The sequence below is a fragment of the Mesorhizobium sp. GW821-FHT07A06 genome (assembly GCF_059419085.1).
In genome coordinates, this window is record NZ_JBWKRC010000014.1 from 115343 (window position 1) to 172466 (window position 57124).

Here is a 57124-nt window from a genome sequence, read left to right on the forward strand (position 1 = left end):
ACAACGGCATTTTCCGTCAGCGTAAGCACAGAGTCCTGCTGTGAGACGTCAACCACCTGTCCGAGGCCGCTTTTTTCCGCCTCGCGCAGGGCGGCAAGAGTGCCTATGGCAGCATACAAGGACGCCGCGAGGTCGCCGATAATGGTGCCCACGCGAACCGGAGGCCGGTCCGCGTAGCCGTTCATCGACCACAACCCGCCTGAAGCCTGCCCGGTGTTGTCATAGGCAGGCTTTGACGCGTTTGGGCCGTTGCGACCATAACCGCTGATCGCGGTATAGATCAGCTTGCGGTTTTCGGCTTTGAGCACCTCGTAGCCGAGATCCAGCTTGTCCATGGTTCCCGGTCGAAAATTCTCGACCAGGACGTCGGCTCGGCTTACGAGCTTTTTTAAAAGCGCCTTACCTTCAGCGGATTTGAGATTGATCGTAATTCCGAGCTTGTTGCGGTTGAACTGCGAAAAAAATGCGCTGAGTTCCTCTCTCTCTTCGCCGACGAAAGGCGGGAAGCCACGCGCGTAGTCCGGCTCGTCCGGATGCTCTACCTTGATCACGGTCGCACCAAGGTCAGCCAGCAACATCGAGCAGAACGGGCCGGCGACGACACGTGTGATGTCGAGAACAGTCAACCCGCTCAGGGGGCCCGTCCGTGTTGGAATCGCGTCATTCTGAAGTGTTTCGGTCACGTCATTCTCCCGGAAAACAGGCCTGGGAGATATCTGCCCGGATTTTTGGATCGCGCAATGAACATTGCCGGCCGCCGCATCGCCGACCGACCGCAAATGATTTTTCAGCATCGCGGTATCCCACGATCTCAGACCTTTTCCGCCCTGATCAGCTCAAGTACATCCTTGGCGCGATCGACGCGCACGTCATCGTTCGCTGACAGCGTCGACGCCACTCTGTCGATCTCATCACCGGTTGCGCCGGCCACAATTGCGATGTTGCGGGCGTGCAGCGCCATATGGCCTCGCTGGATGCCCTCGGTGGCCAATGCACGCAACGCTCCCATGTTCTGCGAGAGCCCAACTGCCACCGCCACCTCGGCAAGTTCCTGAGCACTCTCGACGCCCAGGACCTTGAGGGCGGCACGGGCTGCCGGATGGGTCTTTGTAGCACCACCCACAAGGCCCAGAGCCATGGGCATTTCCAGAGTACCGACAAGATGGCCTTTGGCATCGATTTCCCATGTCGACAGCGAGGTGTAGCGGCCAGAGCGCGAAGCCCATACATGCGCGCCCGCTTCTATGGCGCGCCAGTCATTGCCAGTGGCGACCACAATGGGGTCGATGCCGTTCATGATGCCCTTGTTGTGGGTGGCGGCGCGGTAGGGGTCGACGATCGCAAGGGCACATGCTTCGACAATGCCGCGGGCGATACGATCACCCTTGTACTCGTCGGTCTGCAGCGTTTCAGGGGCGACCGTTACCATTGCGCGGGCGATGCGCAGATCGGCAAAGTTTGACAGAATGCGCAGCCGCACCACGCCGCCACTTATCGCTTCAATCATCGGCGCGACGGCTTCAGCCATCGTATTGACGGTGTTTGCGCCCATGGCATCCCGCACATCGACGATCAGGTGAACGACAACCATGGGGCCGGCAGCCGTCTGATCAAACACATGTACTTCGATATCGCGGCACCCTCCGCCAAGCGATATCAGGACCTTGTCCTTGACATTTGCAGCGGCAATGATCGCCTCTCGTTCCCTCAGGATGCGGGCCCGCGCGCCGTGCGGGTCGCGCACTTCAAGAACTTGCACCTGTGCCCGCATGATCGGTCCGGTGCTCGAGCTGAAGAAGCCACCACTCTTGCGGGCAAGACGGGCCATGTACGACGCTGCTGCCACGACCGATGGCTCTTCGACGGCCATCGGAATCAGGTAATCTCGGCCATTGATTGTAAAATTTGTGGCCACGCCGATCGGCAGCTCAAATGTCCCAATGACGTTCTCGATCATGCCATCGGCCAGCGCAATCGGGAGGCCGCCGCCTACAAAAACGCTGCGTTCGGTATCGGTGAGCGACATCACATCGCCCACCCGGCCAAGCCTCTCAGCTGGTGAGAGATTCCGCAGGTTCTCGATGCGCGAATTTATGGCGGAACGCGTTCTGCCGTTTTCTATATCGGTCACAGGCGCCTCCCACGCGATGTGTAATTTTTCTTCTTGAAACAAGCATGATCATTGTTACCATCTCTCGAAAGGTACAGATTGCAGAATTTGTCTGAATCTGTACCCATAGGAGGCGACGTTGAGGGCGACAAATCCAAGCGGCAAATCCGGTGAAACTCTTGCGGAGAATGTCGCAGCGCGGCTGGTCCAGGACATTGCGTCGGGCAACCGGGCGCCAGGAAGCAAGCTCCCTTCGATCAGGAATGCGGCCCGCGAATACGGCGTGTCGAAGAACACCATTGTCGAGGCTTACGAAAGATTGGCCGCATCCGGTCATGTGACGCCGAAGGCACGGTCCGGATTCACGGTCAGCAAGACTGCGCAAACGAACGGAACGAGGCCAAAGCACGTATCGGAAGCCGTCGACATCGCTTCGCTTCTCAATGCGCAATTGGAGGAGAGTTTCGAGATTCGAGTTGGTGACGGCCGCCCGCCCCCGGCATGGACCGAGGAGTCCGAGATAAGGCGTCATCTTGGGTTGTTCGGTCGAGGCCCTTCCCCGGGGGCGGACGCCTACGGGTCCGCCTGGGGCTTTCCTCCTCTGCGGCAGCAGATTGCGCGACGCCTGGTGAACCAACACATTCAAGCCACTGAAAAGGAAATCATGCTCACGTTCGGTGCCAATCATGCGCTCGATCTTGTCGTTCGGGCGTTCCTGGCACCTGGCGACGTCGTGCTCGTTGATGAGCCCGGATATTACCCTCTCTTTGCCAAGCTCAAATTGGCGCAGGTCCGAGTCATTGGCGTCCGGCGCCTGCCTGACGGACCAGATATCGAAGACTTTGCAGAGAAGGTTTCGGTGGAACGGCCGAAACTGTTCTTCACGCAGTCAATCGGCCACAACCCAACCGGCGGCTCCATCAGTCTGTCTGTCGCGCACTCTATTCTCACGGTTGCGGCGAAGCACAACGTAACCATCATCGAGGATGATCCTTTTGCGGATCTCTCCCTCGTTCCTCCCAATCGGCTTGCAACGCTCGACCAACTCAACCACGTGATTTCGATCGGCACCTTTTCCAAGACCCTGTCCGCGAGCTTGAGGTCAGGCCATATCGCAGGCCGCGCCGACAAGGTCGCCGCACTTGCAGAACTCAAGATGCTGACAACAGTGAACAGTTCTGGCCACGTAGAACGGCTCCTTCACCGCCTGACATCGGAAGGCCACTATGATCGCCACCTCAAGCGCCTTGCCCAACGCATCGAGACGGCAGCAACTCGCGTGCATTCAGCGCTCAGCCGGAATGGTTATTCGATTTTCGCCGGCAATGGCGGTGGCTACTACCTCTATCTCATGCTGCCCGGAGGGATCGACGACATAGAACTCGCCCGACTGGGCGCCAAGGAAAGCATTTTCATAGCGCCTGGAAGCGTCTTTTGCGTCGACAAACAGAGTCCAATGGCCGCCGGGATCCGCATAAATGTCTCACGGGCGGATGACGAAAGATTTTTCGACTTTTTGCTGCGAAAACTCTCCTAGTCTTGGGCATCGGCACAACAGGTGCCCGGCGCCCACATGGCATTGGTGCCGCCACGAATGGACCGATGACGCCATCGACCGCCGCGCGGAAAGGCTCCGCACAGTCATGTACGAAGCGCGTCCGCGCCTTGGCGCGGATTTGTAATTGGTTAAGGCACGGCATTCTGGCTGCGAGCAAATCCTCGATGGCCTTCGACTTGATCAGTTTGCTGAAGTGATGGCCCTGTATTTCGTCGCAATGGTTGTCGTGCAGGAGGGCAAGCTGCTCGTCCGTCTCGACGCCTTCGTCATCCTGATAGGCTTCGGGTACGCCGCTCAAAGCATCAAGAGTCTTGCGGCCGATCAGTGTACGATGCGGCTGGGTGCTCTTCTGCGCCAGCCATTCCATGAATTCCGGCCCAGTATACCGGTTATAGGCAAGCGATTCCTCGCCCCGCGCCGAGCCATCGATGGACAGCATGATTTCAGAAACGATTTCAGTGTCGGAGATGAACCGCAACTCCAGCAAATCTGCGTTAGAGCAAAATTGCACGCTGGCTTACAGGCTGTGCGCAGCAGAGCCAGTTCCCTTGCGATGTCGCCCCGCTTACGACAGGATTGCCGCAACTGGAGGTTAGCCTATGACGCCAGATACCTTGCGACCCGACCACCCGCCACTCGACACTCCGCCCGTGCAATACCTGAACTTGGACCCGTCGCTCTATGTCCGCGATGATATCTGGCAGCAGGAGCGGTGCAATATCTTCGCGCACACCTGGCAGTTCATGGGGCCTGTCGCCTCGGTCGCGACATCAGGTCAATACCTTGCCATCGACATCGCCGGCACGCCGATCTTCGCCATCCGGGGCCGGGACGGGACCTTGCGCGGATTTAAGAACGTCTGCCGCCACCGGGGTGCGAAACTTCTGGCCGATGGCACGGGCAAATGTGGGTTGATCGTTTGTCCCTATCACAAATGGTCCTTTGCCGACACCGGACGGCTGGTGCAGGCCCCATGGTATGGCAAGGATCCCGCGATCATCGCCGAAGACTGGCCGCTGGAGACGGTGCAGTTGTCCGAATGGCGCGGGCTGCTCTTCGCGGCACTCGACCCGAAGGAAAGTCTTCTGGATCAACTTGGCTCTCTGCCCGCCGAACTGGCGGACGAGCCGTTGGAGACCTATGCCGCCACCGATCAGGCCACTGTCAGCTTTGCGGCGAACTGGAAGATCTACACCGACAATTTCGTCGAAGGCTACCACATCCCTGGCACGCATCCCTCGTTCTACGCTGCCATCGACTTCGAAGCTTTCCAGACCACCGCCCATCCCGGCTATGTCCGGATGACCGCACCGCCGAAAGACGGTCTGTTCTATCGCGGCAAATGGCTTTGGATGTGGCCGAACTGGACGCTGTCGCTTTTCGATGGCGGCATGAACGTTAGCCGGATCAATCCGACCTCACCGCATCACACAGACCAGCATTACCATTTCTTCTTTGCCGATATCGCTGCTGAAGCATCCGAGAGCAGGGCGAAATCAGTGCAAGGCACTCTGGCCGTGGTACGCGAGGACTACACCATCTGCGCCGATACGCATCGCAACTATGCCGCAGGGGCCTATAGCTCCGGCCCGCTCTCGGGGCGGCATGAGCGGGGCGTGCAGTATTTCCAGGAACGGGTCGCCGCGGCACTGGGACTGTGACCGCCCCTGGCGTTCCCTGTCCGCCGGAGAGTACTCCGGCTCGGCGCCGGCACGAGCCCCCGGTGCCAGTCGAGAGTATCGGGCGGCCACGGTAAGACGAGTTACGAGCGTCGCGGCAATCGGAACTCGCTCAAAGTGGAGAGCAGATCGGCGAACGCGGCTTTGACGACCAAGTTTAGCGGGCGCTCTCCGTACATTTTAGGATCAGTCCGAAAAATGATGCCCATCGAGCGGAAAAACCCGCAGGCCGATCGCTGAGCTTCGGAAGGTGTAATCAATAGTTTTACGAAAAACCTGAAGTTTCGCCATTAGCTAAATCGGTCAGCGTTTTCGTGGAATACGTCTGCTTTACGGCAAGATCCAAGACAAGCTGAATGACCGAAACGCGACGCTAAGCTGGCCGTGCCTGGATCTGGCAAGGTCGGGCCGTCACCCGATCGACCGCTAGACTAGCCGGAAAGAAACGGCCTGCAGCGCCTACCAAGCAAGAGGTTGGTTGCGGAAATCGACGAAATGAATGCCACCAGCGCCCGAACGGGCGATCAGTGTCTCGGCAATGCCGGCGGCGCTCGTCTCTATGTCGAGCGGCGCCCCATTGCCACCCATCTCCGTGCGTACCCATCCCGGCGACATGGCGATATAGGTTCGCCCGCCTCCTTTGCGGATCGCGAAACTTTTCATCATCTGATTGAGGGCCGCCTTGCTGGCGCGATAGATCTCCCATCCGCCGCCGGCATTGTCGTTGATGCTGCCCATGCCCGAAGACATCGCTGCGACAACGCCTTCGGGATCGACCAGATCGTGGAGCGCTCCAATGACGCGCAGGGGAGAAAGCGCGTTCGTGACCATGACGTCCACGAAGTCCTGCGTCGGGACGATTTCCACGGCGATGGAAGGGTCGATGGCAACGCCCGCATTGACGAACAAAACGTCGAGCGCGCGCCCCGTGAGCGTCTTGCGAAGGGCCGTTATGTCTTCTGGTCTGTTGATGTCCATGTGCGCTATGGAAACCAGCCCATCGCCGGCAACGGTTTCCAGGGCGCCGTGGCCATGCGCGCTGCGTACGGTCGCGATCACTTCCCATCCGCGTGACACGAAGGCACGAACGAGCCCGAGACCCAGCCCTCGCGAGGCCCCGACGACGAGAGCGACTTTTCGATCTGGCATCCTAGTCCCTTTCTGGCCCTGCTCCTGTCTGGCGAATAATAAGCGCCATGCCTCACCCCACCTTCAGTCCGCCGAAGCAGGCATATTTCAGCTCCACATATTCCTCGATGCCGTACTTGGAGCCTTCGCGGCCGAAACCGCTTTCCTTGATGCCACCGAAAGGGGCAAGCTCGGTGGAGATCAGGCCTTCGTTGATGCCGACCATGCCGAACTCCAACTCTTCGAGGACGTGCCAGATGCGGTTGACGTCACGGGCGTAAAAATAGGCCATCAGGCCGTAGCGCGTGTCGTTGGCGAGGCGGATGACTTCCGCTTCGTCCTTGAAGCGAAAGACCGGAGCGATCGGACCGAAGGCTTCTTCCCGAGCCAGCCGCATCGGCGCCTGCATTCCGCTCAGCACCGTCGGTTCGAACCAGGTACCGCCGAGCGCATGCGGCTTGCCGCCAGTCTCGATGCGCGCTCCGCGATCCACGGCGTCGCCGACAAGCTCCGCCACTTTCGCCACGGCTTTCGCGTTGATGAGCGGCCCCTGCACCACCTCCGGCGCGGCGCCGTCACCGACTTTCAGGCTAGCAACCTGCTCGGTCAGCTTTGCCACGAAGGCAGCGTGGATGCCGTCCTGCACATAAATGCGGTTGGTGCAGACGCAGGTCTGGCCGGAATTGCGGAATTTCGAGGCGATAGCACCAGCGACGGCGAGATCGAGGTCGGCGTCGTCGAAGACAATGAACGGTGCATTGCCGCCGAGTTCCAGCGACAGTTTCTTGAGCGTATCGGCGCACTGCCGCATCAGGAGCTTGCCGACTGCTGTCGAGCCAGTGAAGGAGAGTTTTCGGATGACCGGATGCTCGCAGAGCAGGCGCCCGATGCCGGCGGCGTCCTTCGACGGCACGATGTTGAGCACGCCGGCCGGAATGCCGGCCTGCCGGGCAAGCTCGGCCATTGCGAGCGCCGTCAGCGGCGTTTCCTCAGAGGGTTTGACGACCATGGTGCAGCCGGCGGCGAGTGCGGCCGCCGCCTTGCGGGTGATCATCGCCAGCGGGAAATTCCAGGGCGTGATGGCAGCACAAACGCCGATCGGCTGTTTCAACACGATGAAACGCCGGTCACGACCGGCCGACGGGATGACGTCGCCATAGACGCGTTTGGCTTCTTCCGAGAACCAGTCGACGAAGGAGGCGCCGAAGGCGACCTCGCCGCGTGCCTCGTAGAGGGGCTTGCCCTGCTCGGCCGTGATCATCTGGGCAAGGTCCTCGGTATGGGCGGTGATCAGGTCGAACCAGGCGCGCAGTAGCTTGGCCCGTTCCTTGGCCGGGCGCTGGCGCCAGTCCACGAGCGCGCGCTCGGCCGCCAGGATCGCCCGCTCGACGTCGGCGGCCGCAAGATCGGCGACGCGCGCGATAATCGTGCCAGTCGCCGGATTGCGAACCTCGAAGGTCGCGCCTGTGTCCGCCCCGGCCCAGGCGCCATCGATGAAGGCCTGGTCGTGAAGCAGCGCGAGTGTCATTGTCCGCTCTCCACCTTTTCCAGTGCTGCCCGCAGGCTGTCCTTGAGGATGGCGATGCCTTCGTCGAGATGGTCGAAGGGAATGGTCAGCGGCGTCAGCACACGCACGACATTGCCGTGCACGCCGCAGGAGAGCAGCAGCAGGCCCTTTTCGGCAGCGGTGTGCGTGATGGCTTTCACCAGTTCAGGCCAAGGCTGGCGCGTCTCGCGGTCACGCACGAATTCGATCGCCACCATGGCGCCAAGGCCGCGCACCTCGCCGATGCAGGAAAACTCGTTGCCCTCCTGCCAGCCCTCGAAGACCGCCTTCAGCCGTCTGCCGACCTCGTTGGCGCGGTCAATCAGCTTCTCGTCCTCGATGATCTCCAGCACCGCGATCGACGCCGCGCATGATAGCGGATTGCCGGCAAAGGTGGAGCCGACGCCGCCCATCGGAATCTTGTCCATGATATCGGCGCGGCCGGTGACGGCAGCGATCGGGAAGCCGCCGCCAAGGCCCTTGGCCATGACGACGATATCGGCGGCAACGCCGGCATGCTCCATCGCGAACATTTTTCCCGTGCGGGCGAAGCCCGTCTGGATCTCGTCGGCGATCAGCAGGATGCCGTGCCTGTCGCAGATCTCGCGCAGCGTGCGCAGGAAGGTGACCGGCGCCGGGTAGAAACCGCCCTCGCCCTGCACCGGCTCGACGAAAATGCCCGCGACGCGCGTCGGGTCGACCTCGGAGCGGAAGAAGCGGTCGAGCGCGGTCAGGGATTCCTGCTCGGAAATGCCGTGATAGGGGATCGGGAACGGCAGGTGGAAGACATCCGGTACCAGCGGGCCGAAGCCGGCCTTGTAAGGATTGGTCTTGCCGGTCAGCGTCATCGCCATCAGCGTGCGGCCATGGAAAGCACCGGAGAAGGCGACGAATGCCGAGCGACCGGTCGCGACGCGGGCAATCTTGGCGGCGTTTTCCACGGCCTCGGCGCCGGTGGAGACGAGAAAAGTCTTCTTCGGGAAGTCACCCGGCACCAGGTCGTTCAGCTTCTCGCAGACCGTGACATAGTCGATATAGGGTGTGGTCTGGAACGAGGTGTGCGTGACCTTGTCGAGCTGGTTGCGCACGCGCTCGACCACCTTCGGATGGCGATGGCCGGTGTTGTTGACGGCGATGCCGGCGGCAAAATCGATGTAGCGCTTGCCTTCGACGTCCCAAAGTTCGGCGTTCTCCGCCTTCTCGATATAGACGTCGAGATGTTTCGACAGGCCAGCCGGAATGGCGGCAGCGCGCCGCGCCGTGAAGGCAGCGTTCGTGGACATGGGTATCTCCTTGGACAGTTTGTTATGGTGCGGCGCTATCGCGGCGATTCAAGTGGCCGTCCCCATCCCTGACGGAAGGGGCCGGCGCATCAATTGATTTGGAGGCGGATTAGGATTTCAGGCCACACGACCTGAAATCATCCGGCCCTAGACAGCGGCCTTGGCGCGGCGGGCGTCCCGTTCGATCTTCCAGTCGACGCATTCCTGAGAGCAATAGATGCTCCCGTCATGCGTCTTCCTGCGAACGGAATCCTCGGCCGACGCCTCATAGATCAGCACGCCGCAGTTGGCGCATTTCGTGTAGCTTTCGATGTAAAGCCCGTTCAGCGAAAACTTCATGGTCTCAGGCCTCCTGATAGCCGTAGTGTTTGTGGGCGGCCGCCTTCGAGACGTAGCCCTCGCGGACATCCTCCGCGACCGCCACCGGATCGCGCTTTGCGGGATCGCCGTAGCCGCCGCCACCGGGAGTGACGAGCCGCACGCGATCACCGCGGCGAATGGAGACGTTGGAGTAGCGGCTGGTCGAGGCCTTGCCATAGGCCTCGCGCATCGTCTGCCAGTCTTCGCGGCCGTTCTTCATGACCAGCGTCGCGCCGACGCCGCCTTCCGTGCCGCCGTTCAGACCCCAGGGGGCGAGCAGATGGCGGTCGGTCATCTGCGAGCAGATGATTTCGTCGTTAAGGCACAGCATCTGCTTGGAATAGCCGACCCCACCGCGATATTCGCCGGCACCGCCGGCATCGACGTTGAAGGCGAGGCTTTCGATGCGCCAGGGGAAGCGCGTCTCGTAAACTTCGACTGGCGTGATGCGGCAATTGCCGTTGATCGAGTCGACGCCGTCATTGCCATCGGCAAAGGCGCGGCCGCCCCAGCCGACCGCTTCGAGGTCGTAACAGGCGAAATACTCGCCTGTGTCGGCATCGACGCCGCCGAAGACGAAGTTGCAGTGGGTCGCACCCTCCGCCGCCATCACCCGGTTCGGGATCGCCGGGGCCATGGCGCCGAGGATCGTGCCGACGATGCGGGGATGGGTTTCGGTGTTGCCGCCGACTTCCGGCGCGGGGAAGTCCACGTTGACGATGGTGCCGGGCGGCGCCATGACGCGGATCGGCCGGAAGCAGCCGGAATTGCGTGGGATCGTCGGGTCGGTCATGTGCAGCACGGCGTTGTAGGCCGCCGATGTGGCAACGCCGAGCGTTGCGTTGATCGGGCCGGAGGCCTGCGGCGAGGAACCGTGATAGTCGACGATGATCTCGCCGCCGCGCTTATGCACCTCGACAGCGACCGTGTAAGTGCGGTCGGCGTCGATACCGTCGCTCTCAATCTTGTCGGAGAAGGCATAGATGCCGTCTGGGATCGCCTCCAGTTCGGCACGCATGCGGCGCTCCGAATAGAGCAGCAAGTCGTTGACCGTCTCCTTGATTTTCTCCTTGCCGTACTTCTGGTAGATCTGCGTCATCTGCTTTTCGCCGAGGTCGACGGCGGCGATGAGCGCGCGCAGATCACCATAGTTGACGCGCGGCGTACGCACGTTGGCGAGAAGCAGCTTCCAGACCTCGATATTGTCCTTGCCGCGCTTCTTGATCTTGACCGGCGGAATGCGAAGGCCCTCCTGGAAGATTTCCGTCGCCTCGCCGCAGAAGCCGCCGGGCGCCATGCCGCCGACTTCGGCGATATGGCCGATGGCGACGGCAAAGCCCATGATCTCGCCGTCGACGAAGATCGGTTTGAAGAAGGTGTGCTCAGGCGTATGCAGGCCACCGCGATAGGGGTCGTTGTGCAGAATGACGTCGCCCTCCTCGATCTCGTCAATCGGGATTTCCTTGAGGCAGGATTTGACAAGCAGCGGCATGCCGCCGATCTGCGCCGGGCAATAGTCGGCGACCGCGATCATGTCGCCGTTCATGTCGGCAAGCCCGCAAGTGAAGTCGAGCGCCTCGTTGAAGATCGTCGAATAGGACGTCTTCATCAACACGATCCCCATCTCCTTGCAGAGAGAGACCATGCTGGATTCCAGAATGTTCATCGTAACGAAGTCCATGATGGTACTCCTCAGGCCGAAATGATCAGATTGCCGAGCCGGTCGACGCGGAGCGTCTGTTTCGGCTGCAAAATGGTGACGGAGGCGCTTTCCTCCACAATGGCGGGACCGGCGACGGTCTGCCCCTGCTTGAACGTGCCGCGGTCGTAGGTCTTCACCTCGTGCCAGCCGTCCTCGAAGCGTACCTTGCGGCTGCCCGAGGACGCCGGCGTGCCTTCGCCCTTTTCGAGCTCCCGCATCTTCGGCTTTTCGGAGACGGCGACGGCGACGACCTTGAGATTGACCGTCTCGATGGTCTCACCCGGAATGGAGAAGCCGAAGCGGTTCTGGTGCTCCTCGTGGAAGCGTTCCCAGAGGCTTGCTATGGTCTCCTCGGTGAACTGGTTGGCCGGGAAGCTCAGTTCCAGTTCGTGATTCTGGCCGAAGTAGCGGGCCTCGATGGAGCGGTAGACCTCCACCTTCTGCTGATAACCCTGGGAGACCAGCTCGGCGATGGCGCCATCCACCAGTTCCGTCATCGCCGCCGTGGCGCGGGCACCGTCGAAGTATTTCGAGATCTGCTGCACCGTGCGATGCCGGTCAACACGCGCATCGGTCATGATGAAGCCGAAGGCTGAGAACTGGCCGGGATAGTTCGGCACGATGCCCTGCGGAATGCCGGAAATATCCATCAGGTCGCAGATATGCACCGGCCCCGCCCCGCCCGAGGCGACGAGCGTGAAGTCGCGCGGATCGAGGCCGCGCTGGAGGAGAACGGCACGCAGCGCACCCAGCATGTTGTTGTTGGCGATCTGCACCATGGCGAAGGCAGCCGCATCAACCTCGAGGCCGAGCTGATCGGCGATCGTCTTGACCGCGCGATGCGCTGCCTCGGCGTCGAGCTTCATTTTGCCACCGAGGAAATAGTCGGGATTGATGCGGCCGAGTACGACATTGGCGTCCGTCACGGTAGCACTCTCGCCGCCACGGCCGTAACAGGCGGGCCCTGGTGCCGCACCCGCCGATTGCGGACCCATGCGCAACATGCCGCCCTTGTCGATCCAAGCGATGGAACCGCCGCCAGCGCCGATCGTGTGGATGTCGATCATCGGGATCTGGATCGGCAGGCCCCATTCGATCTCGAAGTTCGTCGTCACATGCTCCATGCCGTCCACGACGGTAGAGCAATCGGTCGATGTTCCGCCCATGTCGAAGGTGACGAGGTTCTTGATGCCGGTAAGTTCGGAGAGGACGCGGGTGGCGACGACCGCACCGGTCGGACCGGAAAGCGTCATCTGCACAGGCGCTTCGGCAGCGCCCTTCAGCGTCGATTCACCGCCGTTCGATTTGATCACGCCGATCCTGTCACCGATGCCAATGCCATCGAGGCGCTTCTGCATGCGGTGGAAATTGTCGGAGACGATGGGCTTCAGATAGGCGTCGGCAATCGTGGTCGAGGCGCGGTCGTATTCCTTCCACTTCGGCAGCACGTCGTACGAAATCGAGATCGGCATGCCGGGCAGTTCTTCCGCGAGGATGTCGCGGATGCGCTGCTCGTGGCTCGGATCGATATAGGAGAACAGCGTGCAGACGGCGATCGCCTCGATCGTGCCGTCGGCCTTGATCGTTGCGGCCATCTGGCGCACGGCCGCCTCATCGAGCGCGGTGACGAGCTCGCCCTTGGCGCTGAAACGCCCGCCGATCTCATAGGTGTCGGCGCGCTTCATCAGCGGCTTGGTCTTGATCCAGGTAATGTCGTAGTGGCTGCGACGGTCGCCACGCTGGATGAAGGGAACATCGCGAAACCCGGTGGTCGTGACATAGGCGACCTTCGCGCCGCGGCGCGTCAGCAGCGCGTTGGTGGCGATCGTCGTGCCAAGACGGATCTTGTCGACGCTTGCGACATCCTCCACCTGTCCGAGCCCCTGGAGCACACCTTCGATCGGTTCGGAGGGTGTCGTCAGGTTCTTCCAGTTTTCGATGGTGCCGGTCGCCGCATCGTAGGAAACAAAGTCGGTAAACGTTCCCCCGATGTCGATGCCGATGATTTTCCTGTCAGGCATTATGTCCTCGTTTCTCATGGATAGGATCAGGACGAGCGGGGCTTTTCCCGGTCGTAAGCTTCAAGAAGGTGACGCCAGGAATCGCGGATGTGATCGCGGATGGCATCCATCGCCTTTTGGGGATTGCGGGTACGCAGCGCCTCGACGACCGGCCAGTGATCGACGGCCGCCGCCATCTGGCTCTCGAACTGGCGTTCCGCCATGGTAATCAGCATCTGCACTTCCGCCTGGATGTTGGTGAAGGCGTGTAGCGTCTGGCGGTTCTTCGAGAGCCGGCAGATCTCGAGGTGGAAGGCGAGGTCGTTCTCGACAAGCGCCATCTCGTCATTGGCATTGGCGGCAGCGACCATGGCATCAACGAAACCGGCAATGCGGTCGATGTCGGCGTCCGTCATCTGCGGCAGCGCCTGTTCCATCGCGAAACGTTCGACGACGACGCGGAAGGAGAAGATTTCGTCGATATCGCTGTGCAGGAAGGTGCGAACGAAGGTGCCCTTGCGAGGAACCGCGACGAGCAGACCGCGCTCCTCCAGCCGCCGGATCGCCTCGCGGATGGGGTTGCGGCTGATCCCGAGCTGGCGGGCCAGTTCCGCTTCGTTGATGCGTTGGCCGGGCTGGAGTCGGCCGAAGATCAGTTCGCGCACGAGTAACGTCGAAACCTGGTCGGACAGCATCCGGTGGTCGATGATGCCGATCGGCTCATCTGTATTGAAGAGATTGTTAGCCATTGATGAGCCCCTTCTCGCGCTGTGATTGCCCCGGCAGGCCTATCTCTCGCCCTGCCATGATCCCGTCTTTGCGGAAGACCAGTATCAACAGCATAATGCCCGCGATGATAAGTTCCTGCGTGCCCGCAGGCAGAGACCACTGCTGGCCGCCGATCGAAATCCCACCTTCGAGGCGGCGGAAGATATCGACCAACGCCGTGATGACGACAACGCCGACCACCGCGCCCGCAAGGCTGCCCACGCCGCCCACGATGAGCATGGCGAGCGCGAGGAAGGTGAAGCTCAAGAAGTAATTGTTGATCGACACGGTGCCGAGGTAATGCGCTTGCAACACGCCGCCGAGGCCGACCAGGAAGCCCGAGAGTGTGAAGGCAATGAGCCGCGACCAGTAGAGCGAGATGCCCGACGCGGCAGCGGCGACCTCATCTTCCCGCGTCGCTCGGATTGCGAGGCCAAAGGCGGAAATCTGGTAGAGATAGGCGATGACGATCGCGAGAACGGCGCAGATGAGCGCAATCCAGGCCGTCACATAGGTCGGCAGGCCGACGATCGAGGCGGAGCCCATCGTGACGCTGTCCCAATTGGAATAGACCACGTTCAGGATGAAGAGCACGGCAAGCGTGGAGATCGACGCCGCAAGGCCCGTGAGCCGCATGATGACGAGGCCGGTAAGGAAAGCGGCAGTGCCGGCGAGCAGCACCGAGACGATGGCGGACGGCAGCAGCGGAATGCTCTGGTCGCGCAGGAAATGCGGCAGGCCGGACATGGTGATCGGCTTCAGCATCTCGCAGCAGGTCTGCCAGGCCGAGGCATAGGCGGCTATCGCCACGAACGTGGCATGGCCGAAGGAAATGACGCCGGAATTGCCGACGAAGACGTAAAGTCCGACGACGATGACAATGCTGATCAGCATTTCTATGACGGTGCGCTGCAGGGACAGACCGCCGAACTGTCCGGTGACCACGACGATGAGCGCAAGCGGCACGACAAGCGCCAGCACCGGAAACCAGAAGCGGCCGATCGCTGCAAAGGATGGCATGGTCTTGCTCTTCATTACACACGTTCCTTCGCGGCGCTGGTGACGATCAGGCCTTGCGGGCGGACGAGGAGGATCAAGATGACGAGTGTGAACACACCGGCATCGCGGAAGGGGCGCAGATCGACCGGCAGGTAGGTTTGCAAGAGCACGCTGGCGACACCCACGAGGAACCCACCGAGTGCTGCCCCCGGCAGCGAGCCCATACCGCCGATGACGGTGGCGAAGAAGCCGTAGACGACGGGCATCAGACCCATGCGCAGGTCGAGCGTTCCCGTCTGAATCGTGAGCAGCAGGGACACCACACCTCCGAGCAGGCCTGAAATAGCGAAGGCGAGCGCGATCACCCGGTTCGCCGGCATGCCGAGCAGGCGGGCCATCTGGAAATTTTCCGCCGCCGCCCGCATCTGGATGCCTAGTGGTGTCTTCTTGAGGAAGAGAACCAGCGCGACGAGCAGGCCGGCGGTGACCCCCACGGTCAGGAGCTGCACTCCCGGTACGCGCACGCCGCCGATTTCCACCGCATTTGCGAGACTCTGCCCGATCCCGACCGATTTAGGTCGGCCGGTATGGATGAGCATGACGAGGTTCTGCAGGAAATAGCTGACGGCGAAGGAGGAGATGAGCAGCGTCGACGGGTTGGAATTGCGCAGCGGCCGGAAGGCGATGCGCTCCGTCAGCAGCGCCAGCACGACAACTACGAAAAGCACGCCGCCGATCATGAGGGCAGCGGGCAGCGCACCGAGCAGCAGCGGCGGCGTGACGCTCGCCGTCGGCACGACCAGCGCGTAGGCGCCGATGGTGATGTAGTCGGCCTGCGCGAAATTGACGAGCCGCATGACGCCGAAGACGAGGCCGATCGCCAACGCGACAAGGGCATAGAGGCTGCCCAGCGCGATGGCATCGACGAGAACTTGAACGATGTTGGCCATGGCGTCCGGTCCTAGATCGCAAGGGTACTGTCGGCCGCTTTTTCGCCCAGATAGGCGCGGCGCACGGCGGGATTCATCTGGATATCCTGCGGCGAACCCTCGGCGAGGCTCTGCCCGCCATCGAGCACATGGATGCGCTGGCACACCCCCATGATCACCTTCATGTTGTGTTCGATCAGCAGCACGCCGCAGCCGAATCGGGCCGGCAGCTCGGCGATGACCTCCATCAGCGCGTCGCACTCCGCGTCATTCATCCCTGAAGCCGGCTCGTCGAGCAGCGCGAAGGACGGCTGCAAGGCAAGTGCTCGGGCAATGCCGACGCGCCGCTCGTCGCCATAGGAAAGGCTGTCGCAACGGTGGTCGGCCTTCCCAGCGAGGCCCATCCAGTCGAGGATGTCGAGCGCCCGCTCCCGTGCCTCCCGACGAGACAGCCCACTGCCGATCGCCGCGACGGAGAGGTTCTGCTCCACCGTCATCGTCCGGAACAGCCGCGCCGCCTGAAAGCTACGGCCGATGCCGGCCCGGGCGATCTTGCGGGCGGTCAGCCGTGAGACGTCGATGCCGTCAAGGCGGATGCTGCCGCTCGTCGGCCGCTGGAAGCCGCTCAGCACATTGACCATGGTCGTCTTGCCGGCGCCGTTCGGGCCGATGAGGCCGAGGACTTCGCCGCGCCTGAGTTCGAGGTCGACCCCGCTGAGCGCCCGGATGCCGCCAAAGGCGACGGCAACACCGCGGGCTTCCAGCCGCTCTTTCGATCCCGATCTTTTCGATGGACGTGACATACCGGGCGAGACCTATCAGTAAGCTCGACTATGAATTTGCCAGGAGATTTGGTTCCGCCAGCCGCACCACCATGCGGCCGGCGGATCGCTGCCGGTTACTGACCGACGCGGAACAGGAGCTTCATGTCCGGCTTGAACGAGTTCCGGTAGACCTCGACGGCATGGAAGGAGCCGTTCTCGACCTTCATGATCAACCAGGGGCGGTCGACCTGGATATGCAGCTGATCGGTAAACGAGGTCGGGCCGGCCGTGAACGGCTGGTCCTTGAAGGAGTTCATGACGCCGACCACCGCTTCGGATTCAGTCGTCTTCGCCTGCTCGACCGCATACGCCCACTGCTCGATGAGGCTGTAGCCCAGCACCGAGTAGGAGGAGACCGGCGCCTCGCCGTAACGCGCCTTGTGGCTTTCAAGGAACTTGTTCATCTCCGGCCGCGGATCATCGCCGTAAAGCGACATGAAGGCGGGCAGGTAGAAATCCTTCAGGCCCGGTACGGCGTTGAGCCAATAATTGTCGACCATCGCCGTGTTGGCGAGGATTGGCTGGTCGATGCCGGCGGCGCGCAGCTGGCGCACTGCAGAAGCGCCACCCGGCGTGAACGAGCAGACGAAGACCGCGTCCGGCTGTTTTGCAAGCCCCTTGAGGCGGGTGATCTGCGAGGCGATCGACGGGTCGTCGTTCTTGAAGGTGTCGTTGCCGAGGATCGTTTCCTCGCCGCCACCCGCGGCCCAAGCCGCGCGGAATCCGGCGCAGGCCGACTTGTTGTATTCGATCGTCAGGTCTTCGAGCACGTAGACCGACTTCAGGCTCATCTTCTTTTGGGCATATTCGGCAATCGCGATGCCTTCCGACTGCGCCGCGCTGTTGGCGGTGAAGGTGAGCGGGCCGACGCCCTGCACGCCCATCTTCGGATCGGCGGCGCACAAGCTGAAGGCGATCTTGCCCGCCTGCTTGGCGGCGAGCGCAGACGGGGCGCCAAAATCGTAGTCACAGGAGACGACCAGCATGTCGACGCCGCTATCGACGAGCTGCGCGCCGACGGTTGCAGCGCGGGCCTGGTCCGTCTTGGTGTCCATGACGGAATACTTGATCTGGCGTCCCAGCAGGCCGCCAGCCTTGTTGATCTCCTCGATCTTCATGACCGCCGCCTTGTAGGGCGCGCTGTCGTAGTTCGAAAGCCAGCCGGATTCTGCGATGGCGAAGCCGACCTTGATCGGCTCTTCAGCGCGCACGCCAGCAATAGGCAACAGAAGGGCGATTGCGGCCGAGGCGGCCACAGCAACAGATTTCATCGTCGTTCCCCTTGGCGGTGAGCGGTGCACCGCTTCAATTATTTGTACATAGTCCTCTGTGGACAGAAGACAGAATGCGGGTTAGATTTTTTTTGTCAACGGCAAAAATGCGGCGGGGCCCTTCCGAGTTCGATCGGCGCCCATAGACCGTCAAAGGGGAACCACATGCTTGAAATACGCGGCCTCACCGCCGGTTATGGCCGGCTTGCTGCCCTGAAATCGGTCGATCTTGAGGTCAGAAAGGGCGAGATTATTTTCGTCGTCGGCCCCAACGGCGCCGGCAAGTCCACGCTTCTGAAGTCAATTTCCGGGCTCATGGCGCCGACGGGGGGCACGCTTGTTCTCAATGGCGAGTCGATCGCCGGCCAGGCGCCGGAAAAGCTGTGCCGGAAAGGTTTGGCACTGGTGCCGGAAGGCCGCAGCATCTTCCGGACACTGACAGTGCGGGAAAACCTGTTGCTCGGCGGCATGGTTCGCAAGGACAAGGCCGAAGCGGCCGCCGACCTGGAGCGGGTTCTGGAAACCTTTCCGATCCTCAGGAACCGCTACCGCGGCGTTGCCGGCCACCTTTCCGGCGGCGAGCAGCAGCAGCTTGCCATTGCCCGCGCCATCCTGCAGCGCCCGTCGCTGATGATGATCGATGAACCGTCGCTTGGCCTTGCGCCGCTGGTGATCGACCAGGTCTACGAAAGCCTCCGCCAGCTTAACGCCAGCGGGCTGAGCCTGCTCGTCGTCGAACAGTCCACTGCCCGCATCCTCGACCTCGCTTCCCGCATCTACGTGCTGCGCAACGGCCATGTCGCGCTCGAGGGTTCGGCAAGCGAGCTTGCCGACGGGCATGCGCTGGAAGAGGCCTATTTCGGCTACGGCGACCGTCAGACTGCATAAGCAGGCAGACAGGGGCAAGGCATATGATTTTCGACTATTGCGTCATCGGCGGCGGGATCGTCGGCCTGGCGACGGCCATGCGGCTGCTTGAGACCTATCCCGGCAGCAGCCTGATCCTCCTGGAGAAGGAGGTGGCTCTCGGCAAGCACCAGACCGGCCACAACAGTGGCGTCATCCATGCCGGCATCTACTATCCGCCGGGCAGCCTGAAGGCCGAGCTCTGCCGCAAGGGCGCGGATGCCACCAAGGCCTTCTGCCAGGAAAACGGCATCCGCTTCGATGTCTGCGGCAAACTCCTCGTCGCCACCTCCGCCCTCGAACTGCAGCGCATGGAGGCGCTCCACGAACGCTCGAAGCAGAACACGATCGAAGTCCATAGCCTCAGCGAGGGTGAATTGAAGGAGCGGGAACCGAACATCAGCGGCCTCGGCGCGCTTTTCGTGCCCTCGACCGGCATCGTCAGCTATGCCGACGTCTGCCAGGCCATGGGCAGGCGCATCAAGGCGCTCGGCGGCGAGATCCGCCTGTCGACGCGCGTCACCGGCATTCGCGAAGCCAGGGATTCCGTCGACATCTCGTCGGTCGGCGAAAACTGGCAGGCGAAGCAACTGGTGGTCTGCGGCGGTCTCCAATCGGACCGGCTGGCCGTGCTCGCTGGGCTCTCGATCGAGCATCGCATCATTCCCTTCCGCGGCGAATACTATCGCCTGCCCGCATCGAAGAACGACATCGTCCGCCATCTGATCTATCCCGTCCCGGATCCCGCCTTGCCCTTCCTCGGCGTGCACCTGACGCGGATGATCGACGGCAGCGTCACGGTCGGGCCGAATGCCGTGATCGGCTTTGCCCGCGAGGGCTATCCACGGCTTTCGTTCAATGTTTTGGACATGGCCGACTACGCGCTGTTTCCCGGCTTCTGGAAGACCGTGTTCGCCAACCGCGGATCGGCGTTGGCGGAACTCCGTAACTCGCTCTGGAAGCCAGGCTATCTGGAGGAGTGCCGGAAATACTGCCCGAGCCTCGACCTCACCGACCTGCTCCCGCACGAAGCAGGCATCCGCGCGCAAGCCGTGCGCAAAGACGGCGCCCTCATCCACGATTTCCTATTCGCACAAACGGAACGCATGCTGCATGTCTGCAACGCCCCCTCACCCGCCGCCACGTCGGCGATCCCGATTGCGGAGATGATCGTGGGGCGCATGGCGGATGGACGTCGACGCATGCCAGCGAACTGAAAAAACGGCAGATCGGGATAGGGCCGGCTGGAAGCTGTGCACGGGCATCGCGAGACGCGCCCACAATCCGGCGCGATCACCCGCCGAGCAGTTCTATATTCCGGCAGCATGAACCGCGGATGTTGTACGCTCTGTGCTCGTAGCCTACCCGCAGCCAACCGAACGCCCGTTCGCCGCCGAAATGGGCCGAGTCCCGGACATTCCGCCACCGATGCGGAAGTCCGCTTTCAGATGACGCACAAGCTGATTTGAACGGCCGAGATGCTACGCAAGGCTGTCGTTTGACTACGGATCTGGAAATTCCGCTGCAAGCGTGAAATTCGCCAGACAGTCGTCTGGATTCACAACCCAAGTGCTCGCTTCTTCCGATGACCCAATCTACTCCGCCTCCTTCGCGGGCAACACCGGAAACATGCTCGCGAAGCGGCCGGAGGCGAGCGGAAAGCACTGTCGATAGATGCCAGCTACCTGGTCAGCTTCAGAAGCTCTCGCAACGGCAGTCCGGTCTCGGCAGCGAGTCGAGCGCCGAGCGCATTCACCTCTCCATCGCGTAGCGTGTCGATGAGGTTGCAAGCGAAGCCGCCCTCCCCGACTTCGACGGGCGCGCGCGACGAGTTGACGGTCGAGCTGCGTCCAGCGCTCGGCATCGACCTACCGTGCGATGTCGCTCGCCCGGTTGTGCATGCCCTGGCGGATGTAGTCGCGCGAGATGACGAGGTTCTCACCATTGTCGGCGCCCCCTCGTACCAGCATATGAATGTGCGGATGTTCAGTGTTCCAATGGTCAAAGGCCTTCCATGGCGCGAGCTTGTCCGCGGCAAAGACGGCGACCCCGTCGCGCACCATGCGCTCGACTTCCGACAGTTGGTCTTCGATCAGGAAGGGATATTCCCAGACGAATGCATTCTTGTCGACGGCCATGGCGATGCCCTCTAAGTTTTCAATAAAAGCTCAGATCTTGCCCGGCCTGGACTGGCGATAGTCGCGCCGAGCTTTTCCAGGAGCCATTTCGCCTTCTCGACGAGTTCGGCATTGCTCTTCACGAGTTCGGTCCGCGACATCCGGATAGTGTCCTCCATGCCGATCCGTACATGGCCGCCGAGCAGGTAGGACTGCATCAACATCGGATAAGCAGCCCGGCCAATGCCGAAACCTGTCCAGATGGCGTCCCGAGGCAGCATGTTGCGGGCGAACATCATCGTCTCCGGCGTCGTCGCGAAACCGTACTTCACACCGAGCACAAGGCTTGCGAGCGGTGGGCCACGAAACACGCCGCTGGCGAGGAAGTCGTTGAGCAGGCTGATGTCACCGCTGTCGAAAAGCTCGAACTCGGGTCGTACTCCGCAATCATAAATGATCTCGGCCATCCTCTTGACGTAAGGTGGTGTATTGATGACCACCTCAGTCCCGAACGTCATCGTATTGAGATCCAGGGTGCAGATATCGGGCCGCAGATCGCGGATGTGCTCGACGCGGCGCTCGGCTGTCACGAAATTCGTCCGTGGGCCGGCAATTTTGGGATCCTCTTCACCGGGTTGGAACCGGCCGCCGGGGCCGGTGGTGATATTGAGGATCACCTCCGTGTTCTTGGCGCGGATCAGGCGAACGAGTTCGCGATAGTGATCGCGTTCCATCGACGGTCGACCGTCGGGATGGCGGACATGAAGATGCAGGATGGCCGCGCCCGCATCGGCCGCCTCGAGTGCGGAGGCCGCGATCTGTTCCGGCGTGACCGGCAAATTTTCATTGTCTTCCAACCGCGTGAGGCTGCCGGTCACGGCGCAGGTAATGATGGTGTCCCTGGACATGTGATTTCTTTCAGCTTGCAAGGATAGCCGTGGCGGCGATCTCGACGAGCAGGCTGTCGTCGATGAGCGCCCCCTGAACCATCGTCGTGGCCGGTCGAACGTCGCCAAAGACGGCGCCATGGGCCCTGCCGACAGCTTCCCAATCCTTCATGTCGCGCAGGAAGATACGCGTCTCGACGACATCCTCGATCGAGGCGTCGAGTTGGCGTAGCGCCGCGCCGATGCGCTCCAGGACCACGATGGCTTGCCCCTCCGCGTCACCGGGGTGAAGCGTGCCGTTGGATCCAGAGGCCGAGGTGCCCGATACGACAATGGTGTTTCCGGCGCGGACGGCCCGGGAATAGCCGATAGCCGCTCCCCAGTTGTTGGTCACGTCGACCCGTTGCCTTTTCATTCGCTGCTCCTTGGCTGTCCGGAGGTTTTCCTTGCCGCTGATCGTCATGCGAATGCCGGCAATGCTCGGTCGAAGGCCCGCACTATTTCATCGATATCCGCGTCTTCCATGACGGTGGAGAACGCCATCAGCCCGTTGCTCGCAATGATCACGCCTTGGTCGAACAATGCCTTGGCGAGGGCCGAAACCCGCGCGCCGCCATCGGCCGCCGCGAATGTGGAGCGGTAGTCGCTCAACGGTGCGTCCGTCAGGTGGACACGGCGCAGCGAACCCAGTCCGGTCACCTGTCCCTTGATTCCATGTCGGCTGAAACAAGCATGAATCCCTTGGTCGAAGCGATCGCCGAGCGCCTCGAGCTTCTCGAATAGAGGAGGCGTCAAATCTTCAAGAGCGGCTATCCCGGCCGACATCGACATGGGATTGGCACTGAACGTGCCGCCATGCGGCACCGCGGGCTGGCCCTTGCTCGGATCGAACACCGACATCACTTCCGCGCGACCGCCGATGGCCCCGATTGCAAAGCCGCCGCCGATAATCTTGCCGAGCGTTGTGAGGTCCGGGTCGATGTCGAAACGGCCCTGTGCGCCATTGTAACCAAGGCGAAACGTGATGACCTCGTCAAGGATCAGCAAGGCTCCGAGTTCGCGCGTGACGCGGCGCAGCATGGCCAGATATTCGGGCTTTGCCGGGACGAGACCGGCGCGGTTGGGCATGACATCAACGAGCACGGCGGCAAGGCTGTTGCCGCTGGCGCGCAGAATGGCCTCGGCGACCGGGGTATTATTGAAGGGAATGACGACGACATCGTCGAGCACGCCCTGGGGTGTCCCTTTGGCGGTCGGCACGGATCCCGGCCTGTCGATATCGCCCCAGGTAGCGGGGCTGGCGTCCTGGCTTGTCTCGGCCGGATCGTAGGTCCCGTGGTAGGCGCCCTCGCATTTTGCAATCTTCGGTCGGCCGGTATAGGCGCGCGCGGCCTTGATCGCGTTCATCACCGCTTCCGTGCCGGAATTGGTGTAGCGAAGCTGCTCGACGGACGGCAAACGATCGCACAGTATTTCCGACAGTCGGATCTCGCTCTCGGTGGGCATGCCGAAACAAGTTCCGGCTTCGAGCTGCCGTGTAGCCGCCTCGAGAATCCGGCGGTTGCCATAGCCATGGATCAGAGAGGTGAAGTTTCCCAAGGCGTCGATCCGGACATGGCAATCGACATCGGTGATCCGGCACCCATCGCCGCGCCAGGCATAAATCTGATGTGGTTTTCGATAGACAGTCGTACGGGTGTTTCCGCCAGGCATGACCTCGCGGGCGCGGGCATAGAGCTTTTCGGAATTTGGTGTCGCTGGTGCTGACATGAGAATGCTCATCGCTTGGTTCTAGGTGGCAAGGTTGATCCGCTCGCGACGCAACGTCGGGTTGCCGCTCTCGAATTCTTGAGCAAAACGGTGGCCTGAGTATACGGCGGCATAAATGGCAGCCGGCGCTTCGCAATCCCCGATGCGTGAGACGCGGCGCAGGCGGCCTGCATTGCCCTGATCAAGACGCGCGGTCAGTGCTTCAAACAGTTCGTTGCGCGGCAGCCGAGCCGTGACGAGGACAAGGGCGTCGGCCTCCTTGTGCGCCGTGGCCCCGGTTCGCGCATCGACGAAGAGTGCCAGGCTGTCTCGGGTGCCGGCCAGCGCCATATGCGTAACCATCCCGACGCCGCGCTCATGGAGCCGCTTGGCCGTGCGGATGTTTTCAAGGGTATTGACGGTGAAGGAGGAGACGTCGGCCGCCGGCGTGACCAACGTGACTGTTTTGCCCGCTAGCGCCAGCTTTTCGGCGATCACGGCGCCCATGTAATAGTGGTCGTCGTCATAGACGATAATCCGCCCTGAAGGGATGTTGCCGCCCATAATGTCGTCCGGCGTGAAGACAGGCACTCCGGCCGACAGGGCAAGCGGTTTGAACGCCGCGCGCCCTACTCCATCGGCGCGCCATTGAGACCCAGTCGCCAGCACGACCTCATCTGCGTCGAATTCGAGAATGTCGGCCAATCCGAGATCGCTTTCGAGATAGACCCCGACATTCCTGAGCTTGTCGATCTGCGTGATGCGCCAGTCCCGAACCCTCAGCCACTCACGCAGGCCCGGCAGCTCGCCCTCGAGGGTCACACGGCCACCGAGACGGTTCTGCCGCTCAGCCAGGGTTACCTGGTAGCCGCGCTGCCCGAGGGCCCGGGCGCATTCGAGGCCCGCCGGTCCACCGCCGACCACGAGCACGGTCGCATCGCTTGATCTGGCGGAAATTCGTTCGGGGTGCCAGCCTCGCCGCCATTCCTCGCCCATCGTCGGATTCTGCGTGCAGCGCAGGTTCGTCATGGCAAAGTGGCTCGACACGCAGATATTGCAGCCGATGCACTCGCGGATGTCCTCGTAGCGACCCTCCTCGATCTTCTTCGGCAGGAAGGGATCCGCGATCGACGGGCGCGCGGCGCCAATCATGTCAAGCACGCCGCGGCGGATCAGGCTCGCCATGGTGTCGGGCGAGGTGAAGCGCCCTACACCCACGACCGGCCTGGTGGTGACGCCCTTGATCCCGGTCATGAACGGCTCGTGGTCGTTCTCCGATGCGAAGCGCGAGGTTGGTGAATCGTCCGCCCAGGTTCCTACCACGAGATCCCACAGGTCCGGCAGTTCGGCGAGCAGGCTGATCGCCTCGATCCCCTCCTCCGCGACGCGAAGGCCCTCGGGGCCAAACAGCTCATCAATGATCAAGCGTACGCTGACAGCGCAGGCATCGCCGCCACCCTCTCGCGTCGCCTCGATCAACTCCTTCAGCAGGCGGACCCGGTTCTTCAGCGAGCCGCCATATTCGTCGGTTCGTTGATTGCGGGGCGAGATGAATTGGAAGGCGATGGTGGAAAAATTGCCGTCGACATTGAGGATGTCGAAGCCGGCCTTGCGCGCACGCTGCGCCGCGGCCTTCCACCAACCCAGCAGCGCCTTGATGTCGGATTTGTCCATGGCGCGAACCTGGACCGGATGGTGTCCGCTGACGGGCCGGTCCATCGGGCCGAGCGGCACTTCGCGGGTCATGCGATTGGCATTGTAGTAGGCGGGGTAGGCAAGTTGGACGCCGGCGAGCGAGCCGTGCTCGTGGACCGCTTCGACCATCAATGCGAGCGGAGGAATGTCGCCGTCATCCCACAGCATCTGCAGAACCTCCGGCATGAGGTCGCCAGAGGGATGAACCGAGCAATGCTCGGTGTTGACCACCGCCCATCCGCCTTCGGCCTTGATACCGCGCATCGCGGCATGGGCTTGCGGTCGCAAATTGCCCATGCCGTTGCAGTGAGGTGTCTGGTAGAATCGGTTGCGGGCGACAACAGGTCCGATCTGTACCGGCTCGAACAGGATATCGAAGCGTGGATCCCGCATGCGTGGCTCTTTCTGTACCTCGCATCATAGGGCGAGGAGACGTGCTTGGTCAGGGGGATGATCCGGCTCTAGGCGCGGATCTTGATCCAGGTTGCCTTGAGCTCGGTGTATTTGTCGATCGCATGCAGCGATTTGTCCCGTCCGAAGCCCGACTGCTTGTAGCCGCCGAAGGGCATCGTGATGTTGCTCTCGTCGAAATTGTTGACCCAGACCGAACCCGCTCTTAGCCGTCGGGCGGTGGAGAGCGCGACGTCGATGTTATCGGTCCACACCGCGGCGGCGAGGCCGTAGATGGTGTCGTTGGCAAGCGCGACTGCTTCTTCAGCCCCGGAAAAGGAGATCGTGGCAAGGACGGGACCGAAGATCTCCTCCTGCGCAATCCTCATCTTGTTGCTGACATTGTCGAAGACGGTCGGTTCGATGTAGTAGCCGCCGGTCTCGCCGAGGACACGCTTGCCGCCGGACTTGAGCTCGGCGCCTTCCCTGGCACCGATGTCGATGTAGTCGAGCACACGGTCCATCTGGACCTGGCTGACCATGGCGCCAAGCTTCGTGGCGGCGTCAAGGGGATCGCCAATGGTAAGCGTTTTCCCGACGGCGATAACCTTCTCCAGGAACACATCCTTGATCTTGGCGTCGACCAGCAGGCGCGAGCCGGCGTTGCAGACCTCACCCTGGTTGAAAAAGATGCCATAGGCCGCCGCCGTCGCGGCTTCATCGAGGTTGCCACAATCGGCCATGACGATATGCGGGGTCTTGCCGCCGCATTCGAGCGCAACGCGCTTCATGTTCGACTGGGCAGAATAGCTCATGAAGAGCTTGCCGACTTCAGTCGAGCCGGTGAACGTCACCGCGTCGACGTCCATGTGCAAGCCAAGTGCCTTGCCCGCGGTCTCGCCAAGGCCGGTAACCACGTTGAACACGCCATCCGGAATGCCGGCTTCCGCCGCGAGCTCCGCGAGCCGAATGGCGGAAAGCGGCGACTGCTCGGCTGGCTTGAGGATGACTGAATTGCCCGCTGCAAGTGCCGGTCCGAGTTTCCAGCATGCCATCAGCAATGGAAAATTCCATGGAACGACCGCTGCCACAACGCCTACGGGCTCGCGCGTGATCATGCCCAGTGCGCCGCCGCCGGTCGGAGCGATCTCGTCGTAAATCTTGTCGATAGCCTCGGCGTACCAGGCGATCGTATTGGCCGATCCCGGGACGTCGATGGACCGTGCATCGGAGATCGGCTTGCCCATGTTCAGGGTCTCAAGCAAGGCCAGTTCATCACCGTGTTGATGCATCAGCTCGGCGAACCGCTGCAGCACTTTCTTGCGCTCGCTCGGCGAGCGCCGCGACCAGGAACCAGAGTCGAAAGCCCTCCGCGCGGAACGTACCGCCAAGTCAACATCCGCCGCGTCGCAAGACGCGACCTGGGTCAGCGTTGTCCCGTTGGCGGGATTGATCGCGCCGAACACGCCACCGGACACAGCGTCGACGAACCTGCCGTCTATGAAGGATTGCCCGCGCAGGGTGAGATTGGAGGCGGCCAGCCGCCAGTCGATCACGGTCATTGAATTGCCTTTCTCGATAATCGATACCATAAATCAATTTACGAGAAAGTAGGCCGAGGGCGTGTTTCGTGTCAATATAAAATCGACCGAGAGGTTGATTTCTCGCTGAAAAGGCTAATCTAGGAGAGTCCTACCTAGAAAAATACCAGGACGAAACCCGAAGATCCCAAATCAACGAGCGTCGATCTTTAATATAAATGCCAAATAGAGCGCCATAGAGCATTCCCAGGCGCTTCGAAATAGAGAGATTACTTTCCAGTCAAGTGCTGGATTTCACGGTCAGCTGGAATTGCTTTTCGAGTATCTTGGAAAGTTTCTCCGCGAGTCGCTTGATGAGCGAGACGTTACGGTCTCGATTGGCCTCCAGGATCCCATGGATCGTGCCCGTCACGCAGAGGCTGTGCAGCGTACGCTGGCCCTCGATCCTGATCGGGGCGGCGATCCCGGCAAATCCATCCACATCCTCCCCGATGCAATATGCCACGCCGGTTTTGCGCACGGTCTCCAACTCGCCCAGAAGCTGGGCGAAGTCGATTTTTGTGGCTGCGGTGAACCGCTTCAACGGCCTGTCAAGCACGGAAGCGATAAAGTCGGGGTCCTGAAAGGCGAGGATCGCTTTGGCGGAGGCGCCGGCATGGGCCGGGATTTCAAGCCCTGGAACGATGTAGGCCCTGACCAGATTGCCAGGCGAGACCATGTCCACGCTGCGGACGGTATTGCCGGAAAGTCGCGCGATGAAGCAGGCTTGCCCCGTCTGTTCGGATAGTTCCTGGAGGGTGGGCCGCGCGACGACCTTGAGCCATTCGTCGCTGACGCCAGAAAAGAGCAGCCTTTCCAGCCGTCGCCCGAGCTTGAAGGTGGCCGTCTTTGGGCCGCTTTGCTCGATCAACTCAACATCGGCCAGACTCTTCATCAGCCTGTAGGCCGAGGCTTTCGGCAAATCGAGCATCTCGCCGACGGTCGTTCCCGAAATGCCGTCCGGAAAGCCGGCTACGATCTCGAGAATACGGACATAGCGTTCCAACGGCTTTTCTGTCGCCGTCTTGCTCGATGTGCTCTTGTCCATGATGTCCGCGCTCTAGCCCTTTGCGATTCGATCATCATGCCAGTCGAAATAGCGCATAGCCAAGGGCACGAACCACGGGGAGCCGCCATAGAACGGGGCCGTGGGGAATTTTTCGACATCGAAGACGGACGACGGGTCTCCTCGTTCAAGAATTCTGGCTGCAAGTTTCTCCCCGAAATGTGTTCCGAGCGGAATGCCGGCGAAGTTGTAGCCGAGAGCGAAATGCACGCCGTCCTTCGTTCCGATATGGGGCATGAAATCGAAAGTTCCAGCGCAGTGCCCGGTCCAGGCACGACTGAGCCGGACACCCTTGAGATCAGGCAGAATCCTCACCAGGCGATCGCGTAGCGCTCCGGCGAGAGGCGTCGCCGTCGGGCTCGCCGTACCGGTCATGCCACCAAAGAGAAGGCGGCTCGAATCGGGTGCCGGGCGCAGGAAATCGATATTCATCTTGGTATCGAGATAGGTACGGCGGTGCGGTATGACCCTGTCGATCGTTTCCGGCGGCAACAGCTCGGTTGCAATCAGAAAGCCGCGGAACGGAATGACCCGCCTTGCAAGCCATTTCAGGTCGCGGCTCGTATAGCCATTGGTCGCGATAATGACATGACGGGCGGCAATGCCGCCTCTCGACGTTCGAACGGTCTTCCCACGCGCGTCATGATCGACGCCCACCACATTCGTGAGGGGGTACAGCCTGACGCCGGCTTCGAGCGCCTTGCGGACAAGGCCTGCGTGATAAAGCCCTGGATGAATCGAACCGAGGTCTGGAATGACCGCGCCGCCATGGTAGCCGTCAGAGGCGATCTCCGATCGAACTTCATGCTTCTCGACCACGGAATAGTCAAAGCCGACGGCCTGTCGGGTCTGTTCGAGTTCTGTAACCAACGCTCGAAAATGGGCGTTCGAATTGGCGGCAATGAAGCGGCCGCAGGTTTGGTAGTGGCATTCGATCCGTTCGCGGTCGACGAAGGCCTGGACCCCACGGAGAGCGGCATCAAGCTCGCGATAGACCCGCACCGCGTGGTCGCGCCCGGACTTTGCCGTCAGCCATTCAACGGACCGCTTGAGCGTGCGGCCAACGAAACCGGCATTGCGGCGTGCGGCGCCTTCGCCGATCCTCTGCGCATCGAGAACGGCAACGTCACAACCCTCGCGCGCCAGATGCAGCGCGGCGACCAGACCCGTGATGCCGCTGCCAACGACGACGACGTCCGCCCTACCGTCAAGCAACGCCGGTTCCATGTTCTCGCTGACGGAGGGCAGCGGCGCCGCCGACCACCAATAGGGCTCCTCGAGATAATCGTCGGCGAACAATCCGGCTTCCGCCGCCCCGCTCGTCCCGGTCTCTTGCGACATGATGTGCAGCATCACCTTACCTATTCTTGTTGGCGTTGTAGGCTACGGCCATCAGGCAACTCGTCAGTATGATCATCACCGCGGCCGCAGCGAGGATCGTGGGATCGAGTTGCTCACGCAGTCCCGTGAACATCTGCTTTGGAAGCGTGCGCTGCTGAGGTCCGGCAATGAACAGGACCATCACCACTTCGTCGAATGACGAGGCAAAGGCGAAGACCGCCCCCGCGGCCACGCCTGGCGCGATGATTGGAAGCATCACCGTTCGAAATGCCGTTACGCGGCCGGCGCCAAGACCTGCCGCAGCCCGCATCAGGTTGAAGTCGAAGCGCGTCAGTGCCGCCGTGACAGTGATGACAACGAAGGGCGAGGCCAGAATGGTGTGGGCAATGACGACGCCAGCGTAGGAATAGTTGAGGCCGAGCGGCGAAAAGAAAATGAACAGGCCGAGACCCAGCACGACGACGGGAACGATCATGGGCGAGATGGCAAGCGCCATTACTGCCGTCCGGAAAGGAAACCTTGGATTGACGAGGCCGATTGCCGCGAGTGTGCCCAGCGTCGTGGCAACGACGGTGGTCGAAATCGCAATCACCAGACTGTTGATCATCGCCCCGATCCACAGGGGCGAGGAAAAGAGCTGTTCGAACCAGCGGAGAGACACTGCACGGAATGGGTAGGTGAACCAGGGATCGGCATTGAACGAAATCGGGAGAGCGACTGCCAGCGGCAGGACCAGCAGGAGAAGAGCGATCCCAACAAATCCGTAAAGCGGTATGCGAATGTAGGCGGGAAACTCGGTGTAGACGCGGCGGCCCATGGTCAGATCCGATCCGATGAGTGACGTGCGACATGGCGCGCCAGGGGGAGTGCCACAATTCCCGCTCCAAAAATGAGTATGACGCTAAGTGCCGAAGCGAGCCCCCAATTCAGATCTTCATTGGTAAACCTCGCAATGAAGAAGCTCACCATCTGATCGGACGGTCCACCCACCAATGCTGGCGTCAAATAGAAGCCAAGGCACAGCACGAAGGTGAGAAGTCCGCCGGCGGCAATGCCCGGAACCGCCTGCGGCAGAAAAATCGTCGCATGTGCCAGAAGAGGACCTGCACCGAGGCTGCGGGCGGCCTTTACATGGTTCGCTGGAATCGCGCGCATCACGCTGATCATGGGCAGGACCGTAAACGGCAGCTGGATCTGGATCATCGCGATGATCGTCGCCATGCGCGTGTAAAGAAGGGGTAGCGGCTCGGATGTCAGTCCCGTTCCGGCCAGCGCATTGTTGAGAACGCCATTGGTCTGGAGGAAGACTATCCACGACATTGTCCGCACGAGGAGCGAGGTCCAGAACGGAAGGAGGATGAAGAACAGGAGGATCGCAGCGGTTCGCCCGCTCGAATTGGCGATGACGTATGCGACCGGGTATCCGATCACGATTGTGAGGCCCGTGACGACAAGGCTGATCAGGATCGTCCTGAGATAGATCGACCTGAAATCGTAGCTCGATTCCCGAGACAGGCTGCCATCGGCTTCGATCTTAACGGGAAAGCCGGTCGCCCAACGCAAATAGAAAGCGCTGTAGCGACTGTCATGTTGCTTGATGATGCTCCACACGCCACCTTGTCCCCACGCCCCGTCTGCCTTGATCAAGTGGGCTTTCCAGGCCTTCGGATCGGCGCGATCGAAATCCTCGGAAAGCGCCCGCTGAGCGTTGAGGATGGCACTCGCCCCACCGGTCAGTTCGTATCCCAGCCGACGGGCTAGCGGGCGCACGGATCCGACATGTCCCGCGGCCTCCAGTTCCTGCCCGAGCGTCATGAAGATGGCAGTGGCTGGAAGCTCGTCGCCATCCCAGGCCTGAAGTGTCTGCGTCGTCAGTGGCAGTGCCTTGGCGATTTCTCCGTCCGATATCGCCGTATGAACGACAGACCCTATGGGAATCACCAGGAACAGAAGCAGGAAGATCAGGAGCGGCGCCGCCGGAAGGGCAGCCCGAGTTGCCCTCCGGTTGTTGTCGCTCCTGATCGAGGACCGAACGACGACACCAGCCGTCGATGACGCGATGTTTCCCGTCAGGGCATCTTGCTGCGTCATTGCCAAGCCCACGTCGCCGTATGGCAGTGTCATCCAATAACTCCCACCCGGCCTACTGGGAAATCCAACTGGAGAAGCGCGCGTTCAGCGCGTCCCCGTTCTTGGCCCAGAACGCTCCGTCCTGGGCCAGCGCGCCCTCGCTGTTCTGAGGGGCGGACGGCAGGTTCGGCAGCACGTCCTTTGCTATGAGATCGCTGGCTGCCTTTACCGTTGGTCCGTAGGCGATGTAGTTGCTCAGTGTGGCGTTGACATCCGGCTTGACGCTGAAAGCCACGAACTCCTTGGCGGCGGCGAGATTCTTCGAACCGGAGGGGATGACCCACATGTCAAAGCCGCGGATCTGATTGGTCCAGGCGACCCCAAGATCGGCGTTTTCCTTGGCGTTGGCATCGGCAATGCGGCCGTTCCAGGCCAGCGCCATCTTCACTTCGCCGGATTTGAGAAGTTGTGGCGGCTGCGCGCCAGCCTCCCACCAGACGATGTCTTTCTTGATTGTGTCGAGCTTCTTGAAGGCTCGATCAACGCCGGCGGGCGTCGCCAGGGTTGCATAGATGTCGGACGCCGCCACACCATCCGCGAGCAAGGCGAGTTCGAGCGTGTCCACCGGGCTCTTGCGGAAGCCGCGTTTGCCCGGGAAGGTCGTCGTGTCGAAAATGTCGGTCAATTTGGTGGGCGCGTTCGGGAATGCCTGTTTCTGAAACGCCAAGATCGTGGCGTAGACGCTCGTTCCCACCGCGCAGTCGGTGAGGGCGCCTTCCACGAGGCCCGCGGACTTGAAGGCTGCGTCGTCACCAATCTTCTCGAGCAACCCCTGGTCGCAAGCGGTCGCCCCCGTTTGCGGATCGACGTCGATGACGTCCCAGGCGACATTGCCGCTATCGACCATGGCACGCAGCTTGGCCAGTTCGCCGCTCCAGGTATCCTGGGTCAAGGTGATGTTCTTTGCCTTCGCGTAGGGATCGAGGAAAGCCTTTGTCTGTGCCTCCTGCAAAGCCCCACCCCAGGAGACGACCGTCAGGCCGTCTGCCAGGGCTGGAAAACTCGCCGCAGTCAGGACAAGCCCGACAAGGCATGACTGTTTGAACGAACGCACTCCCAACATGTGATGTCCTCTCTGGATTTTCAGTTGTGTTATCTGCCGTCAAGCGCCCAGGCATCGTGGGGCTCCCAGTCGAGACGGACATGGCTGCCCATCTCCATCTGGATTCCGGCCGATGATGAGCTCTTCGCAATCAACCGTTCCCCGCCCGGCAGTTCGACGTGGATCCGGAACTGGTCGCCGCAATAAATGATGTCGCTGACCTGCCCGCTGAGCGTTCCGCCGCGGTCCTGCCCGGTGACGCGGACGCTCTCGGGCCTGATGGCGATCGTTGCCCGTCGATCAACCTTTGCGTGCGCGCTGCTGCGTGCCCAGATTTCTTGACCGCCGGCCAGTCTTGCGCGGGCCAAATCGCCTTCGATCGAGACGATTTTCGCATCGAGGCAGTTATTGTCACCAACGAACTCGGCTACAAAGCGGTTCGCGGGACGGCCATAGATATCCTGCGCTGAGCCGATTTGCTGGATGCGGCCGTCGTTGAAGATGGCGATCCTGTCGGACATCGTCAGCGCTTCGTGCTGATCGTGTGTCACATAGACGACTGTCAGGGCAAGCCGGTCGGCGATTCGACGGATTTCGAGTTGCAGGTCCTCCCGCAGCTTCTTGTCCAGGGCGCCGAGCGGTTCATCCATCAGCACAAGGCTGGGCTCGAAGACAAGCGCGCGAGCGAGCGCGACCCTTTGTTGTTGGCCACCCGACAAGGCGGTCGGCTTGCGTTGCGCAAGGTTCGAAAGCTGGACCATCGCCAGCGCTTCGCCGACGCGAGCGGCGATCTGCTCCTTGGATGAGCCGCGCACTCGCAACGAATAACCAACATTTTCAGCGACTGTCATATGCGGGAAGAGGGCATAGTTCTGGAACACCATGCCGATGTTTCGCTTCTCCGGGGGTTTGTCCTGAATCGGCCTTCCATCCAGGGTGATTTCACCGCCAGACGGATATTCGAAGCCGGCGAGCATCATGAGCGTCGTCGTCTTGCCCGAACCCGAAGGACCAAGAAGCGTCAGGAATTCCCCCTTGGCGATGTCGAGGTTGAGATCGCGCACGACGAAGCTATGACCGTCGTAAGTCTTGGATATGCCGGTCAGGCCGACATGCATTGGCGGCTGAACCATGGCTGAAGATGATTGTCCCATTTGCATTGTTCTCGATTATTGAGAATCATTATTGAATATCGAGAATAGAAGCATTCGGGCTGGCCTGCGTCAATCCCCCATGCACAAATTGTGACCCACTGGGGTTTTGTTGCATTCACATCGTGCAGCATTCGCAATGCGCAGGATCAGCTTTCGCGGCGGGCGTGATCGCACATCGAGCTTGCGGTAGAACGGCCTGTGCAGCATCCAACCCGCTCGCGCTAGGCGGATCAGATCGCTGACAAAACGCGTCCTAGGATCATGGTGGGATCAAGGAACGGCGATAACCTGTCAGCCCGCGGCCCCAAGCGGCGCCCATCGGCCATCGTTTCTTCTGATCAGAACTTTTGGTGCGGAGTCCGTCGCGGACGATCTCATCGAAGTAGAGCCTCGTGGAGCCTCAAGAGGTTGTCCTGGGAAAGACCGAGGCCACTGATGGGTGGTTTTGACTTTAGGCTGCCGTGTGGGCGATGCCAGTTGTATCTGTGCAGCCAGACAGGCGGTTCAGCGGCGCGGTGATCTGAAGTGGGATAGGCGATTGCGTAGGCCCATTCTCGCAATGCCGTCTGGATGAAGCGCTCGGCCTTGCCATTGGTCTTGGGCGTATATGGCCTTGTCCTGACGTGCTTGAGACCGAGATCGCGGCAGGCCTTGGCGAAGGCCTTCGATCTGTAGCAGGGAGCCGTTGTCGGTCATGACGCGCGCTATCGAAACGCCGAGGCAGGCGTAGTAGGCGAGCGCCGCCTTGAGGAAGGCGATAGCGCTCTCCTTTTTCTCCTCGGGCAGGATTTGCGAGAAGGCGATGCGGGAAGCGTCATCGATGCAGACATGGACGAACTCCCAGCCGGCATGTCGGAATCTGCCCTTTTGCGGATCGCCGGTGATGCGGTGACCAACGCGCTCGAAACGACCGAGCTTCTTGATGTCGATGTGGATCATCTCGCCTGGATGCTCGCGCTCGTAGCGTCGGATCGGTTCAGCCGGCTCGATGTCGCTCAGCCGCGACAGCCCGGCACGCTTGAGAACCCGGCTGACGGTGGCCGGCGACACGCCGACCTCATAGGCGATGTGCTTGCCGGTCCAACGTTGCCGCCGCAGCGCCACGATGCGCTCGGCAATCGACGCAGCAGTGGCCTGTGGCATATGGATGGGCCGCGAGGAAACGATCGATCATGCCGGCCCGCCCTTCGGCCTTGTAGCGCTCGACCCAGCACGCCACGATCTTGGCTGACACGCCATAGACGCGCGCCGCATGGGCTTGGGAAAGAGCGCCTTATATCACCGACAGTGCCATCTCCTCTCGACGTAGCGGTGCGAGACGGGCATTCTTGTGGATGTTCATTCGGACCTCCGGTGAGTGCTGAAGCGTGGTAACTCCAGTCTCCCCGGTCCGGTCCGAATGGACAACCTCCCGAAAGCTCACACCTAGCTCAGGCCGAAATAGAGGCGTTCAATTCGGTTGAGGACCAGCGATGGTTCGCTGTCATGGTCGAGCAAGGTCGGTTGCTGGCCTTCCACCTCGACGAAAAGGCGCCATTTGCCATCCGCCCCGTTGAGCTTGCAGGCCGGAAACATCATGTGATGGTGCCAACTCTTGCCCGCCGTCGCGGCCGCACCAATCATATCAAGCAATTCGCTGCCGGCGGCGTCGATAGAGCCCTCGGCCGCCTTCTTGTCCGACAGGGCGTCAGTGCCATGGAGCAGCGCGAGCAGTTCCTTGTTTACGGCCACCGGCCTTTCATCGAAGAAGCAGCAGACCATCCGATCCTGATCTGTCAGTTCAAGAAGGAAGGTGTAGGCTTTCGGGTTCGGACTGAACGCACAGTTCGGCGCCAGCACATGGAAATGCCATGCCTCCCGCTTTTCGTGGGCAGATTTCGCCGCCGCGGCCATCGCGTCCTTGTCCGCCATCTCGAAGGCGAATTTTCCATTGCAGGAATTGCACATCATCGATCCTTTCCGGCCGATCAGTTCCCGGTCATTCGCAACCGATGACGGCGACGGCGGCGATCTCGACTAGGACTCCCGGCACCGGGAAGCCGACCACGAGCGCGGCATTGGTCGGCGTGATGTCCTTGAAGATGACGCCAAGTTCCGGACCGACCTCCTTGAAGATTTCGGGCGCGCTGACATAGGTCGTGATCTGCACGATATCGCCAAGCGAGCCTCCAGCCGCCTGCAGCGCGGGCTCGAAGTTCTTGATGATCTGCCTGACCTGGCCGACAGCGTTGTCGGGCATGACGCCGGCCGCATAGTCCATCCCGATCGTTCCCGAGATATAGAGTGTGTCACCCGCCTTGACGGCGCGCGAATAGCCGTAGGCCTTTTCGAACTGCGAGCCTGAGGAGATGTTCTGACGCTTCGCCATGGTTTAGGTCTCCGATGATTGAAATTTACATGAGATAGCCGTTGGCCAGCCAACCGCCATCGACCCGAAGGTGATGCCCGGTAACCATGCCGGCCTCGGAACTGATGAGAAAACCGCAGGCAGCCGCTACCTCTTCCGGCTCAGCCAGCCGCCTTAGCGGCGTACGCCGCGACACAGCATCGACGTTGTATATGCCGCGATCGATCAGATCCTGCACCATGGTTGTGCGCGTGCCGGTCGGCACCACGCTATTGACGCGGATATTGAACGGCCCCCATTCCACCGCCAGCGAATCGGTGAGCGCGATCACCGCTCCCTTCGAGGCGCAATATGCGGTGCGTTTGGGCGCTCCTTGAAAGCCGTAGACGGATGATATGTTGACGATGGCGCCGCCGCCGTTGTCGGCCATTTGCCGGGCTACCGCCTGGCAGACGATCCACGTGCCTGTCAGATTGATGTCCACGACACGGCGGAACGTCTCTAAAGAAGCCTCAAGCGCCGGCTCGACCGCAACGACGCCGGCCGAATTGACCACCGCGTCGATACCGCCATAGCGCGCGACCATGTCGCCCACCGCCTCTTGCACCGCCGCTTCGTCGGTTACCGAAAGATGGAGTAGCGCGACCTCGCCTTGCCCGCGCAGCGCGAGGGTGCTTTCCTCAAGCGATGATCCGGGCAGATCGACCAAATAGAGCCTAGCCCCTTCCGCGGCAAGAAAGCGCGCCGTCGCAAGGCCGATCCCGTTGGCCGCGCCGGTAACCAGAATACGTCTGCCTTGATGCCGTTTCATCGAAACCCCTTCACGATCTTTTATATAACAAATTACATTTCTGCCATCATTGCAAGACGCGATATGGACAGACGCCAATATCCCAGAACCGCGACAACAGCGCTTTTGGGATCAAAAAATCGTTTATTTTCAAATTGATATATTGACGCACCCGGCCTGGTTGCGGTTCCGCCAAAAACTTCGTTTGACATGATTTGAAAAATTTATACGATATAACAAAATAAGAAAACCACAAAAATCGGCGGATGGAAGAGACCATGGCCGGCTAACCGACGAACAAGGGGATTTATGATCATGAAAATAGCAGATCTATGGAAACTTACCGCGGATCGTTTCGGCCGCGGTGCCCGGGCCGGCATGCTTGGCGTGGCCAGTATTGCCGCAGCCATGCTGGCAACCCCGGCCGCTCATGCCGACGGCTTCTGGAAAGCAGTGCAGGATCGTGGCGCATTGCGCTGCGCGGCCGCGATTTCTCCGCCCTACGTGATGAAGGATCTGAAAACAGGGGAGTATGGCGGCGCTTATCTCGACCTGTGCAAGCAGTTCGCAGACGTCCTCAAGGTCAAGGTCGAGTTCGTCGATACCACTTGGGACAATGTCGTCGCGGGTTTGCAGGCCGGCAAATGGGACATGTCCCCCGCACTGAACCGCACCCCTGCCCGCGCGCTCGTCATCAACTACAGCGCGATCGCCGGCTACGATGAGATGAACTTCGCCTACATGCTCGCCAATACCAAGGTAAAGGATCCGGCTCACGATCTTTCCACCTTCGACAAGCCCGGCATCCGCGTCGGCGTCATGTCCGGCTCGGCCCAGGATCACAAGGTCACCGAACGATTCAAGCAAGCCGAAATCGTTCGTCTTCCCGACGCCAACGGCCTCAATCTCGCCCTGCTCTCGGGCCGTGTGGACGTCGCGGGCGCGGACTCCACGACCAACTTGCTGCTACAGACCGCCAATCCCGAAAAGGTCGGCCTTGTCGACGCGTCGCCGGCTCTGATGAAGCAGGGCATCTCCTTTGGCCTGCCATCCACGATCTCGCAGCGCGATCTCGACGTCCTCAACATCTTCCTCGAGGAGAAGGTTGCGCTCGGCGAGGTTGACAGGCTGCTGAAGCACTGGAGCGAAATCTATCTCGCCGGTGCGAAATAAGATCTCTCGCCTTGCAACGGATGCCGCCTTGGTGGCATCCGTTCTTCATCCCAAAGAAAAACAAAGAGGGGTGGCGTCATGGCGTCTGGCTTCCTGAGCGTACACAATTTGCGCAAATCCTATGGCGGGCACGTGCACGTCCTCGATGGCATGAACTTCCAGATGGAGCCAAGCGAGCGCATCGTCGTCATCGGCCCCAGCGGCAGCGGCAAAAGCACCCTCCTGCGCTGTGTCATGGGGCTCGAAAAGATCGACAACGGTCGTATCGAGTTCGAAGGCGCGCGTTACATCGAGGCGCGGGCGAACGGCCGCAAGGACAATCTGATCGACACGGCTGTCCGTGCCAAGATCGGCATGGTTTTCCAGCACTATACGCTCTTTCCGCATCTGACTGTTCTCGGCAACCTGATCCTGGCGCCGATCCGGTCACGCGGCGAAAGCCGCGCGACCGCGACCGAACGCGCCATGCAACTGTTGAAGCGCCTCGGCCTGGAGAACCGCGCCGGCGCCTATCCAGGCATGCTTTCGGGCGGCCAGAAACAGCGCGTGGCCATCGCCCGCGCCCTGCTGCTCGATCCAAAGATCATGCTCTTCGACGAAATAACCTCCGCGCTCGATCCCGAACTTGTCGCCGAAGTTGAAGGGCTGATGCTTGAGCTCGCCGAGCAGAAGATGTCAATGATGATCGTGACGCACGACATGTGGTTTGCCAAGCGCATCGCCACGCGCGTCATCTTCTGCGCCGACGGCCGCATCGTGGAGGACGCCACGCCCGCCCGTATCTTCTCGGATCCGGCCGAGCCCAGAACAGCGGATTTCCTGAAAAAGGTGCTCCACGTCGAGACGATTTGCTGAGGGCACGCCATGAACGGCTATAGCTGGGATTTCTCAGTCATCTCCTCGGGCTGGCCGCAACTGATGAGCGGCCTCGCCATCACGCTGCAGTTGACCGTGATCTGCGCCGTCATCGGGCTCGTCGGCGGGTTCCTGGTCTGCCTGATGGCCATGAGCCGGTTCTTGCCGTTGCGTTGGCTGGCGGTCACGTTCATCGAATTGTTCCGCTGCACTCCGGCGCTCGTCCAGATCATCTGGATCTTCTATTGCCTGCCATTCTTCTTCGGCATCTTCATCGACCCGTTCACGATGGCGATCCTTGCGCTTGGCATGAACATCACGGCGTTCAACGCCGAGGCCTACAGGGCGGCGATCCAAGCCATCCCCTCGTCCCACTACGATGCGGGCACGGCGCTCGGCCTCTCTGCCTTCAAAAGGACTATATACATCGTCCTCCCCCAGGCGCTGCTGATTGCCATTCCGGTTCTGCTCACCAACACGATCGGCCTTCTGCAGCAGACGTCGCTGGTGGCGATCGTGGCGATCGGCGACCTGATGTACCAAGGCAAGAGCCTTGCCACGCAAAGCTACCGGCCAATCGAGATCTATTCGGCCGTCGCCCTCATCTACTTCCTCTTCTCGCTGCCCTTGTCGCAAATCGTCGGCTACTGCGAGAAGCGGCTTCGCGACCGTCTGGCCTGAGGAGCGACTCCCATGGATCTGGCAACATCGCTCTCCTTTCTCTACGATTACCGCTTGGCCCTGTTCACCGGTCTCGGCAATACGCTGTACTTTACAGCCATGGGCCTGGCGATCGGGCTGCCGCTCGGCTTTGCCGTCAGTGTCATACGTCAGTCCGGCCACCCGATCCTGAAGGCGATCGCGACAGCCTACGTGGAGATATTCCGCGGCACTCCGGTCCTGGTCCAGCTTTTCTGGTTCTTCTTTTGCCTGCCGGCGCTTCTGGGCATCGATCTTGGCAACGTCACCTCCACCATCGCGACGCTGGCGCTCTACATGGGAGCGATTTCCAGCGAAAGTTGCCGCGCCGCCCTCAAATCTATCGGCGCCGAGCAGCGCGACGCTTGCATCGCGCTTGGCCTCCCCTCCAGAGTCAGCGTGCCCTATGTGATCCTTCCGCAGACCATCATGCGCGCGGTGCCGACCCTGCTCTCAAACTGCGTGACGCTGTTCAAGGAAAGCGCCCTGGTCTCGGCGGTCGGGATGGCGGATCTCATGTACCAAGGCCAGATGATCGCCGACGCCACGGCCCGGCCGATCGAGATCCTGACCGCGACGGCGCTGATCTACTTCTTCATCGCGTTCAGCGTCACGCGCATCGTGACCTACTATGAGCAGAGTTTCCTTGCGCGCCTGAAGCTCTGAGGCCATGGTGCGATTCACCGTTTTCACGGAAACGCCGAACCGTTCCGCGTCCTTTTTCATGCAGTTGCGGACGGAAAGCCGTTCGCTCCTTCCGGGATTGCCTCAGGCCTAAGATGTATTGAGAGGCCGGCTACGGGGCCATCCGTTCCAGCCTCAGTTGAGTCTGCTTCAACCCGCTCCGCGCTCGAGACTGTCGCCGTTGCGACCGGCTTCCCGAGAACAGCAAAGGCCGGAGCGCGAAATACGCTCCGGCCTGGTAGTGCACGAATACAGTGAAGGAACGGTCCCTATCGAACCCCTTGCCTTTGCAGCGAGACCAGCGTGGCCACGTTAAGGGCATTCCAGGGAATGTAGGCATCGAGCCATGCCGCCGCGCGGCCGGTGTAGAGGATCAACTCCTCGACGACATCGTCAACTGTTTCCGGCTGGGCGAGCAGGGATTTGGCCGATTCCAGCCTGGCACCGATCTCGTGGAGACCGCAGAAGCCGTCGATGCGCGCATTGAACGCCTCGATCAGAAAGGCGATGACCTCGCCGCGATTGCCGGCGTCGATGCCGTGACCGCCGCCACGCAGCCGCCAGAGCAGTTCATGCAGCTTGCGCAATTCACCCTCGGCCATTGCGAGCGGGCCATAGGGCAGCATCATGCCTTCGCGCTTCAGAAGCGTGAACATCTCTTCGGGCGCTTCCTGCCAGATGGCCTTGCGCGCCTCGCGCAGCGCAACGAGCCCAGGCGAAGACAGCGGCTTCTCCTTCGCGGCCAGCGGCAACGCGTCGGGGGCGGCCGTCAATTCGGCCAGGATCAGCCCCTGGCCGTGGTTCTCGACCACGTGGCGGCCGAATTCCTTGAGCCAGCCGATGTCGCCCTTGAGGCGGCCGAGCACGCAGACCTGCGCCTTCTCGGCCTGCAACTCGCCATAGATGAGTTCCAGGAACTGCCGTTCCGGCCAATAGAGGAACGTACCCGGCGGCAGGGTGAGAATATCCTGCGCCTTCTCGATGTCGGCGACAATCGGCGCATGCCAGAAGATATGCTGGCCGGCGATCTTGGCGCAGTGGATATCAAGCTTGGCCGGCAGCGACGCGACCAGTTTGCCGATCGTCTTCGGCGCCAGGTCAGGATAGAGCTCGACCTCGTGCGAGGCCCCGTTCAGATTAAAAAACAGCGATGGCATCCAGTCCTCATCCCTTGGAGAAGTGCGCGCCGCCGACAACCTGCCTGGTTGGCATCATCTCGATCGTTCCCAGGCTCACGGAAGGCGGTGTTTCAAGCATATGCAGAACGGTTTCAGCCACGTCCTCGGGCATGACGCATTCAAATCCGCTGTAGAGGTCCTCGCCGCTTGCAAGTTGCTCATGGATGCCGGTGCGCACGCGGCCGAGCAGGATCTCCCCGACCCGTAGCCGGCTGCCGCGCAGATCATATCTGAGGTTCGCGGCCATGGAGTGCATCGCCGCCTTGGTCGCGCTGTACAGAGCAGGTCCCGTGCCCGGTGCGGTGGCGCAGATCGACCCGAGCAGCACGATCGTTCCCCTATCGCGTTGCAGCATCGGCGGAACGAGCGCGCGCAGCACGTTCACGGTGCCGAGTATGTTCGTGGAAACCAGTTTGGAGGCCAGTTCGTCCGATGTGTCATAGAGCGCCACCTGCGGCCCGAGTAAACCCGCGCCATGGATCAGGACGCCCACGTCCAGACCTGCAAGCACCGCCTGGCTTGCACTGGCATCGGTGATATCGAGGACAAGCGTGCGGCAGCCCGTTTCCTCGCCCAGCGCGGCAAGTCCGGCACTCTTCGTTCCAAGAGCGATAACCGGGAAACCCGACCGCACCAACCGGCCGACGATCATCCTGCCTATCCCGCCGGTCGCCCCCGTTACGATAGCCGCCGGTTTCATGCCGCTATATTCCTTATGTTGCGCACGAAACATTCTGCAGGATTAGACGCGCCACCGTCGAGGGCTCCTCGACATGAGGCATGTGGCCGACGCCCGGCATGAAATGAACAGCCGCCGCCGCGCCGGCATGCAGCGCATGCCGCATCGGTATGATACGGTCCAGCTCGCCCCAGATGATCTTTTGCGGCTGGGTCAGGCGCTTCAGCACGCCGCGCAATTCCGATGCTTGGGTTCCATCGGGAAAGAACGCGGCGGCAAGCTCGATCTGCCGCTGCCTTGCGACATCGCCCCGCGCCTGCAGCGTGGCGGCGACGAAGCCCGGCGTCACGATCGAGGCGTCGGCGAAAAGCCTGAGCAGCCACGGCTTGAGACTCTCGGGCCGGGTCGCCCTGTTGTATCCGTCGACGAAGGCCCCGTCGATCTCGGGGCCGAGGCCTGCCGGCGCCAGCAATGTCAGCGACTGGATCTCCAGCGCGCCGCTTTCCGCCAGTGCGAGGCAGACCGCGCCACCCAACGAATGCCCGACTAGGTGGACGCCTTCTATGCCCAATTCACGCAGGGCCGACGCCAGCACTTCGGCAAGACCATGGATGGAAGGCTTGCCTTCGGGCGGTGGCGACTTCCCATGACCAGGAAGATCAACGAGGATGATCGAAGCGCTGTTGCCGAGCGCGGCCACCAACGGCTGCCACGAAAGGCTGTCGCTCCCGAACCCATGGACGAGCAGGATCGGGATTCCGCCTGGCTTACCGCGCCGGGTGACATGGATGGCGCCGCTCGAAGGCCTTGCTGGCGCGACGGTCGCGGCCGGCCGGCCGATTCCTCGTCCTGTCGTTTCGTAGGCTTCGATATCCCGCAGCTTGATCCTGCCGGACACGCTCGACGCCGTCAGCTCGGAGAGGTCGATGCTCTTCTGCGCGGCCACGCGCCTGGCGAGCGGAGAGGCAAGCACCCGATTGACGGAGGGGCGACGGGAGCCGGTTTTCGCGACCTCCTTCGCAGCCAGGGTCGGCCGCTCCACAAGGGACTCGGCGGGTTCTGCGCCTGGCGACTGTATGGCGCCCGCTTCGGCAATCACGCCGAGAACGCCGCCCAATTCGATCTCCTGGCCGACCTCAGCCTTGATCTGTGCCAGGATGCCGGACGCCGGCGCCTCTATCTCCGTCGCAGCCTTGGCCGTTTCAACGGTGACCACAAGCTCGCCCGCCGTGACCGCGTCTCCCGGCTTCTTGTGCCATTCGACGACGACGACGGACTCCATATACTCCCCGCCGGCGCCCACAACTGTGATGTCGGTCACGATCTGGTCCTCCTCACTTCAGCGTATCGTGGACCGCCTGGGCGATCTTGGCAGCGTTGGGAAGAACAGCCATCTCGAGCGACTCGCTATAGGGGATCGGCATGTCCGGCAACGTCACCCGTGCCACGGGCGCGTCGAGATCGTCGAAGGCGTGATCCATGATCGTCGCCGACAATTCGGCGCCATACCCGCAGAAGCGCCAACCTTCATTGACCACCACCGCGTGATGGGTCTTGGCAATGGACGAGGTGATGGCCCCAAGGTCCAACGGGCGCAGGCTCCTGAGATCGATGACCTCGGCGCTTATCCCCTCGCCGGCCAGTGTCTCGGCCGCCTTCTGGCTTTCCAGGACCATGCGCGACGTGGCAAAGATGGAGACATCATTCCCCTCGCACACCGTTCTCGCCTTGCCGATGTCGACGATGAAATCAGCGTCGTCAGGAACCTCGTCGCGCAGATTATAAAGCAGCTTGTGCTCGAGGAAGATAACCGGCTGGCTGTCGCGAATGGCTGCCTTGAGCAATCCTTTCGCATCGGCCGGCGTCGCCGGCGCGACGACCTTGACCCCGGGAATATGGGCAACGAGTGAATCCAGAGACTTGGAATGCTGGGCGCCCGCGCCGGCGCCTCCGCCCCCCTGCGTGCGCAGGACGAAAGGCATGGACACGTCCTTCCAGAGATATTCATAGATGGACGCCTGGTTGATCAGCGCGTCCAGGACCAGCGGCATGAAATCCGCATACATGATCTCCAGCACCGGGCGCGTGCCGGTCATCGAAGCGGTCACGGCCATGGCGGCCAGGGCCTGCTCGGAGATAGGCGTGTCCCTGACGCGGCTTTCGCCAAACTCGTCCATGAGTCCGCGCGTCACCTTGAAGACGCCCCCATAGCGAGCAATGTCCTCACCGAAAAGGAAGACCGAAGGGTCGCGCAGCATCTCCTCGCGGAGCGCCTGATTGAGCGCCTCGGCATAACGCATCTTGGCCATGTCAGAGAACCTCTGCGTAAGGGGCGGTTTTTTCGTAGACCGCGAAAGCGGGGAATGGTGCAGCCAGCGCGGCATCGATCGCCGCCTCGACCTCAGCGGATGCTTCGCGTTCGATCTCCTGGAGGCGTTCGGCCCCGACGGCATCGACAAGCGACTGAAAGCTGATCGCTATCGGATCCCGCTCAGCCCAGGTGGCAAGCTCTTCCTCGCCCTGATATCCGCCCATGTCGGACGTCGAGAAGCCCTGCATCCGGTAAGTCTTGGCCTCGATCAGCGACGGACCTTCGCCTCGACGCGCTCGCTCGACCGCCGTGGCGACCGCGCGGTAGACCGCGACCACATCATTGCCGTCGATGATCTCGGACGGAATGCCGTAGCCGGCGCCGCGAATGCTGAGATCCTCGACCGGAGACTGCACCGAATGATGCACGGTCAGACCGTATTGATTGTGTTCGAGCACGAAGACGACAGGCAGCCTCCAGAGCCCAGCCATGTTCATGGACTCGTGGCAGATCCCTGTCTGCGCCGCGCCATCGCCGAAGAAGCACATGGCCACATCGGAGCCGCCGCGTATCTGGATCGACAGGGCCATTCCCGTTGCCGCAGGTATGCTGGCGCCGACGATCGCATTGCCGCCGATCATGCCGTTCGCCTTGTCGCCGATCAGCATGTGGCCGGCGCGCCCTCCGCAATAACCGGTTTCGCGGCCAAGGATCTCGGCCGCGATACCGTGCACGTCGAGGCCCTTGCCTACATAGTGGGCATGGCCGCGATGAGTGCTGGTCACGTAGTCCGAAGAGAACAACATCGCGGTCGCTCCAATTCCGACTGCCTCCTGTCCATCGCAGCGATGGATGGGGCCACGCGTCTTGCCAGCCTTGTGAAGATCGCCGAGGCGCTCCTCCAGCCGCCGCACGAGAATCATCCGGCGATGCATCTCGAGCCTTTCGGGAATCGATGGGGAGTTCTTCATGCGGCTTACCTTCGGGCGACAACAGTGACAGTACGATATTTGTTATAACAAATTAATTATCAAAGTCCGCCCGCCCATGCAAGCCTCATCAGCTCCTCTCCAGAGCCCGCAATACAAGATCGGCCGCGTAGGCATCCTCGGTGGCGATGCCAACCGAAATGAAAACCGTGGTGCTCGATGGATCGGCGACGGCCCGGCCCGCGAGGACTTCGCCGAGCTCGGCATGGATGCGCGCGCCCGACATGAGGATGTTTCCGGACTCCTGATTGGCGGCGTCCCTGGACTCGACCACAATGAGGGATTTCATCACCGTATCGTCCAGTTCGCGCCCATCGAGCCCGTTCCAACCGACCGCGCTCACATGAGCGCCGGGCTTGAGCCACTCGCCTTGGACGATCGGCTCACGCGCCGAGGTGGTCGTGGCGATCACGTCGGCACCGCGCACGGCCGCCTCACTGCTGTCGCAAAGCCGGGCGCCGGTCTTCTCGGCAAAAGCGCGGGCATGGTCGGCATTGCGGCTCCAGACACGGATTTCCTCGAAGGCACGCACCCGCCGCATGGTCTCGAAATGGCCGTGCGCCTGGGCTCCGCTACCCAGGATCGCCAGGACCTTGGCGTCCGGCGACGCCAACCGGCGCGCCGCCATGGCCGACACCGCGGACGTGCGCATCTGGGTGATATAGGTGCCGTCCAGCACGGCGCGCGGCAAGCCCGTCCACCGATCGAAGACTATGACAACGGCGTTGTGACTGTCGATCCCCCGCTCATGATTGCGAGGATAGTTGCCGACAAGCTTGACCGCCAGGATATCGGTCACGGCCGGCATCAGGCAGAGGTCGCCTCCCGCCTCCTCGTCGATGACCCGCATGCGCACCGGCTGGATCACCTTGCCGGTCGAGAAAGCGACCAGTGCTTGTTCCATGGCGTCGATCAGCGCATCGGTGTCCAGCACGGCGGCGATCTTGTCCCTGTCATAGTATGGCAGCATGGCAGGCAACTCCTCAGAAACGCTCGGGCCGGAATGGAGTGAGGTCCACGGGTGGCGTTTCGTCGGCGGCCAGCGCCGCGACTATGCGGCCGGTCACGCAGCCGCTGGACATGCCTACGTGCTGATGGCCGAAAGCGAGGATTATCTCCGGGGTTCGCGGCGATCGGCCAATCACCGGCAGCGCATCCGGCATTGAGGGCCTGAAACCCATCCAGGTCGACGACGGACTTTCTCGCAGGTCGGGCAGGAAACGCCGGGCCGTGCGTTCCAGATAGGCGTGGCAAGCCGGATTGGGACCTTTGTCCAGTCCAGCCAGTTCGACCATGCCTGCGCAGCGGAGCCCCTCATTCATCGGCGTCATGGCAAAGCCGGCCGTGGCGCTGGAACAGGTGCGGCTGATGATACCGCCATGGCCGCCGAAGACGACGTGGTAGCCACGCTCCGTCTCGAGCGGAACAGGCGCAATCGTTGTGCCAAACAGCCGCCTGGAGTGCGCACCGGCGGAAAGCACCGCCTGGTCGACGACATGCGCCCGTACGCCCTTCAGAACCAGCTTGCCGGCCGTATTCTTGTCGATCGACGCAATGTCCTCACGCAGGAAAGTGCCGCCCTCGGCACAGAAATGCCTGGCCAGCGTTGCGCAGACGTCGACCGGGCTGAGATAGTGCAGGGCAGACTTGAAATAGAGCCCCTTGACGAAGACGGGCGCCAGGTTCGGTTCGAGCCGGCCGACCTCGGCGGCATCGATCTCCTCCATGTCGCCGGCAAGGTCCCTGTACATCTGGATTTCAGTGGAAAGATCGCGGCAGTCGGCCTCGTTTTCATAGAGATGCAGGTAGCCACCGCCCCGGATGAGGCTGTCCGCGCCGCTTTCCCTGAAAAGCGGCAAGGCGAATTCGAGATTGCGCGACAACAGCGAATGCAGGGCATGCGAAATCCTGGTCACTTCGTCATGCGAGCAGTGGCGCAGAAAGGATATCAGCCAAGGCATCATCCGCGGCGCATAGGCCCAGTTGATGCTGAGCGGACTGCCGCCGGAGAACATAAGCTTCAACAGGCGTCGCGGTATGGATGGACTGTTGACCGGGACGAAGGCATGCGGGGCGATTGCGCCCGCATTGCCGAAGGACGCGCCGGTGCCAGGCTCGTTGCGATCGAGCAGAGTGACCCTAAACCCTGCCTTCTGAAGATAGAGCGCCGAGGAGATCCCGACGATTCCAGCGCCCACGACGGCAATATGCGTGTCACCTGGTGCAGACATTGGCATGGTCCCTGGCGTCCATCGGTGAAGCGGGCGGCGTCAGGCCGCGGGTAAGCGCTGGAACATCTTGGTGCCGCCAACAACCTGGTGGGTCGGAACCACCTCGATCTGGGCGACGCATACATGCGGCGGGGTCGACAGCACATATTGGATGGCGTCCGCGATGTCCTGAGGCCATAGGCACTCGTAAGGGTCATACAGCATCGCGTCGGACTTGGCGTGATCGCCGTCGAACATCTCGGCGTGCATCCCAGTGCGCACGCGTCCCGGACGAACCTCTGTTACGCGCACATCGGTACCAAAGAGCTCCATCCTGAGGTTGGCGCTCATATTGTGGATGGCCGCCTTGGAAGCGCTGTACATGGGCTGCCCCGCCGACGGATAGGGCCCGGCCAGCGAGCCGATGTTGACGATATGCCCACGATTGCGCTCGACCATTCCCGGCACCACAGCCGACAACGCGTTGTGCACGCCGATGACGTTCACATCGATGATGCGCTGGGCCGAACTGGTCGGCACTGAATAGAGAGTTCCGGTGACCCCGAGAACACCGGCGGCGTTGACCAGGATGTCGATATGCTGTCCCGAGAAGGCCTCCTTGAGCGCGGCCGCGTCGGTGACATCCATGAAGACGGTTTTGACATTATCTATGCCCTTGAGGGCGTCTAGTTTCTCCTGGTTGTTCGACAAAGCGACCGCTTCGACGCCATGGCTGCCCAACATCTTCACCAGAGCCGCGCCAATACCGCCGCTGCCGCCCGTAACGAGCGCCCGCATTCCCTTCTCGAGCATTCCGCGATCCCTTCCCTACATGCCTTTGGTGTGAAAGCAATGTTATTTGTTATATCACATAAACGTCAAGTGCAAATTTTCCGCGGCAGGAGCGTCCCTGACGGCACCGTGGACGAGCACGCCTAGCCGAGGCCGTCCCCAGCAACGCAAGGGGAGGCGTTGGCGGCGACGGGAATGATGAAAAACGCAGCGCGTCGGAGCTACCGCCCTTCGCTCACAGCCTCAAAAAACGCCTGGGAAGAAAATTCAATGTCGTGAGCGATCGCCTTCGCCACGGCTTCGGGATCCGCTTCCCTGATGGCACGGATGATGGCGATGTGATTGAGCACGCCATTGTCCGTCTTGGCGAAGTCCGGATAGATGATCTTGAGGTAGGAGCCGGTCCTCAGCCAGCAGCTTTCGATCATCTTGACCAGGAACGGCATACGGGCCGCTTCATAGATGCTGAAATGGAAGCTCCAGTTCAGCTCCGTCAGCAGCTGGTAGTTCTTTTGTTGATTTGCTTCAATAAGTTGGTCATTCAGCGCACCGATGGCGATGATGTCTTTCGAGGTCAGGTTGGGCATCGCCTCGCGCGCCGCCAGACTCTCCAGCGATATGCGCACCTTGGTCAGCTCGCGGATCTTCTCCGTATCCAACTGCGGGATATAAATCGAGCCGTTGTCGCCCAGTTCGAGCACGCCCTCGGCCGCCAGATTGAACAGCGCTTCGCGGGCCGGTGTCAGGCTCACGCCAAGCGAGGCGGCAACTGCCCGCATCGTCAGCTTTTCGCCTGGCTGGAAGAGACCCGCCATTATGGCGTGCCGCAATTGCTCGCGGACCCGAACGCCGAGCGTCTCGGTACGTGGAAAGGGAGAAAAATTGGCAAGCGCTTCGACCATTGGACCGTCCCTTGGCGTCATTCCCGGTCATGACATATATCGCGCCCGACCTATTGATAAAGAAAATTCGCTTCTTTCCGCCACTTGTCCAGAAATTTGTTCCCGGATTCGTCGGCGGAGTTGCAAAAGTTTTATAACATATTACACTTAGCGGCAACCCGGGAGCAGCGGAGCCGTGACGTGAGAATTTGCTGGATTCATCCAACCACCCGTAATGACGCCCTCGAACCGCTATGGGCTAAGCTCGACGAGGTGGTCCGGCCCGTGCTTAACAAGGAGACGGAACTGGAGTTCCGCTTTCTGCCCAGGAGCGGCAATTTCGTCCGCTCCCTCTATGCCGAGCACATCAACTCTGTCCACATCGTCGAGGCGGCCATGCAGGCCGAACAGGACGGTTTCGACGGCGTCTTCCTGGGCTGCTGGAACGACCCTCTGTGGGAAGCGCGCGAAGTGCTCGATGTCCCCGTTGCCTCCGTCAGCGAGCAGTCCATGCTCGCCGCACTTTCCCTGGGCAGGCGCTTCGCGGTGGTGACCGTCTCCCAGAAGACCTCCGTGTCGATCGAGAATGACCTGCTGGCCTATGGCCTCAGCGATCGTGCGATCACCCGGCCGGTGCGCAGCATAGCCCCCGAATCCGACGGCGATCTGCTGGCGGGAGCGGTCAACGACCCCTACAAGGAATTCATCCCGCGCGTCGAGCAGGTGGCGCAGGAATGCATTCGTGACGGCGCCGACGTCATCCTCATCGGCTGCGCCTATTATGGCCCGCTGCTGCGCGCCGCCGGCTACGCGGAAATTCCTGGGACCGGCGTCCCTGTCGTCGATTCCAGCACCGTGGCGCTGAAGTATCTTGAGACGATGACCGACATCGCGCTGCAGACCGGCCTGGTCAAGAGTAGGCGCCTCCAGCTCAAGCCTCCCGCCAGGGATGCGCTCGACCGGGCCCGTCAAAGCCTGGCACTCGCATAATCTTATCCAGATCGCGCAATTCGAAACGTGAGCGTGCGTGCAATGTCCCTGGCAAGTCCGATCGACAGCGAACTGCAAGGCGTGGTGTGGAAACGCACCCTGAAGGAGCACGTGCATCGCTATCCCGCTCTTTCCGGCACCGAGGAAGCCGACCTGGTCGTTGTCGGCGCGGGATATTGCGGCCTCAACATCGCCATCCATGCCGCGAAGGCGGGGCTGAGCGTCGCGCTGGTCGAGGCCGGCATCGTCGGCAACGGCGCATCGGGCCGCAATGGCGGGTACAATGTCCCCCAATTCCCCGGCGCCATAACGCCATCGGCGGTCCAGGCGATGATCGGCCGAAAGAAAGGCGAGCGCCTTTCCGCCCTTGTCCTTGACGGCGCCGATGCCGTTTTCCGCCAGATCGAGGCCTACCAGATCAACTGCTCGGCGGTTCAGAACGGCTGGGTGCAGCCGGCCCATTCCGAGGCGTCGCTTGGAAAGGTCCGCCGGGTCTTCGACGAATGGAAGGCATGGGGCGCGGATATCTCCTGGCTTTCGGCGGCCGACGTCGCGGACCTCGTGGGAGCCTCCGGCTATCTGGGCGGCTGGTCGAATCCGAGCGGCGGCACGGTCAACCCCTACGGGCTGGCGATAGGCCTGGGCCGCGCCGCAAGCCAGCATGGCGTCAGGATTTTCGAACGCAGCCCGGTCGATGGCATCGACGATACGCCCCAGGGCGCTGTGGTGCGCTGCGGGCCAAACCGCGTGCGCGCGCGCCGCGTGATCGTCGCGACCAACGCCTATACGGGTGACTTCCTGCCCGAGGTGCAGCGTTCGGTGGTGCCGGTCTATCTCTATCACGCCGCGACCAAGCCGCTTAGCCAGAAACTGCGCAAGGAGATATTGCACAGCGGCCTTTGCTTCACGGACCTGCGCAAATCGGGCGGCTTCGGCCGCCTCGACGACGACGGGAGGCTGATCTCGGGTGGCGCTGTCTTTGCCTTCGGCAACAAGCGCGCCTACGGCATTGCCCACGCCCGAAAGAGAATGCGGCTGCTCTTTCCCCAACTCACGGCCGCCGATGTCGAATTCGACGACTATTGGGAAGGGTATTGCGCGGTCACCGACAGCTACCTGCCGCGCATGCAGCGCCTCGGCCGCGAGGTGTTCTCCGTCGTCGGCTTCTCGACGCGAGGTGTAAACCTGGCGCAGAATCTGGGCCGGGTCGTGGGTGAATTCGCGGCCGGCAAGCTGGCGCTCGACGACATCCCGGTCGAGGTAGCCGAAACGCGCCGGGATGTTCCCTTCTGGCGGATCAAGGCGCGCGCCGCGCGGCTGGTCTTCCCTTACTATCAGGCGAAGGACCGGCTCGGACTGAGCTGAACTGGTCCTTCATATTCTCGATCCGGAGCGTGTGATGGCAAACTACGATGTTCTTTTCCAGCCGTTGCGGATTCGCAACCTGACAATCCGCAACCGATTTCTCTCCACCAGCCATGAACCGGGCTACGTGCTGGCCGGCGACATCACCGACCGTTACATCGCCTATCAGGCCGAGAAGGCCAAGGGCGGGGTCGGACTGACCCAGTTTGGCGGAGCCACGGCGGTCTCGGCGGAAAACTCATTCTACTATGGCCAGATCAACGGCTCCGTCGACAAGGTCATCCCTCAGTTCAGGAAGATGGCGGCGGCCATCCATGAACATGGCGCCCTGTGTACCGTGCAGTTGACGCATGGTGGGCGGCGCGAGCGCTGGGACCTGACCAACTGGTTGCCAACCTTCTCGGCCTCGCCACTGCGCGAGATCATCCACGGCACCTTTCCCGCGACCATGGAAGACCACGACATCCGCAGGACCATCGACAACTACGCCGCGGCCGCCGCGCGCGTTCGTGATGGGGACGTCGACGGTGTCGAGATATCCTGTCAGGCCGGTACGCTGATCGAGCAGTTTTGGTCGCCAGCCATGAACAACCGGACCGACGGATACGGCGGCACGTTGGCCAACCGTATGCGCTTTGGACTGGAGATTCTCGAGGCGGTGCGCCGCAGACTCGGCGACGACTACGTCATCGGCATCAGGATGCCGGGAGACGAGATGTTGAAGGGCGGCCTCTCGCAAGATGACTGCATCGAGATCGCCAAGACCTACGCGGGCAGCGGCCTGATCGACTTCATCAGCGTCGTGGCGGCCCAGGCGGTGGACTACCAGTCGGAAGCCAGGATCTGGCCGACCATGTGGGTGCCCTCCGCCGCCTACCTGCCCCTGGCCAAGGCCATTCGCGACGAGGTGAAGGACAAGGTCAAGATTTTCCACGCCGCGCGCATGACCGATGCGGCGACCGCGGAGCATGCGCTGAAGAGCGGCTCGGTGGATATGGTCGGCATGACGCGGGCGCTCATAGCCGACCCCTACCACATCAACAAACTGAAGGCGGGTGATGAAGAAAACATCCGTCCTTGTGTCGGCGTCGGCTACTGCGTGGACCGCGCCATCCGCGGCATCGACGCGCTGTGTGCGCACAATGTCGCGACCTCGCGCGAGGCCACGATCCCGCAGATCGTTCGCCCCGCCGAAACCCGCAAGAAGGTGATGGTCGTCGGCGGGGGCCCCGCCGGCATGGAGGCGGCGCGCGTCAATGCGCGGCGTGGCCACGAGGTCGTGCTCATGGAGGCCGCTGGCGAACTCGGCGGACAGCTTCTGCTGGCCGCCCGCGCGACCTGGCGCCGCGACCTCGCCGGCGTCACGACATGGCTGGCACGGCAGATGGATGTCCTGAAGGTCGATGTCAGGCTCAACACCTATGCGGAGGCCGACGAGGTGCTCGGCGAAAAACCAGACGCCGTGATCATCGCTACCGGCGGCCTGCCCAATGTCGGCCGCTTTGTCGGATCGGAACTCGCCGCCTCGGTGTGGGACGTCCTATCCGGCCAGAAGGCCGTTGGCGGCGATGTGCTGCTGGTCGACGAAAACGGAACCGCTTCGGCAGCCTCCTGCGCGGAGTTCGCCGCCGCGCAGGGCGCACGCGTCCGCATCATCACCCCCGACCGCGAATTCGGCCGCGAGATCGGCGGCACTAACCTCGGTGCCCATATGTCCGAACTCTACAAGCGCGACGTCCGTATCGAGACCGACACCCGGCTTCTCTCCTTGCGCAGGCAGGGCAACAAAGTCATCGCCGTCACCCAGAACACCTACAGCGACAAGACACGCGAACTGGAGCTGGACCACGTGATCGGCGACAACGGTACCTTGCCCAATGACGATGTCTATACCACCCTGAAGCCGCTTTCGCGCAATCTGGGCGAGGTGGACCTGCGCGCGCTTGCCGATGCCCGCCCGCAGACCATCCTTACCAACCCCGACGGGCAATTCTCCCTATACAAGGTCGGCGATGCCTGGGCCTGCCGCAACCTGCACGCCGCCATGCTGGACGCCGCCCGCATCAGCCATCCCCTGTGAACCCGTTCCATAGGCCGTCCGGAAGGAAACCGATTCGATGAGCACGATCACCCACGGAAACGTCGACTACCGGGTCGTTCCCCTCGAAAACTGTCTTGAGCTGGTGAAGCAGATTCAAGCGGCGGGTCGGCGCTGGCATTCCCATGTCCTGTCACCGGGGTGCGATTTCAACCCCTACGACGGCCTCTATGCCATAGTCGTAGAGGACGATGCCGACGGCGTGGTCTATATCGCCCCCTCGGACGGCTTTCCCGAGGTCGATAAGGTCTTCGTCAAGATGCTGCATGGCGACGATATTCTGGACGTGCAGGCGACGCTTGGCGAGAACGGCGAACTGGCAAGGACATCGGCGCTGCTTGCCCGCGTTGTCGAGATCAACAGCCAGGGCATTGCCTGGCACCACCACATGAACTTCCCCGACTGCGTTCTCAATCCGCACCGCGGACGTTGGGCGATCACCGTGGAAAGCGCCTCCGGCACGTTCTCGGAAAGTTACGAAGCCGAGCCGAAGTCGGTCCTGCGCGAGATCGAAGTGCTCTATTTCCGCAACTTGGCGAATGCCTGAACAGGCAGTGGCGGTTCCCTTGCCGTTGCCGCGCGTCAGGGCACGTCCCTGGGCACGGTGTCGGCGTCGAGCGGCTCCTGCCTGACGACCTTCCGGTGGAATATGAACAAGCCGGCAAAGACGATGATGCAGGCCCCGGCCAGAATCCGACTGCCCGGCACATCGCCGAAGACCAGGACGCCCAGCACGATGCCCCACAACAGCAGCGTGTATTGGAGCGGAGCTAGCATGGACACCGGCGCCAGCTTGATTGCACGGGTGATCATCAGATGTGCCAGGCAACCGACGATGCCGAGCAGCAGCATTGAGGCCGCCTGAGCCGGTGACGGCGTGATCCAGTCGAAGACCGCGAAGGCCATGCCGCCGATCAGCGCTCCGGTCATCTGGAAAACGCCGAGCGTCGTGTCGCTGGTCCTCGACAGCACCTTGTTGAGCATCAGCGCAACCGAATAGGAAATGCTGCCGGCGATCGGATAGATCGCGTCGGGCGTAAGCGAGGCCGACGAAGGGTCAAGTGCGATGACGACCCCGCCAAAGCCGGCCAGGATGGCGAGCCAGCGCCGCCATCCTAGCCGCTCGCCGAGAAAGACGTGCGACATCGCCGCGACATAGATCGGGCCGGCCATGTAGAAAGTGAGGACGTCGGCCAGCGGAAGGTGCACGACCGCAGCGTAGAAGAGGCCGGAATCGATGGTTGCCAGCGCGACCCGCAACACATGCAGCACTGGCCGGTCGACCTTCCAGAAGATTGGATCACCCTGTTGGTAGAGCATTGGCCCGAGAATGACGAAGGAGCCGATCGCCCTTGATGCCAGCACCTGGCCGACGCTGAAACTGGCAACGAGGATCTTGCCGAGCGCATCGTTCAGGGCGAAGAAGAAATTACCGAGCAGCATCAGTGCGATACCGATCCAGATCGCGTTGGCGTTCGCCGGACTGATCAGTCTGTGGAAGAATGCCGCCATGCCGATTTTACGATCCTCTGGGTTACGCGCTTCACACCCTAGGACGGCAGCTGGAAGCGAACCTCGCAGACGCGGGCGCCGGCGACGAACTCAATGCGCGCCGAGTTCGACCGAGCGGACGCGTGCTGCTTCCACCGTCCGCGCCAGCAGTGTATCGAGCCCGCCCTCACCCATCAGCACGGCGAGAGCAGCGGCGGTCGTCCCATTTGGGCTGGTGACCTGCCGGCGCAGTACGGCGGGGTCGTCGCTGCTTTTCCGAGCGAGCAGCCCTGCGCCATAAATCGTCTGCAGAACGAGATCCCGTGCCAGAGCGTCCGGAAGTCCGCCCGCTGTACCCGCCCGTTCCAAGCATTCGAGGAAGTGGAAGACATAGGCTGGCCCGGAGCCCGACACCGCCGTCACGGTGTGCATCAACGCCTCGTCGTCAATGAAGACGACCTTGCCGGCTGGAGACAAGAGCCGCTCCGCCAGATGCCTTTGCTGCTTGCTCGTCATGACGTTGGCGCAGCAAACGAGCATGCCGGCTCCCACCGCGGCCGCCATATTCGGCATGCAGCGCACGATCGGCACGTCTGTCCCGACAACGTCAGCCATTGCGGCGATCTCGATGCCTGCGGCTACCGAGAGGAAGAAGGCGCCGTCTTGCGCAAAACGGAGATAGGCCGGCAGCAGATCGCACAGATGTTGCGGCTTGACGGCGAAGACGATGGCTGCCGGATCAAACCCGGGCGGTATTCCGCTGATATCGACGGAGGCCGTCGCGCCGATAGCCTCGGCGCGCTCCCGAAGCGCCACCACCGGCTCGACTATATGGGCCTTGACCATCCTTTCCCCTGGAAGCCACCCAGCCAGAAGAGCGTAGCCCATGTTGCCGCAGCCGACGATCAGCACGTCGATCGGTTTATCTGCTTGCCTGACAATTTCGGTCACTAGCCAGACCCTTCCTGAGTGAGCGAAGAAAATGTTATGACGAATTTGTTATAAAATCAACTCGGCAATTCGGGCCGACCACATTCTCACCGCTCGATCAACAGGCACTGTATCGTGAGGTGGTTGCCTCCAACATTTACAGGCTCGTCGGTTCAAGCGAGATCGACGTGGTCAAGGCCGCGATGTACGAAATCGGCGCCAAGCTAGGCGCTGCGAAATTCACCGAGGTCACCTCGCCTTCCATTTTCGGAAAGCTTCGATGCCGCATTCGAATCCAGTCAGTCGGGAACGATGGACGACTGCGTTTCGACTTGTCGCTGCATGAGAGATCGGCGAACGGATTCTTCTGTTCGGGTGAACCGAGATGACGATAGTAGTCGCCATAAAGGGTTCGCAAGTTCCCCATATTTCGGTTTCCAGTCGACGC

At 61.7% G+C, this 57124-nt stretch carries 53 protein-coding genes and 1 pseudogene (2 of these 54 cut by a window edge); 12 read left to right on the forward strand and 42 right to left on the reverse strand.

Translation table 11 applies throughout. The features are described from left to right. Together AC07SZ_RS30680 and AC07SZ_RS30685 are read right to left on the reverse strand one after the other, a co-directional pair. On the reverse strand, nt 1–794 hold the 5' portion of the coding sequence (locus AC07SZ_RS30680; protein ID WP_494917250.1) for a CaiB/BaiF CoA transferase family protein. The gene continues 556 nt to the left of window position 1, outside the view; 794 of the gene's 1350 nt are visible here — the first part of the coding sequence; its start codon is at nt 792–794; its stop codon lies off the left edge, out of view. Nucleotides 795–811: 17 nt separating this feature from the next. Continuing rightward, entirely contained in the window at nt 812–2131 is a 1320-nt protein-coding gene (locus tag AC07SZ_RS30685; protein ID WP_494917252.1) for a hydroxymethylglutaryl-CoA reductase, degradative, read from the reverse strand. A gap of 118 nt (nt 2132–2249) precedes the next feature. Between AC07SZ_RS30685 and AC07SZ_RS30690 the strand changes: the two genes are divergently transcribed. Further along, a complete protein-coding gene (locus AC07SZ_RS30690; protein ID WP_494917254.1) occupies nt 2250–3647 on the forward strand; it encodes an aminotransferase-like domain-containing protein in 1398 nt (465 codons plus the stop codon). Nucleotides 3648–4267: 620 nt separating this feature from the next. After that, complete coding sequence (locus AC07SZ_RS30695) at nt 4268–5329, forward strand: aromatic ring-hydroxylating oxygenase subunit alpha (protein WP_081295164.1); 1062 nt, start codon at nt 4268–4270, stop codon at nt 5327–5329. A 477-nt stretch (nt 5330–5806) separates the two neighbouring features. On the opposite strand, the gene AC07SZ_RS30700 is transcribed toward AC07SZ_RS30695, so the two are convergent. From AC07SZ_RS30700 to AC07SZ_RS30750, 11 genes are all read right to left on the reverse strand, one after another. Next, nucleotides 5807–6496, reverse strand: coding sequence for an SDR family NAD(P)-dependent oxidoreductase (locus AC07SZ_RS30700; RefSeq protein ID WP_494917256.1), 690 nt, complete (start codon nt 6494–6496; stop codon nt 5807–5809). A gap of 52 nt (nt 6497–6548) precedes the next feature. Next, nucleotides 6549–8003 (reverse strand): NAD-dependent succinate-semialdehyde dehydrogenase, encoded by a 1455-nt coding sequence (locus AC07SZ_RS30705; protein ID WP_494917257.1) that lies wholly within the window; start codon nt 8001–8003, stop codon nt 6549–6551. After that, nucleotides 8000–9304: a 4-aminobutyrate--2-oxoglutarate transaminase gene (gabT, locus tag AC07SZ_RS30710; RefSeq protein WP_494917259.1), complete on the reverse strand. Its 1305-nt coding sequence runs from the start codon at nt 9302–9304 to the stop codon at nt 8000–8002. The genes AC07SZ_RS30705 and gabT overlap by 4 nt, the downstream gene beginning before the upstream one ends. Nucleotides 9305–9451: 147 nt before the next feature. After that, a complete protein-coding gene (locus tag AC07SZ_RS30715; RefSeq protein ID WP_494917261.1) occupies nt 9452–9643 on the reverse strand; it encodes a hypothetical protein in 192 nt (63 codons plus the stop codon). A gap of 4 nt (nt 9644–9647) precedes the next feature. After that, nucleotides 9648–11345, reverse strand: a complete 1698-nt coding sequence (locus AC07SZ_RS30720; protein WP_056566236.1) for a hydantoinase B/oxoprolinase family protein — start codon at nt 11343–11345, stop codon at nt 9648–9650. A gap of 11 nt (nt 11346–11356) precedes the next feature. After that, nucleotides 11357–13387, reverse strand: a complete 2031-nt coding sequence (locus AC07SZ_RS30725) for a hydantoinase/oxoprolinase family protein (protein WP_494917263.1) — start codon at nt 13385–13387, stop codon at nt 11357–11359. Between the two features lie 26 nt (nt 13388–13413). Beyond that, a complete protein-coding gene (locus tag AC07SZ_RS30730; RefSeq protein ID WP_056566229.1) occupies nt 13414–14115 on the reverse strand; it encodes a GntR family transcriptional regulator in 702 nt (233 codons plus the stop codon). Next, a complete protein-coding gene (locus AC07SZ_RS30735; protein ID WP_056566225.1) occupies nt 14108–15169 on the reverse strand; it encodes a branched-chain amino acid ABC transporter permease in 1062 nt (353 codons plus the stop codon). Before AC07SZ_RS30735 ends, AC07SZ_RS30730 begins: the two co-directional genes overlap by 8 nt. Next, nucleotides 15169–16083, reverse strand: coding sequence for a branched-chain amino acid ABC transporter permease (locus tag AC07SZ_RS30740; RefSeq protein WP_081295163.1), 915 nt, complete (start codon nt 16081–16083; stop codon nt 15169–15171). Before AC07SZ_RS30740 ends, AC07SZ_RS30735 begins: the two co-directional genes overlap by 1 nt. An 11-nt stretch (nt 16084–16094) precedes the next feature. Further along, nucleotides 16095–16865, reverse strand: coding sequence for an ABC transporter ATP-binding protein (locus AC07SZ_RS30745; protein ID WP_056566222.1), 771 nt, complete (start codon nt 16863–16865; stop codon nt 16095–16097). 95 nt (nt 16866–16960) lie between these two features. Then, nucleotides 16961–18157, reverse strand: a complete 1197-nt coding sequence (locus AC07SZ_RS30750; protein WP_172374458.1) for an ABC transporter substrate-binding protein — start codon at nt 18155–18157, stop codon at nt 16961–16963. Between the two features lie 165 nt (nt 18158–18322). Here AC07SZ_RS30750 and AC07SZ_RS30755 point away from each other — a divergent pair, with 165 nt between their 5' ends. Together AC07SZ_RS30755 and lhgO are read left to right on the forward strand one after the other, a co-directional pair. Next, nucleotides 18323–19045, forward strand: coding sequence for an ABC transporter ATP-binding protein (locus AC07SZ_RS30755; RefSeq protein ID WP_494917265.1), 723 nt, complete (start codon nt 18323–18325; stop codon nt 19043–19045). A gap of 26 nt (nt 19046–19071) precedes the next feature. Next, complete coding sequence (lhgO, locus tag AC07SZ_RS30760) at nt 19072–20280, forward strand: L-2-hydroxyglutarate oxidase (RefSeq protein WP_494917324.1); 1209 nt, start codon at nt 19072–19074, stop codon at nt 20278–20280. A gap of 464 nt (nt 20281–20744) precedes the next feature. On the opposite strand, the gene AC07SZ_RS30765 is transcribed toward lhgO, so the two are convergent. From AC07SZ_RS30765 to AC07SZ_RS30845, 17 genes and pseudogenes are all read right to left on the reverse strand, one after another. Next, a complete protein-coding gene (locus AC07SZ_RS30765; RefSeq protein WP_494917266.1) occupies nt 20745–20927 on the reverse strand; it encodes a hypothetical protein in 183 nt (60 codons plus the stop codon). A 4-nt stretch (nt 20928–20931) separates the two neighbouring features. Continuing rightward, nucleotides 20932–21201, reverse strand: a complete 270-nt coding sequence (locus AC07SZ_RS30770; RefSeq protein WP_494917268.1) for a hypothetical protein — start codon at nt 21199–21201, stop codon at nt 20932–20934. A gap of 11 nt (nt 21202–21212) precedes the next feature. Then, complete coding sequence (locus tag AC07SZ_RS30775; RefSeq protein ID WP_494917270.1) at nt 21213–22088, reverse strand: beta-keto acid cleavage family enzyme; 876 nt, start codon at nt 22086–22088, stop codon at nt 21213–21215. A gap of 10 nt (nt 22089–22098) precedes the next feature. After that, nucleotides 22099–22482, reverse strand: a complete 384-nt coding sequence (locus AC07SZ_RS30780; RefSeq protein ID WP_494917271.1) for a RidA family protein — start codon at nt 22480–22482, stop codon at nt 22099–22101. 44 nt (nt 22483–22526) lie between these two features. Continuing rightward, on the reverse strand, nt 22527–23837 hold the full coding sequence (locus AC07SZ_RS30785) for an aspartate aminotransferase family protein (RefSeq protein WP_056566202.1): 1311 nt from the start codon (nt 23835–23837) through the stop codon (nt 22527–22529). A gap of 21 nt (nt 23838–23858) precedes the next feature. Beyond that, nucleotides 23859–25904, reverse strand: coding sequence for an oxidoreductase (locus tag AC07SZ_RS30790; RefSeq protein ID WP_494917272.1), 2046 nt, complete (start codon nt 25902–25904; stop codon nt 23859–23861). A gap of 68 nt (nt 25905–25972) precedes the next feature. Continuing rightward, nucleotides 25973–27463 carry an aldehyde dehydrogenase gene (locus AC07SZ_RS30795; RefSeq protein ID WP_056566374.1) on the reverse strand — a complete coding sequence of 497 codons (1491 nt, stop codon included), beginning with the start codon at nt 27461–27463 and terminating at the stop codon, nt 25973–25975. Nucleotides 27464–27722: 259 nt separating this feature from the next. After that, complete coding sequence (locus AC07SZ_RS30800) at nt 27723–28529, reverse strand: IclR family transcriptional regulator (RefSeq protein ID WP_172374461.1); 807 nt, start codon at nt 28527–28529, stop codon at nt 27723–27725. A gap of 12 nt (nt 28530–28541) precedes the next feature. Beyond that, nucleotides 28542–29888 carry an NAD(P)/FAD-dependent oxidoreductase gene (locus AC07SZ_RS30805; protein WP_245303389.1) on the reverse strand — a complete coding sequence of 449 codons (1347 nt, stop codon included), beginning with the start codon at nt 29886–29888 and terminating at the stop codon, nt 28542–28544. 16 nt (nt 29889–29904) lie between these two features. After that, entirely contained in the window at nt 29905–30705 is an 801-nt protein-coding gene (locus AC07SZ_RS30810; protein WP_494917274.1) for an ABC transporter permease, read from the reverse strand. Nucleotides 30706–30707: 2 nt separating this feature from the next. Beyond that, nucleotides 30708–32012: an ABC transporter permease gene (locus tag AC07SZ_RS30815; protein WP_494917276.1), complete on the reverse strand. Its 1305-nt coding sequence runs from the start codon at nt 32010–32012 to the stop codon at nt 30708–30710. A 19-nt stretch (nt 32013–32031) separates the two neighbouring features. Then, nucleotides 32032–33081, reverse strand: coding sequence for an ABC transporter substrate-binding protein (locus AC07SZ_RS30820; RefSeq protein WP_056566184.1), 1050 nt, complete (start codon nt 33079–33081; stop codon nt 32032–32034). A gap of 29 nt (nt 33082–33110) precedes the next feature. Then, a complete protein-coding gene (locus AC07SZ_RS30825) occupies nt 33111–34178 on the reverse strand; it encodes an ABC transporter ATP-binding protein (RefSeq protein WP_155772547.1) in 1068 nt (355 codons plus the stop codon). 410 nt (nt 34179–34588) lie between these two features. Then, nucleotides 34589–35556: pseudogene (locus AC07SZ_RS30830) on the reverse strand (IS481 family transposase). Nucleotides 35557–35639: 83 nt separating this feature from the next. Beyond that, nucleotides 35640–36125, reverse strand: coding sequence for a hypothetical protein (locus tag AC07SZ_RS30835; RefSeq protein ID WP_155772546.1), 486 nt, complete (start codon nt 36123–36125; stop codon nt 35640–35642). Between the two features lie 67 nt (nt 36126–36192). Beyond that, nucleotides 36193–36582: a Rid family hydrolase gene (locus AC07SZ_RS30840; RefSeq protein WP_056566174.1), complete on the reverse strand. Its 390-nt coding sequence runs from the start codon at nt 36580–36582 to the stop codon at nt 36193–36195. A gap of 25 nt (nt 36583–36607) precedes the next feature. Next, the gene (locus AC07SZ_RS30845; RefSeq protein ID WP_494917278.1) at nt 36608–37372 is read right to left on the reverse strand and encodes an SDR family NAD(P)-dependent oxidoreductase; all 765 of its coding nucleotides are present in this window, start codon (nt 37370–37372) and stop codon (nt 36608–36610) included. 294 nt (nt 37373–37666) lie between these two features. On the opposite strand from AC07SZ_RS30845, the gene AC07SZ_RS30850 reads away from it, so the two are divergent. From AC07SZ_RS30850 to AC07SZ_RS30865, 4 genes are all read left to right on the forward strand, one after another. Beyond that, nucleotides 37667–38524, forward strand: a complete 858-nt coding sequence (locus AC07SZ_RS30850; protein ID WP_244493939.1) for a substrate-binding periplasmic protein — start codon at nt 37667–37669, stop codon at nt 38522–38524. Between the two features lie 78 nt (nt 38525–38602). Next, nucleotides 38603–39379, forward strand: a complete 777-nt coding sequence (locus tag AC07SZ_RS30855) for an amino acid ABC transporter ATP-binding protein (protein ID WP_056566167.1) — start codon at nt 38603–38605, stop codon at nt 39377–39379. A gap of 9 nt (nt 39380–39388) precedes the next feature. Then, complete coding sequence (locus tag AC07SZ_RS30860; RefSeq protein ID WP_056566164.1) at nt 39389–40060, forward strand: amino acid ABC transporter permease; 672 nt, start codon at nt 39389–39391, stop codon at nt 40058–40060. A 12-nt stretch (nt 40061–40072) separates the two neighbouring features. Then, on the forward strand, nt 40073–40744 hold the full coding sequence (locus AC07SZ_RS30865; protein ID WP_056566160.1) for an amino acid ABC transporter permease: 672 nt from the start codon (nt 40073–40075) through the stop codon (nt 40742–40744). A gap of 287 nt (nt 40745–41031) precedes the next feature. On the opposite strand, the gene AC07SZ_RS30870 is transcribed toward AC07SZ_RS30865, so the two are convergent. From AC07SZ_RS30870 to AC07SZ_RS30910, 9 genes are all read right to left on the reverse strand, one after another. Continuing rightward, nucleotides 41032–41919 (reverse strand): hypothetical protein, encoded by an 888-nt coding sequence (locus AC07SZ_RS30870; protein WP_056566156.1) that lies wholly within the window; start codon nt 41917–41919, stop codon nt 41032–41034. 7 nt (nt 41920–41926) lie between these two features. Continuing rightward, the gene (locus tag AC07SZ_RS30875) at nt 41927–42673 is read right to left on the reverse strand and encodes an SDR family oxidoreductase (protein ID WP_494917281.1); all 747 of its coding nucleotides are present in this window, start codon (nt 42671–42673) and stop codon (nt 41927–41929) included. Next, nucleotides 42654–43940, reverse strand: coding sequence for an acetoin dehydrogenase dihydrolipoyllysine-residue acetyltransferase subunit (locus tag AC07SZ_RS30880; protein ID WP_155772545.1), 1287 nt, complete (start codon nt 43938–43940; stop codon nt 42654–42656). Before AC07SZ_RS30880 ends, AC07SZ_RS30875 begins: the two co-directional genes overlap by 20 nt. 13 nt (nt 43941–43953) lie before the next feature. Beyond that, nucleotides 43954–44928 (reverse strand): alpha-ketoacid dehydrogenase subunit beta, encoded by a 975-nt coding sequence (locus AC07SZ_RS30885; protein ID WP_056566145.1) that lies wholly within the window; start codon nt 44926–44928, stop codon nt 43954–43956. Nucleotide 44929: 1 nt separating this feature from the next. Then, nucleotides 44930–45901, reverse strand: coding sequence for a thiamine pyrophosphate-dependent dehydrogenase E1 component subunit alpha (locus AC07SZ_RS30890; protein WP_056566143.1), 972 nt, complete (start codon nt 45899–45901; stop codon nt 44930–44932). Nucleotides 45902–45989: 88 nt separating this feature from the next. Further along, entirely contained in the window at nt 45990–46889 is a 900-nt protein-coding gene (locus AC07SZ_RS30895) for an ornithine cyclodeaminase family protein (RefSeq protein WP_494917283.1), read from the reverse strand. 13 nt (nt 46890–46902) lie between these two features. Further along, nucleotides 46903–48150 (reverse strand): NAD(P)/FAD-dependent oxidoreductase, encoded by a 1248-nt coding sequence (locus AC07SZ_RS30900; protein WP_056566137.1) that lies wholly within the window; start codon nt 48148–48150, stop codon nt 46903–46905. A gap of 39 nt (nt 48151–48189) precedes the next feature. Continuing rightward, entirely contained in the window at nt 48190–48942 is a 753-nt protein-coding gene (locus AC07SZ_RS30905) for an SDR family oxidoreductase (protein WP_494917284.1), read from the reverse strand. A 200-nt stretch (nt 48943–49142) separates the two neighbouring features. Then, a complete protein-coding gene (locus tag AC07SZ_RS30910; RefSeq protein WP_056566131.1) occupies nt 49143–49823 on the reverse strand; it encodes a GntR family transcriptional regulator in 681 nt (226 codons plus the stop codon). Nucleotides 49824–50003: 180 nt separating this feature from the next. Here AC07SZ_RS30910 and AC07SZ_RS30915 point away from each other — a divergent pair, with 180 nt between their 5' ends. Genes AC07SZ_RS30915 through AC07SZ_RS30930 form a run of 4 tightly spaced genes read left to right on the forward strand, consistent with a single transcriptional unit; the run spans nt 50004 to nt 54802 of the window. After that, the gene (locus tag AC07SZ_RS30915) at nt 50004–50792 is read left to right on the forward strand and encodes an aspartate/glutamate racemase family protein (protein ID WP_494917285.1); all 789 of its coding nucleotides are present in this window, start codon (nt 50004–50006) and stop codon (nt 50790–50792) included. A 42-nt stretch (nt 50793–50834) separates the two neighbouring features. Continuing rightward, on the forward strand, nt 50835–52157 hold the full coding sequence (locus AC07SZ_RS30920; RefSeq protein ID WP_494917286.1) for an NAD(P)/FAD-dependent oxidoreductase: 1323 nt from the start codon (nt 50835–50837) through the stop codon (nt 52155–52157). Nucleotides 52158–52191: 34 nt separating this feature from the next. Then, a complete protein-coding gene (locus AC07SZ_RS30925; RefSeq protein ID WP_210261329.1) occupies nt 52192–54237 on the forward strand; it encodes an oxidoreductase in 2046 nt (681 codons plus the stop codon). Nucleotides 54238–54274: 37 nt separating this feature from the next. After that, entirely contained in the window at nt 54275–54802 is a 528-nt protein-coding gene (locus tag AC07SZ_RS30930; RefSeq protein WP_172374467.1) for a hypothetical protein, read from the forward strand. 35 nt (nt 54803–54837) lie between these two features. On the opposite strand, the gene AC07SZ_RS30935 is transcribed toward AC07SZ_RS30930, so the two are convergent. The 3 genes from AC07SZ_RS30935 to AC07SZ_RS30945 all read right to left on the reverse strand — a co-directional run. After that, nucleotides 54838–55767: a DMT family transporter gene (locus tag AC07SZ_RS30935; protein WP_056566119.1), complete on the reverse strand. Its 930-nt coding sequence runs from the start codon at nt 55765–55767 to the stop codon at nt 54838–54840. Nucleotides 55768–55857: 90 nt separating this feature from the next. Further along, nucleotides 55858–56697 carry a pyrroline-5-carboxylate reductase gene (gene proC, locus AC07SZ_RS30940; protein ID WP_274534543.1) on the reverse strand — a complete coding sequence of 280 codons (840 nt, stop codon included), beginning with the start codon at nt 56695–56697 and terminating at the stop codon, nt 55858–55860. A gap of 136 nt (nt 56698–56833) precedes the next feature. Further along, on the reverse strand, nt 56834–57124 hold the 3' portion of the coding sequence (locus AC07SZ_RS30945) for a hypothetical protein (RefSeq protein ID WP_494917328.1). The gene runs 150 nt beyond the window's last position; only the last 291 of its 441 coding nucleotides appear in the window; the start codon falls outside the window, past its right edge — the gene reads right to left on this strand; its stop codon occupies nt 56834–56836.

What these genes read in the sequence shown, in the direction of transcription:
- AC07SZ_RS30695 (WP_081295164.1), top strand. Translation starts at nt 4,268, where the DNA reads ATGACGCCAGATACCTTGCGACCCGACCACCCGCCACTCGACACTCCG.
- AC07SZ_RS30700 (WP_494917256.1), bottom strand. Translation starts at nt 6,496, where the DNA reads ATGCCAGATCGAAAAGTCGCTCTCGTCGTCGGGGCCTCGCGAGGGCTG.
- AC07SZ_RS30705 (WP_494917257.1), bottom strand. Translation starts at nt 8,003, where the DNA reads ATGACACTCGCGCTGCTTCACGACCAGGCCTTCATCGATGGCGCCTGG.
- gabT (WP_494917259.1), bottom strand. Translation starts at nt 9,304, where the DNA reads ATGTCCACGAACGCTGCCTTCACGGCGCGGCGCGCTGCCGCCATTCCG.
- AC07SZ_RS30715 (WP_494917261.1), bottom strand. Translation starts at nt 9,643, where the DNA reads ATGAAGTTTTCGCTGAACGGGCTTTACATCGAAAGCTACACGAAATGC.
- AC07SZ_RS30720 (WP_056566236.1), bottom strand. Translation starts at nt 11,345, where the DNA reads ATGGACTTCGTTACGATGAACATTCTGGAATCCAGCATGGTCTCTCTC.
- AC07SZ_RS30725 (WP_494917263.1), bottom strand. Translation starts at nt 13,387, where the DNA reads ATGCCTGACAGGAAAATCATCGGCATCGACATCGGGGGAACGTTTACC.
- AC07SZ_RS30730 (WP_056566229.1), bottom strand. Translation starts at nt 14,115, where the DNA reads ATGGCTAACAATCTCTTCAATACAGATGAGCCGATCGGCATCATCGAC.
- AC07SZ_RS30735 (WP_056566225.1), bottom strand. Translation starts at nt 15,169, where the DNA reads ATGAAGAGCAAGACCATGCCATCCTTTGCAGCGATCGGCCGCTTCTGG.
- AC07SZ_RS30740 (WP_081295163.1), bottom strand. Translation starts at nt 16,083, where the DNA reads ATGGCCAACATCGTTCAAGTTCTCGTCGATGCCATCGCGCTGGGCAGC.
- AC07SZ_RS30745 (WP_056566222.1), bottom strand. Translation starts at nt 16,865, where the DNA reads ATGTCACGTCCATCGAAAAGATCGGGATCGAAAGAGCGGCTGGAAGCC.
- AC07SZ_RS30750 (WP_172374458.1), bottom strand. Translation starts at nt 18,157, where the DNA reads ATGAAATCTGTTGCTGTGGCCGCCTCGGCCGCAATCGCCCTTCTGTTG.
- AC07SZ_RS30755 (WP_494917265.1), top strand. Translation starts at nt 18,323, where the DNA reads ATGCTTGAAATACGCGGCCTCACCGCCGGTTATGGCCGGCTTGCTGCC.
- AC07SZ_RS30765 (WP_494917266.1), bottom strand. Translation starts at nt 20,927, where the DNA reads ATGCCGAGCGCTGGACGCAGCTCGACCGTCAACTCGTCGCGCGCGCCC.
- AC07SZ_RS30770 (WP_494917268.1), bottom strand. Translation starts at nt 21,201, where the DNA reads ATGGCCGTCGACAAGAATGCATTCGTCTGGGAATATCCCTTCCTGATC.
- AC07SZ_RS30775 (WP_494917270.1), bottom strand. Translation starts at nt 22,088, where the DNA reads ATGTCCAGGGACACCATCATTACCTGCGCCGTGACCGGCAGCCTCACG.
- AC07SZ_RS30780 (WP_494917271.1), bottom strand. Translation starts at nt 22,482, where the DNA reads ATGAAAAGGCAACGGGTCGACGTGACCAACAACTGGGGAGCGGCTATC.
- AC07SZ_RS30785 (WP_056566202.1), bottom strand. Translation starts at nt 23,837, where the DNA reads ATGTCAGCACCAGCGACACCAAATTCCGAAAAGCTCTATGCCCGCGCC.
- AC07SZ_RS30790 (WP_494917272.1), bottom strand. Translation starts at nt 25,904, where the DNA reads ATGCGGGATCCACGCTTCGATATCCTGTTCGAGCCGGTACAGATCGGA.
- AC07SZ_RS30795 (WP_056566374.1), bottom strand. Translation starts at nt 27,463, where the DNA reads ATGACCGTGATCGACTGGCGGCTGGCCGCCTCCAATCTCACCCTGCGC.
- AC07SZ_RS30800 (WP_172374461.1), bottom strand. Translation starts at nt 28,529, where the DNA reads ATGGACAAGAGCACATCGAGCAAGACGGCGACAGAAAAGCCGTTGGAA.
- AC07SZ_RS30805 (WP_245303389.1), bottom strand. Translation starts at nt 29,888, where the DNA reads ATGTCGCAAGAGACCGGGACGAGCGGGGCGGCGGAAGCCGGATTGTTC.
- AC07SZ_RS30810 (WP_494917274.1), bottom strand. Translation starts at nt 30,705, where the DNA reads ATGGGCCGCCGCGTCTACACCGAGTTTCCCGCCTACATTCGCATACCG.
- AC07SZ_RS30815 (WP_494917276.1), bottom strand. Translation starts at nt 32,012, where the DNA reads ATGACACTGCCATACGGCGACGTGGGCTTGGCAATGACGCAGCAAGAT.
- AC07SZ_RS30820 (WP_056566184.1), bottom strand. Translation starts at nt 33,081, where the DNA reads ATGTTGGGAGTGCGTTCGTTCAAACAGTCATGCCTTGTCGGGCTTGTC.
- AC07SZ_RS30825 (WP_155772547.1), bottom strand. Translation starts at nt 34,178, where the DNA reads ATGCATGTCGGCCTGACCGGCATATCCAAGACTTACGACGGTCATAGC.
- AC07SZ_RS30835 (WP_155772546.1), bottom strand. Translation starts at nt 36,125, where the DNA reads ATGGCGGACAAGGACGCGATGGCCGCGGCGGCGAAATCTGCCCACGAA.
- AC07SZ_RS30840 (WP_056566174.1), bottom strand. Translation starts at nt 36,582, where the DNA reads ATGGCGAAGCGTCAGAACATCTCCTCAGGCTCGCAGTTCGAAAAGGCC.
- AC07SZ_RS30845 (WP_494917278.1), bottom strand. Translation starts at nt 37,372, where the DNA reads ATGAAACGGCATCAAGGCAGACGTATTCTGGTTACCGGCGCGGCCAAC.
- AC07SZ_RS30850 (WP_244493939.1), top strand. Translation starts at nt 37,667, where the DNA reads ATGAAAATAGCAGATCTATGGAAACTTACCGCGGATCGTTTCGGCCGC.
- AC07SZ_RS30855 (WP_056566167.1), top strand. Translation starts at nt 38,603, where the DNA reads ATGGCGTCTGGCTTCCTGAGCGTACACAATTTGCGCAAATCCTATGGC.
- AC07SZ_RS30860 (WP_056566164.1), top strand. Translation starts at nt 39,389, where the DNA reads ATGAACGGCTATAGCTGGGATTTCTCAGTCATCTCCTCGGGCTGGCCG.
- AC07SZ_RS30865 (WP_056566160.1), top strand. Translation starts at nt 40,073, where the DNA reads ATGGATCTGGCAACATCGCTCTCCTTTCTCTACGATTACCGCTTGGCC.
- AC07SZ_RS30870 (WP_056566156.1), bottom strand. Translation starts at nt 41,919, where the DNA reads ATGCCATCGCTGTTTTTTAATCTGAACGGGGCCTCGCACGAGGTCGAG.
- AC07SZ_RS30875 (WP_494917281.1), bottom strand. Translation starts at nt 42,673, where the DNA reads ATGTTTCGTGCGCAACATAAGGAATATAGCGGCATGAAACCGGCGGCT.
- AC07SZ_RS30885 (WP_056566145.1), bottom strand. Translation starts at nt 44,928, where the DNA reads ATGGCCAAGATGCGTTATGCCGAGGCGCTCAATCAGGCGCTCCGCGAG.
- AC07SZ_RS30890 (WP_056566143.1), bottom strand. Translation starts at nt 45,901, where the DNA reads ATGAAGAACTCCCCATCGATTCCCGAAAGGCTCGAGATGCATCGCCGG.
- AC07SZ_RS30895 (WP_494917283.1), bottom strand. Translation starts at nt 46,889, where the DNA reads ATGCTGCCATACTATGACAGGGACAAGATCGCCGCCGTGCTGGACACC.
- AC07SZ_RS30900 (WP_056566137.1), bottom strand. Translation starts at nt 48,150, where the DNA reads ATGTCTGCACCAGGTGACACGCATATTGCCGTCGTGGGCGCTGGAATC.
- AC07SZ_RS30905 (WP_494917284.1), bottom strand. Translation starts at nt 48,942, where the DNA reads ATGCTCGAGAAGGGAATGCGGGCGCTCGTTACGGGCGGCAGCGGCGGT.
- AC07SZ_RS30910 (WP_056566131.1), bottom strand. Translation starts at nt 49,823, where the DNA reads ATGGTCGAAGCGCTTGCCAATTTTTCTCCCTTTCCACGTACCGAGACG.
- AC07SZ_RS30920 (WP_494917286.1), top strand. Translation starts at nt 50,835, where the DNA reads ATGTCCCTGGCAAGTCCGATCGACAGCGAACTGCAAGGCGTGGTGTGG.
- AC07SZ_RS30925 (WP_210261329.1), top strand. Translation starts at nt 52,192, where the DNA reads ATGGCAAACTACGATGTTCTTTTCCAGCCGTTGCGGATTCGCAACCTG.
- AC07SZ_RS30930 (WP_172374467.1), top strand. Translation starts at nt 54,275, where the DNA reads ATGAGCACGATCACCCACGGAAACGTCGACTACCGGGTCGTTCCCCTC.
- AC07SZ_RS30935 (WP_056566119.1), bottom strand. Translation starts at nt 55,767, where the DNA reads ATGGCGGCATTCTTCCACAGACTGATCAGTCCGGCGAACGCCAACGCG.